Source organism: Paraglaciecola chathamensis S18K6 (assembly GCA_000314955.1).
In the GTDB taxonomy this organism is placed as follows: domain Bacteria; phylum Pseudomonadota; class Gammaproteobacteria; order Enterobacterales; family Alteromonadaceae; genus Paraglaciecola; species Paraglaciecola chathamensis.
Genome location: BAEM01000021.1, coordinates 1 through 57,671, shown reverse-complemented (window position 1 = coordinate 57,671; position 57,671 = coordinate 1). Strand labels below are relative to the sequence as shown.

Below are 57,671 nucleotides of genomic sequence, written 5' to 3'. Positions count from 1 at the left end.
GGAATTAAGCGATAGCGCAATACTAAGGCTTGATTAACAGCTTCTTCAGCTTCGGGGCCGTAGCTCCATGGTTCTCGTTGACCTATGCCATGCAAACGCATGTGAGCGCTGAAAACAGCGGCTTGTGACCAACGGATAAACAGCTCTTGATCACGGGTATCTTTAAAGAAACCACCCACATCAGTAGCAAAATAAGGAGCACCCGACATACCCCAAGATAGCGCGCCGCGAATACTTGCGCTTAATCCGCCCCAATCAGCTTGAGGGTCGCCGCCCCATTGGCTAGGGAAACGTTGCGAGCCTGTCCATGCAGAGCGGCTAAACAAGAAGGGGCCATTTTTGGAATATTTTTCAGCGGCTTCGTACACACATTTGTTGTATAAAAAACTGTATACATTGTGCAGACGATCACCTGAGTCGCCACTGTGAGCTAGCATGTTGTCATCTTCTACTTGCTCACCGAAATCGGCTTTGATCATATCCACGCCTAAATCAAACAGTGGTTTGTGTGACTCCATCCAAAACTGATAGGCATCAGGGTGGGTGAAATCGACTATGCCTGATTCTGGTAACGGGGTAAGCACTTCAGCGAACGCACTCATATCCCACTGGTATTGATACGCTTCGCCGGTGCGTTTGTCTTTAAGCAGCCAGCCTTTTTTGGCCATTTCTTTGAAAAGAGGATGCTGAATTGACACCAAAGGGTATTCCCAGATACATACTTTAAAGTTGTCGGCTTTGAGTTTGTTGATCACTGCCGCTGGGTCGTCAAAGCGTTTAGGATCCCATTCAAAAGCAAAGCGAGTGTCGGTGTCTTGCCATGCACGGCCGTCAAGCGTGATAACATCACAAGGCATTTTGTGGTCACGCACGTCTTTCGCTGTGGCCAACAACTCAGGTACGTCTTTGTAATACGCTTTAGACAAAATAACCCCTAAGCTCCAAACCGGAGGAGTAGGGGCTTTGCCGGTTAAATCTGTGTAGGTGTTGATGATGGCATTGCCATCTTCACCGTGCATCAAGAACATATCTAGGCATTCATCTTCCACCAAAACACCGTAAGCGCGCTGAGACCAAGTGGCATAGCCCACTGCATGTGTTACCGGCGCTGGGGTATGAACAAATACGCCCCAACCACTTGGACTCCAGCAGAAGGGGGTATTTTTATAGGAAATTTCAGCGTTTACACCAAGTGCATCATGATTATAAGAGCGCACAAGTTGACCACGTTTGTTTAAGCCACCCCATTTCTCACCTAAGCCGTACACAGCTTCGTCTGTATCCAGCTCTAGGCTTAGCAACCAGCCTTTGTCTACTTTTGCTAAAGGCGGTAAGCGGTAGCGACGAACAAAGTGCCCATCGGTAGCGGTTTTTTGAATCGTTTTGTTGTCTTGGGTGAGCTCAAAGGTAAATGGACTGTGGGTAATCACTAGCTTACTGTCACCAGCAATCAGGGTAGTGTGTTGTTCACTTTGCACTATATCAGCAGGAATAATATCCGGTGTTGAAACGAGTAGGCCATAATCAGCTTGACCTTGTTTACCAATTCGTAAACGCACACCAAAAGCATGAAATGCGATGTGTAAATCACCCTGAGATGTAGGCAATGACACACTTCCGTCACCTTGTACGCTAGCTGTGCCAGTCACATCTGCTTGCGGTATATCGTTCCAATTCGGGGCTGTAACATCAAACAAAGATGTATTTGTAGACATGAATTTCTCTCACTCGTGATATTGACACAATAGGGGACCGCAAATGCTAGCATTGAGTCGCTGCGAATGGCCCTTACAATCTTATATAAGATATAAGTTATAGCAGTGTTAAATTCTTGTCAATCTTTGTTGGTTATTATGATCTTTCAAGTTAACTGAGAATAATAGCCAAATATACAATCGTTAACGAGGCGCTAGTCAATAAATAGACGCAATAAAACCGGTTCGGCCGCGAGAGGGGAGGTGTTAACGAGCTAATACGGATGTTACAACTTGTAATGATATGCTGTCTTTTATTCGTAAACACCATACTAGGATGAAAAAGCAATGCGCGCTGAACTAAGAGCAAAAATGATAAAGGTATGCGATGGGAAAATCGCAACCAAGGGTGAGAATGTCGGTCTTTCATTCTATGCATTTTTTGCTAATAAGAATGACGATCCTGCGCTTTTGATGGAGGCCGCAACCTGGTGGATTGAAACACATCAGTTAGATCACTTTGTAAAGGCGCGCATAATCAAAGAAATGGTTCAACAAAACCTTTAAGTTAAACCCCTATGCCTTGAGGCGGCAACGCTCTGTCAGCTGGTATTTCTGCTTAATTGGTTAAATTAGCGCTTTTCTGGGGCACTATGTTGTGTCACGGTTGTCTAGTTATCGCGTTACACAGGTTATTATCTTGCGCACATACGAAAGGCATGGCGCCTGCTATGTCATTATTCGCAATCGACAAAAATAAGAAGTAAGGATTTATATGCGTTACTCGGTAATGTTGAGCAGTTTATTCATGTTGGGTTTGAGTGGCTGCGCAGCGTCAAAAGACGATCAAGATGTGGCTAAACAGCCATTTTCTCAGCGCTGCGAAGATGCTAAGCAAGAACTTGATAATGCAGTGGAAGAGGGCCAGTTGGCTGATCTGAGAGTGTTGAAACAGGATATCGAATTATATTGTGTTTGGCGTAGAAATTAGCACTCGATAAAAACTGTGTAGTGAGTTCAGTAAGTCTATATATGAATAGAGCGCAATTGGTAGGCGTGCAGCTTAAAGCACAGCAAGTAGATTAATCATTGAAAACAACTCTATTTCTACCTTCAGATTTCGCTTTGTAAAGTCGACTGTCAGCAAGTGATAGTGCTTTATCAAACATCAGATTTTGACTTGTGGCGGCAGTGCCAATACTCAAGGTTGCCGGGCGCTGTAATAACTGCAAAATACGTTCGTTTTGCTCGAATTCTATACGTATTTGATTGGCAATCTTTTGCGCATGTACACTCGGGCAACGTTGTAAAATAACCAGAAACTCCTCGCCGCCCCAGCGTATTGCTAAATCACTGTCGCGCATTGACGCATTTAAAATATCCCCCAGTATCACCAGTATCTCGTCGCCAGTGGAATGACCAAAGTTGTCGTTTATTTTTTTGAAGTGGTCGATATCTATTAACAACAAATAATCGCTACGTTCATTTCTGGCGAGATTGATTTGTTCAATCGTATTGTGATCAAGAATGGCGCGATTAAATAATCCGGTGAGGTCGTCTTTTACCGTTTTTAGCCGTAGTTGACGATTGGTATTCTCTTGAATATTTACCAGTACTAACGTGATACAGCACAGAGCAAATGCCGAAAGAAAGTAGCGGGTCGCTGTTACCGGTTCATAGTGAACTAATGAGTCGATCCCCAGAGGCAGAAACAATACGCTGAATGATCCGAGTAAATAGGTTGCCGCGAAGCACATTCCTTCACGTACTGAGAGTACAGCAAGTGCCATCGCCATGAGAGGGAAAGTCCAAAGGTAGCCTGTGGCATCTTGCCCACCGAATGCAAGTAAACTAAGCCCCATTAAAGCGACAATAATTGACAGTATATAGCGCGTAAAGTCACGGTATTTTGTGTTCAGTAAATACAGGTTTATAACACCAAAGAAAACGGCGGTGAATAAGGTGCTGGACGTTCTGATGTTACCGTTGTGCCAGCTTATAAACCCAAGCGCGGTAAGAAATATAAACCCAATCAGCGTGAGGTAAACTGCTAGCGTAAGCTTTTTATTCCCTTTGGACACTCCTAAAATACGTCGCATTAAAATTTATACATCCTATTTATTTGGCTTATGCTTGCTCTGCGGTTGTTAATGAAAACACAGCTCAATCAAAGTAGGTTAAATTTAACGATAGATCAATACTCAGGAAAGTACTTTAGTATAGTAATCAGTGATATAGGTTACATTTGCATGACGCTGTTAAGTTGTTTTCGGTCACACACAACCAATTACATCTATTGTGCTTTAATCAGGTGTTAATAGGCACTCAAGCCCATTCTTCTATAATCAACTGGTTGCTTAGCGCGGTTAGCTTACGAACTAAAAGACTTGGGGGACTGGCTATAAATCTTGTTCAGGCAAGGTAATTGTTTATTCACGCAAAAATAAGTTAAATATCGAATCACGGAAGGAAATTATGTTTAAAAGTAATACGCTTTTACTAACGAGTTTTTTTATTGCTTCATTCTCAAGTATTGCGGCACAAACAGCCCATGAGCGTTCGCTATCCGTTGCGCTTACGAATTCTACTGCAATTGTAAATGCGTCTGCTCCGTTACTCATTGATGAAGAAACGCGCATGGATTCTGCAGCAACGTTTAAAAATTTCATCATATATAACAATAGTATGGTGAATTATGCCGCAGCGGAGTTAGACGTCACGCTTTTTGATGCATTAATTCAAGAAACGGTGATTGACCCGTTGTGCGCAAATGAGAATTTAACCGGTTTTAAGGATTTAGGCGTTGTAATGGTCTATCGCTATCTTGGTAAAAATGGCGAGTTCATTACCGAACAATCCAAAGACATGAAAACATGTGCTGAAGATATATAAGCTTTTTCTGGCTTGCTGCTAAGAGTAACAAAGTGCTTTTTACGCTGTCATTTATGCGAAGTGATATAATTGTAATGAGGATTGGTATAATTGAGACTAAAGGATAAGCTCATAGGGAATACTTAATATGATACAAATCAATGACTAAAAGCTAAATGTGAAATAAAACATTAGCTAGTGGGTAATTTTTTTATTTGTCGATAGGTGATTGCGTGCGAATATACTCTGTATTGACGCATTGCATCGTCATTATCGCCTCTGTTTGTATCAGTTGGAACGATTTTTAAAATGTTTGAAAAACTTATATCACGCCTTTTTAAACGTAGTAGCGCAACCAAAGCGCCGAATACTCAAAGCGAGAGCGCAACAATACCTCAAAGTAATCGCAATCATGCAGCGCCGCTGAATGAGAGTGATGATGCTGCCTCATCAGACTTGTACGATATTCCTGTGCCTACACGCACCGTGAATATTAGTGTTGCGTCACTTAATCGACTCGATTTCCTTTTTTACGACTATTTATTGGGGGTGTCTAAATCTAGCACCACGCTTAATCCTATCGAGCAGTATATTCTAACTAGGGTAAACCATGCGCTTAAATCGCCTGAAAGTGTATTGACCCACTTCCCAGTGTTACCGCAATCGGTTATCGCGTTGACCAATTTACTTAACGATCCTGATTTTGATCTACAAGCCTTTATAAAGGTTGTGGAAAAAGAGCCGAGTATTGCCACTGAATTAATGAAAGCGGCCAATAGCCCTGCCTATAAACGGGGTGATAAAGAGATTACGAACCTGCAACAAGCATTTATGTTTATGGGGGCGAATGACATAAAAGAATTTGTTCTCAATCGTTTCATCAAAAACCTGTGTAAGCAAAAGCCGATTTATTTTAAGACCTTTGGTGAGAAAATCTGGTTGCATAGCCAAGAGGTGGCAACTATGGCCAAAACGCTAGCCAACATGCGTAATCAAAACGGTGACGCCGCTTACACCATAGGCCTAATGCATGACTTGGGGAAGGTGGTCATTTTCCAATTTATGGTTGAAGCGTTTAGAGCTGTCGCGCCTAATTTCTCGCAAGACTCACTGGTGTTTAAAAAGTTTCTAAGTGAGAAATCCATGCTGCTAAGTGTGGAACTGATGAAGCTGTGGAATATGCCAAAATTGATTATTGATGTGGTTCAGGCGCAAACACAGGAAATAAACTCCGTTAATGAACTAGAGCCTATGGCTCAAGTGTTGTTTGAGGCAAACCTTATCAGCGAAATTAGTTTGTCGTATCAGGGCGGCCATATCAAGCCTGTTGAGTTTGAGTTATTACTGAGCAACACCAAGCTTAGAGATGACGCCAAGCAATTATTATGTGAAATATTAGGTTTGAATTTCGATCACACTTCTTGGGTCGAGTGATACGTAAGCTCTTGGCGTTTTTATATTGCTCAAATCGCGCGACGTAGCCCTAGGTGAAATTAAATTGGTGATTCAATCAATTTGTGAATAGACCAAAATTGCCGTACTTCGCTGTCATTTTCACCTCGTTGTTAGACAAAGATGTTAAGCAAAGAGATGTTAAGCAAAAACACCTAGGGTTATGCGTAAATGGCAGACGAAATTGAGGCTTTAACCAAACAACAAACCGGTTTCTTAGAGATCGAATCTGCTAGAGATGGGTTTGGCATTATCGTATTTTACTGAGCTGACGTGGCGTCCATCAAATTTTGCAGAGCTAATGCTGAGCATATTCACTATCAAAAGGCAGCGCGACGCATATGGTATGAAACGTATCATGTGCGCATTGCAAAAGTAGAGCGTGATTACCGATTTTAATGGGTATTTTAGCTGCTAGGCGAATTCAGCCAATGCTTTCATGGCGAGGGGGGCTTTCGCACTAGGTACAAAAATATGGTCGTGGTAATAGGCTGCCACTACGTTCGCACTAATGCCATACTGAGTGAGCTTATTCGCTACCGCAGCAGTGAGCCCGACAGCCTCCAAACTTGAATGTACTGTCAGGGTAATTTGTTTATAGGTGCCATCAAAAGGGATATATTCTCGTTTAGCAACATCGGCCAACAATATTAGTGTTAACCCTTCCGACTCTTGAAAAAAGCACACAGGATTTAAATGCATATAGTCCGCCACGTTACCCTGAGTTGTGCAAAAGGCGTACTCGCCGTCTTGCAAATGTGGAGACATCTTCGAAAGTAGTTGAGTTAATTCTGTTATGCCTGACATATGAAATCCTGAAGTTCTTTAGCTAAAGTTAGGCGCACGTTTTTCAAAAAAAGCTGCGATCGATTCTTTGAATTCCGCTGACGCTAGCTGCTGTGCAAAAACAACTCCCTCACGTTTCATTTGTGCCTGAATTTGCTCGGTGCTAACGCCTCGAATGAGCCGCTTAGATTGTTTCACTGAATTTGGTGCTAAGCCTGCTATCTGTTCAGCTATTTTTAAGCTTTCAGTGACTAAGACATCATCTTCATACACTCGGGATATTAGCCCAGACGCAAGTGCTTCATCAGCATTTAGGGTGCGCCCAGCAAGCAATAAATCATTTGCCCACGCATTACCTACTGCAAGTGGTAGCAATAAGCTTGAGGCCGCTTCTGGTACTAAACCCACATGAGTAAACGGGGCGCGAAAGTGAGCACGCTTGCCCGCATATACCATATCGCAATGTAACAACATGGTTAAGCCAATCCCTACAGCTGGGCCGTTAACCGCCACTATGATAGGCGTTTCACATTCTGAAATTGCTTTTAAAAAACGGATAACAGAGGGCGTTCCACTTTCTTCTATTGGATGAAGAAAGTCGTCTAAGTCATTACCTGCAGTAAAAGTGTCACCATTGGCCGTTAACAGAACCGCGCGAATTTGCTTGTCTTGGTCGCTTCTTTCGAGCTGATCAGCTAACGAGGCATACAACTCTCGGTTGAGGGCATTTTTTAGTTCTGGGCGATTAATCGTTAAAGACAGAACACGGTTTTTCACGGAAACAATGAGGTTTTTAGACATGTTGCGACTCCTATTGATTTAATAAAGCATGGGTAAGTAGCGCTTGGTTAGCGCTGTTGTTCCTCGCATACAATTTGTTCAGAGTTTTGTGCGACGTGAATTAAGAAGCGGGCGATAGTCTCTTGCTCATTTAAGCTAAATTCACTCAATAAGGCATGATTGATACTTCGCACTTTAGCTGTTGAGCGCTGAGCTATTTCCTGTCCTTTGGGGAGTAGAATTACGTTTTGCACTCTTGCATCGCTAGTGGCTCGCTGGCGAGTAACGAGCTGAGCTTTTGTCATTCTGTCAATCACCCCAGATAAACTGGAGTAGCTCATATTGAGTTGGTCGGCAATAGCGGTTATCGGTGCGTTGTCTTGTTTTACTAACGAGAATAATACCGCCAGTTGCGTGGTACTTATGTGTAACTCATTCTTGAGCTTTTTATCGGCTGCTTTAAACAACGCGGCGTGGGCCAACTGCAGTAAGTGAAATATTTTTAATTGCTTTTTCATTATGGTCACTTCTCGTTTGATATTTATTTAATGTACGAAATAAATGTCTTATTTGCAACGCAGTATTCGCTTTAATTAATCTATGGAAGAACTTTTTTGAGCTTTTATTTCGTGTGTTAAATATAATTGTTTTGCATTCGAAATAAATAGTGGTTTTATGCGAAAGTAAGACTAAAACAACTATCTAGTAAACTAAGAGGCTCGTCATGAACAATGCAACGCAAACAGACATCTCACAATCAGCGCAACCTGAAACATTAAGTGAATCAAGCAATAGCGCGTACACTGCCGCTGAAGTGAGTAAGTCCGTTGTCGAGCACAAAATAGTCACTGATGCAGGCCATTCAATCGTGTTAAAAGTGTTTAACAGTCAGCAAGTGTCGGTAAAGGGAGTTTGTGTGGTTGCCGCAGCCACTGGTGTCGCTCAGTATCTTTATCAAGATTTCGCGCTATGGTTAACAACGCTGGGTTACGACGTTGTCACATTTGATTACGACGGTATTGGTTTATCGGTTGATAAGCACGTGAAGTATTGTAAGAGCGACGTGTTGAGTTGGGCATATAATGACTGCCCAGCCGTACTTGATTTTGTAGAACGGCATTTTTTCGACCTTGAGTGTATTTGGATTGGGCACAGTGTTGGCGGACATATGCTAGGCATGATGCCAAATACAGCACAAATTAGTCGCGCGATTACTGTTGCCGCAGGCACAGGTACTTGGTGGTACAACTCAACACCTACTAAACGAGTTTCATGGTTTTTGTGGTATTTTCTGGTGCCGGTAACAGTACCTTTACTTGGTTATTTTCCTGGCGATAAACTCAATATAATGAGCAATTTACCAAAAGGCGTGATGATGCAATGGCGCCGCTGGTGCTTAAAAGAGGGATACGCTGTAGAAAAAGAAGGGCAATGGCTCAAAGAGCGGTTTGCTAACGTGAATGTGCCAATTCATGCAATTGCCTTTAGTGATGATGAAATGATGTCTATGAAAAATATCGATATGTTGCATAGTCAATTTAGCAGCGCAAATATTACGCGTCAGACGGTTAATCCAAAGGACGTAGGTCACAAGAGAATAGGGCACATAGGGTGGCACAAGGAGCGTTACCAATCGATGTGGGAACAAGTATTCAAGCCGCTGCTCACCGGCTAACGTCTTATTGTCAGGACATTCACCGAGAAAGTTTTAATGCAAAATTGTAAGGGGGGATATAAATTTGGGCGTTAATATGAATGTATCCTAATAAAAATGGAACTTAATAAAGAGAGTTAGGGTCAACTGTTACATAATTGTTAATTTATCGTATGATTGATTGTGAGTACAAGATGGCTACCTTATTCCCGTTACCGAGCGCGACAGGCAACAAAAAACATTCGGCTGAAAAGCCAAAACATGCCCACAGCGCGCGCTGTTCGTATCGGCTAATAACTTTAATCGGACTTGACATATTAGGCGTGCTTTTGATGCTGATGGGATTACGTCAGCAATTTCATCACCAAGGTTTCTTGAGTGAGGCCTTCAATACTCCTTATGCAGGCGTCATGCTGCTAGTCGCAGGAGTTGCACTAACCCTACCGTTTTTTGTTTGGAGCTTTAAGGCGAACTTTCGGCCACTCGGTAATTTCAACAAATCGAACGCTAATAAATAAATATAAAAACACTTTGCAACGAACGTCCATCACCTCTTCTATGCTGCTAGTCGCAGGAGTTGCACTAACTCTACCGTTTTTTGTTTGGAGCTTCAAAGCAAACTTTCGACCACTCGGTAATTTCAACAAATCGAACGCTCATAAATAAGCTTAAAAACACTTTGCAAAGAATGTCCATCACCTCTTCTTAGCCCCAGAAAGCTCAATAAGCGGCTCTCGCCCGTCACCTTTACGACGCTTCTTCTAAATGAATAATCAAGACACCAATGAATAATCAAGACACCAATGAATAATCAAGACACCAATGAATAATCAAGACACCCATTATAAAAATGGTTAATTTTTATCCCTCAACTACACTTGATGCGTGTTCCATTTTATTAAGCGACTGTTATGCCTCAGTCACGAAAAAGCCAAATCAGCTTAATTGATACGCCTTATTATCATTGTGTGTCCCGTTGTGTTCGCCAGTCTTTCTTATGTGGTACAAATGCGCTGACAGGGCAGAGCTACGAGCATCGTCGTGGCTGGGTAGAAGCGCGTTTGTTGTTTTTATCTACCGTGTTCGCAATTGATATATGCGCTTATGCAGTCATGAGCAATCATACTCATGTGGTGCTTTGTGTGGATAAAGCCCTAGCTGATAAATGGGATACCGAATCGGTGCTAAAGCGTTATCACACGCTGCATAAAGGTACGTTACTGACTCAAAAGTTTATTAACGGGGATACCTTAACCCAAGGAGAGTTAATCACCTTTGATGATACCGTTGAAATCTACAGAAAACGTTTATACAACATCAGCTGGTTCATGCGTGACTTAAATGAATATATTGCCCGTCAAGCCAATAAAGAAGATGACTGCACCGGCAGGTTTTGGGAAGGGCGATTTAAATCACAAGCTTTGTTAGATGAAAGTGCAGTACTAGCGTGTATGGCCTATGTAGATTTAAACCCGATTAGAGCGAAAATCGCCAAAACACCTGAAACAGCAAAACACACCAGTATCAAAAAGCGCATACACGCCGCTAAACATCATCAACCTCAACCAAGTACGCTAATGCCCTTTGTGGGAAGCTCAAGGGAAAATATGCCCAAAGGAATAGCTTACTCCCTTAAAGACTACTGTGAGCTTATCGATACCACGGGTCGCTGTATTCGTGATGACAAGGCAGGTTATATCTATAACACTCAAAGCCCTATTCTAGAAAGACTAGGGTTAGACTCAGCACAGTGGTTAGCCTTAACCACTGAATTTGAAAAACACTTCTGCTACGCAGCAGGTGCAGAGCAAATGATGAATGCGTTCAAGCGTCACACTCATCATCAACGAATACGCGGGATGGGCAAAGCAAAAAAGCTGCTAAAGCGCGCTTAAACTAGCTTCAACGAATACTTCTTATGCACAGCCTGTGACATGAGCGCTTGCCTATATTTCATCAGTTCACACAAATTCCTTTCTCAACGCTCAACATTCTATGGAAAACCTTCAGTTGTTGAGCTCAAAAGTGCAGTTATTGAGTATGAAGGGGCATTTCGATATACAAAAAATCTCGACATCTATCAAATTCGAATTTTTGTATAGATTTAAAAATGGCTGTCTACACAAGTTGCTCTTGAATAATTGTCTGCATAAATTGCTTTAATCATGGGTGTCTTCATAAATTTCTGATTAGTAATTTGGGTGTGTTTGAGGTTCTTCGGTTTGTGGATGAAGATTTGGCGAGAATAATGCAAACACCCGAGCAATGTGTTTTTTGCGCGGCGCTTTATTTTTTTGATTTGAAATAATGGGTGAGGCGGCTTTTAACAGTGATGGGATGTTAGCTGTTCCTTAGTGGTTTTTCTTTGGAGCGTATGTTGTGGAGGCGAGAAGTTCGCCGTGTGTAATTATTACAAGGTGCTGAAGTAATTTTTTCTCTACCTTGTGAATATGCTTCAAACGCTAGGTATCCAGGCGTTTAGTAAATGGGGTAGTACAGCCAAATGGAGATAGGTCATAAAATGCATTTTTGGACCAAATTGAATCATAAAGCTATCTATTTAGTCGTGCTATTAACGCTAAAGTTGCCTTTATCGTATGCGCAAAGCCAATCAGCTATTCAACCAGCAACGGAGCAAGCTCGCGGGATCAGTTACATATGGTGGAGCATGTTTTGGGTCGCGGTGGTGGTGTTCGTGGCTGTTATGCTTCTATTGGCGTGGGGCTTATGGCGCGGGAAATCTAAAAAGCCGACAAAACTAAGTTACCTTGCCAGCCGCAATTTAGTCATAGTCGCTGGTATCGCGGTTCCGCTAGTAACCGTTATATGTTTAGTGGGCGGTAGCTTAATGTTAGGCCGTTCATTATCAGCAAGCCCACCTGATAACGCACTTGAAGTACGCATCACTGGTTGGATGTGGTGGTGGCAAATCGAATATCTAGACGAAAACTCCAATACTATCGCAACCACAGCCAACGAGTTACATGTACCGATCAATCGTCCTATCCAAGTTTATTTAGAAAGTGGTGATGTCATTCATAGTTTCTGGGTACCTCAGTTGCACGGAAAAACAGATCTGATCCCAGGGCGCACTAATTCTAGTTGGTTTGAGGTCGACGTTTCAGGCACTTTTCGCGGGCAATGTGCAGAATTTTGTGGACTGCAACATGCGCTTATGGGGTTTCTAGTGGTATCTGAGCCTCAAGCTGAATTTGATGCTTGGTTAGCGAATCAGCAAGCGCCAGCACAACCTCCAGAAAATAATGAAGTACTCGCGGGCCAGCGCGTCTTTTTTGAAGCTGGATGTCACCAATGCCATACCATTCGGGGTACTGATGCAGCTGGAACGGCCGGCCCAGACTTAACTCATCTCGCTTCAAGGCAGTCAATAGCGTCTGTTACCAGAAAAAATAGTCGAGCACATTTAGGCGGTTGGGTTGCTGATCCCAATGGCATAAAACCGGGCGCAAAAATGCCAATGTCTCAATTGGATGCCAAGGAGTTATCTGATTTGCTTGACTACTTACAAAGTCTGCATTGATTACACTCAAACGCGGTTAAAAAGCACTAGGCCGTTGTTAAGAACAGTTATAAACACATGATAAAAAGGAATCAGCTTGAAAGATCACCCACACACTGAACAAGCTATTTTTGATGACCAAGAAGGTGCTGAACCTATCTTGGATAAAACGTGGTTGTCTCCGCCTGGCTTTTTTGGCTGGTTTACTCATGTAAACCAGCGCCAGATTGGCTTTCGTTTTGTTGTCACTTCTTTGATTTTTTTCGCTTTGGGTGGGCTCTTGGCGCTCTTGATGCGCTTACAATTGGTGCAGCCAGAAAACACCCTCATGGGTGCTGAGTTTTATCATCAAATAATGACGATGCACGGCACCACAATGATGTTTTTTTTCGCTGTACCCGCCATGGAGGGGCTGGGCATCTACTTAGTCCCCTTAATGCTCGGTACCAGGGATATGTCGTTCCCCCGGCTCAATGCATTTGGTTACTACGTTTATTTAATCGCTGGCATTACATTGTATCTGGCGCTCTTTCTAGGCATGGCACCCGATACGGGCTGGTTTAGTTATGTTCCACTGGCCGGTATCGACTATTCACCGGGGCAAGGGGTCAGTTTCTGGACGACCATGATCACCTTTATTGAGATCTCCGCCCTGACGGCGGCGGTCGAATTAATCGTCACCATCCTTAAACAACGAGCGCCGGGAATGACCTTAAATCGCATGCCCATTTTTGTATGGTCGATTTTGGTTATGTCGTTCATGATTGTTTTTGCGATGCCCACCGTGATGGTAGGAAGCGTATTGCTGGCCCTCGACCGCACGTTTGCCACTCAGTTTTTCGTCGCCTCCGGCGGCGGTGACCCATTGTTATGGCAACACTTGTTTTGGTTCTTCGGCCACCCGGAAGTGTACATCATTGTTGTGCCAGCACTTGGTATTGTATCCACCGTTATTTCCACGTTTTGTCAGCGGGAAGTGTTTGGTTACACCGCGGTCGTCCTCTCAATGGTCACCATTGGCTTCGTGTCTTTTGGCTTGTGGGTACACCACATGTTTACCACAGGTTTACCTCACTTGGGATTGAGTTTTTTCACCGCGGCGAGCGCTATGATCGCTATCCCCAGTGGTGTGCAGATTTTCTGCTGGATCGCCACACTGTGGGGCTCAAAAATCAAATTCAAAACGCCCATGCTGTTCATCATGGGCTTTTTTGCCGTGTTTGTTATTGGTGGTCTAACAGGGGTAATGGCAGCATCTATTCCATTCGATATGCAAGCCCACGATAGTTACTTTGTGGTTGCGCATCTTCACTACGTGTTAATCGGGGGAGCCGTGCTGCCGTTTTTTGCCGGCTTATATTATTGGTACCCTAAAATGACAGGGTCAATGTTAAGTGAAAGGCTTGGGTGCTGGAGCTTTTGGCTTATATTCATAGGGTTAAATCTAACCTTCTTTCCTATGCATCAACTTGGGCTTGATGGCATGCCTAGGCGGGTCTACACCTATTTACACAATATGGGGTGGGGAGAGGTTAACTTTTTCGTGACCTGCGCCGCATTTTTAATGGCATTCGGTTTTTTACTCACCTTTATTAACACGCTTATCAGTCCTTATAAGTCAAGGGCTGCTGGGAATAATCCATGGAATGCAGATACCTTAGAATGGTGGGCGCAATCGCCACCACGAAACTACAACTTTAGGCATCTCCCCGTTATTAGCAGCCGCACCCCATTATGGCAAAAAGCCCCTTTATATAAGGTGACGGGGATCCGCGCTGATCGCCGTGAGATAATCATCACAACGCTGCTAGATGCGAAACCCCAAGGTGTGTGCATCATGCCATCGCCCACTTACTGGCCGTTTGTTTTAGCGTTAACGGTTGGTTTTGGTTTTCTTGGTTTCATGTTTAAGCCGATTTTGTTTGTGGTTGGCTTCTTTCTAAGTTTTTTCGCTATTGTGGGTTGGCTGTGGCCAGCCCGCCCATGGCTGGCTGAGAAGCCGCCAGAGGAAGGTCATCCCGTTAGAGGCTTACAATAATGAGCACATCAATAAATAATGACCAACAGACTGCAAACGCAGATGTGGATGTTTCCAACTTTTCTCGTCATTTAAATGGCCAAAATGCACCGATTTGGTGGGGGATCATTGGTTTAATTTTGATTGAGCTGAGTGTGGTTTCCGCATTTACAGTGACGTATCTGTATTTATATATGCAGCACCCTCAGTGGCCGCCTAATGATATTGCTCCGCCTCCGTTGCTTATTCCTACTTGGTCAACGATCTTAATGTTACTAAGCTGCGTGACCATGTACCTGGCTGGTAAATCAGTTGAAAAAAACCACTCAAAAGGCTTTGTCATTTATACCTTCGCGTCGGTCATCATGGCGCTGATGGTACTGTGGATCCGCTGGCAACAATTCGACAACTTCGACATGCGTTGGGATCAACACGTATATGGCTCGCTGCTGTGGACCATTTCAGGTTTTCATTTTATTCATATTGTCTCAGCGGCGATAGGCACCGGCGCAATTGGTCTTTTCGGAATGGTGGGTTTTTATACCAAGCAGCGACAAATTGGCGTGGTGGTCGATACCATGTATTGGAACTTTGTTGCCTTTGCTTGGCTGCCGTTTTATTTAGTGCTGTATTACTTTCCCAGGTTGTAAATCATGACGAAATCCATTTCCCTTAATAAAATTGGTGCTGGTTACCTGTGGCGTTTCTGGTTTATTGCTATTGCCGCGTGGGCGCTACAGCTTTTTGTCAGTTATGCACTCGTAGAGTGGCACTGCGCTAGGCCCGAGGCCTTTAGTGAGCAAACTCTGCAGTGGCTGGTGGGCACGCTAACAATCGTTTGCCTGGCAACCGCGGTTGTGAATTTAATTTACGCACTAAGTTATTATCGTCTCCTTAAGCAGCAGGAAAGTGACCACGCCAGAGAAACGTTCATGGTGGCGGGGGCCTGCTTCATGAGCGGCTTTCTTGCTGTGGCAATTTTAGTGCAAGGATGGCCGAGTTTACTCCTTGCGGCCTGTAGCAGCGCAGGAGGATAAGCATGCGTATACGACTACTCTTTTTATTGACGGGTCTATTGCCCTTTAGCACTTTGGCCCACGTCGTCAACGTATCTCTCTCATCGCAGTATAGCTTTTTGTCCATCGACCCCGTATCTGCGCTGTTATTACTGATTATTGCCATTTGCTATTTTCGTGGTAGTCGCAAAATTGGTAAACGAATAGCGTCAAAACAGCAAGAATACCGTCGTCAAGTACGTTGGTTTTGGTTCGGGTGGTTAACATTGGCCATTGCGCTAATTTCTCCTATCGATTCCATTGGTGAACAGTTGTTTTCAGTACACATGGTGCAACACGAAATGCTGATGATGATAGCGGCGCCTTTGTTGGTATTGTCGCGACCAGAGCAAACAATTTTGCGCGGTGGCCAAGGCTTCTTAACCCCTATTTTTCACGGTTTAACGGGGCGTTCACCTCGTATGCTGAGGTTTTATCGCCAACTTGCCACACCCCTATGGGGATGGCTTATCCACTTTTTTGGCCTTTGGCTTTGGCATTTACCCTTTTTGTTAAACGCCAGTTTGACCAGTTCCTGGGTCCATAGCTTACAACACGCCACATTTTTGCTAATTGCTTGGGTATTTTGGTATTCAGTTTTCAGGCTCGACAAGTCTAATTCAATGTCAGCGGTTATTTCACTGTTTACCACAGGCATTCATGCGAGTCTGTTAGGTGCCTTGCTGACTTTTTCACCGTCAATTTGGTATAGCCCTTACGCTCACACCACGCAGCAGTGGGGGTTGAGCCCTATTGAGGATCAACAATTGGGCGGGCTTATTATGTGGATGCCAGCGGGGATTGTTTTCATCGCTGCTGCACTTGTGACCTTGGCTCGGTTATTGCGTTCTAATACTCAGGGTAATCAAGCAAACCACAGCAATCAAAGTAATCAGTGAGGGAGCCGCGATTTGCAAAAAATGACTATTTTCAGCTCTTTTTTTACCATCGCTTCTGCGTTAAGTATGCCGTTGAGTGTCACCTTCGCTGCCGCGTTGAGTATCTGGACTTTCCCAAACCACGCAGAGTCGCCCAAAGCGCAAGGAGATAAACAAGAGCAAGGGAAAACACTTATGATTACCAAAGGCTGTAGCAGTTGCCACCAATTAACGAAACTACCTGCGGCAAAAGGCTTAGTTGGCCCGCCGTTGGATAACATGGCGGCGCAAAGCTATATCGCGGGTGTGTTGCCTAATTCCCGTGAAAATTTGACTCAATTTCTGCTTGAACCGCAAAAATTTCACGCTGATACGGCAATGCCAACGCCTGATATTACTCAACAAGAAGCTCGGCGTTTGGCTGATTATCTGTGGCAAGAGTGATTTTTACCCATGACGAAAACGATTCATATTAAGCTCAATAAAAAGTTCTACTCAATTGCTGCCTTGGCGCTATTTCTGATAGGCGCTTTGATATTCAGTTTGGTTTATTTTGGTGTGTATAACGTTTCTGCGCTGACAGGGCACACAACGCCCGTGTATAAATTCCTAGAACACGCGCGTATTCAAGCGGTAGATGCACGTATCGATGATGAGGTACCTGATTTGTCGACTTTTAATTGGCAAACTTCGGGCATCGCAAATTACAAGCGTCATTGTGTTGCATGCCATGGTGCGCCTGGGGTAGCGCCAGAACCTTTTTCACTTGGTATGATGCCACCGCCAAGTGCAATTGTGCGTGTTGCCCGTCAGCGTTCGCCGGCTGAACTTTTTTGGGTGATAGAAAACGGAATAAAAATGTCAGGCATGCCCGCATGGAAATATCGTTTGAGCGACGACGAACAATGGGAATTGGTTGCACTGCTTAAGAAACTGCCTACATTGTCAAAATCTGAGTATGCTCAACTAGCGCAAAAGAGCACGGGGACGGTTACCAACAACACCATTAAAGATATTCTTAGCCAAACCCCTGAGGAGCAAGCGTTAGCAAAACCTACCTCAACACAACAAAGCGCTGGTGAAGCACTTTCCGGCCAAGTGGCTATGCAACAATACAATTGCTCTAGTTGCCATGTTATCGATGGTATTGCTTCTGCAACCTATCATGTTGGGCCCCCTTTAAATAATATGGTGAACAGACGCTTTATCGCCGGAACATTGCCTACCACGCGTGAAAACCTTATTCAGTGGATCATGAACCCGCCTCATTTTAAGCCACAAAGCCTAATGCCGAACTTACATGTCAAGCGACATCACGCCGAGATCATGGTTGACTATCTGTATCAAATTGCTGATGACAATCAGTCTTACTGAGCGCTTGAGGTCTACTGGCGGTTAGATTATTCGGTAGCGAATCATTGAAACCGCCGCTTGCTGATGAGAGCTGTACTATTTTGATTGAAAGAACGGCTGGCGAAAAAACTACTGGCGAAAAAGAAAAAACTGCTGGCGGAAAAACAGCTGGCCCACGCAGAGCAAACGCCGCTGGGCACTCCTTTTAAGCGCGTTTAAAGGGCTTACACTGCATTGCATAACTTTGAAAGAAAACAACTATTCATTCAGTCATGCGCCTTGTTTAAGCCCTTTTACACACTCGATGAGAGATCTTTTATCAACGTGCAATGGCGTTAACATCGCTTTATTCTATTAAGATAAACTCTTCTATAGCGTCTTCAAATGTTTTGCCATTGCTGTTGGTAAAGCTCACCTCCAATGAATAAAACTGGCCTTCAGGCAGCTCATCAGAGGGGACAAGCCCTTGCGTTGATAAAGTGGCTGTTGAATTACCCGACACGGTATAAAGCACACTTTTGTCGGTTTCAATTCTATCTTCGATGGGGAACCAACGGTATTTGAAGTGTCTTAACCAAACACGTAGCCCGCCTTCATCAGCGGCGATCACTGTGTGCCCAGGGCCCGCATGGTAGCTAACATGTACCTCGAAGGTATCACCGGCATGCACGGGCTGATTAATAAACTGAGCCAAATTATCAATTTTGATAAAGGGTTTTACATCCGCTTGCACGTCAAAATCTATGCTGCCTTGAATGCTTGGGTTCGCTTCGGCTTTTGCGGTAACGGTGACACTACCGGCCGTTAAAGCGTGTAAGTTACCCTTGGTATCAACGGTGGCTATTTGCGGAGCTGAACTTATCCACTTAAGTTGGTCGTTGTCGGGGTTTTCAGGGGTAAACGTCGCGCTTAATGTCAGCTCATCCCCCGCGATTAGATTCGGTTTTGCTGCGCTCAACTGGATTGCCTCAAGCGGCTTTTCGTACCACTGAGAAACAGTGATTTGCGCTGTATCTGAGATTTTCCCCTTGTTGGTGGTGGCCGTTATGGTTGTGGACTCACCTGCTTTACCCACTACTTGTAGTAAACCTGTTTTACTGATGTTGGCAACAGATGGGTGACTTGACTGCCAGCTTACGTCTTGCTGCGCATTGAGAGGGGCGAGGGTAGCAGTGAGTTGAACTTCATCTCCTGATCGCGGGGCTAAGCCTTGGGTATTAATAGCAAGCGCTGTTGCATCGAGTTTGTCAGTATCGAACATATTATCCGCTTGTTTATCAACAAACGTGGCCGTTTCGCCATTGCGCCAGCGAACATGAATGCGCTTTATCTTTTGCTCACTGCCTAGCCCGAAATGTACAATGTTGAGCAGACTTTGCGAGAAAACTTCCCCTGCAGAGCCAACTCTTTTGACGTACGTTGCCAAAGGCGTTTCAATTGTGACTTGTGCGCCAATTGCGTCAACATTGTCCTGTGGCGAATAACCAACGTTGACCAAAGCGTAGTGATTATCACCGATAGGTTGATTGTTATATAGATACCACTGGCCGTATTCACTGCCACTTAATATATCTAGGTTGCCATCTAAGTCGAAGTCAAATGCTTGGCCCATGTCGCCAAACCCTGAGCCCCCTAAGTCACTGGCACCGTGCATGGTGACGGTTTCGAAAGCCCCATTGCCAGTATTCAGCAACATAAGATCTGAAATACGTTTTTCTACTAATCCCCAGCGATAAACGAAGAGGTCTTGCTGTCCGTCATTGTTAAAGTCGCCTGTGGTCACACCAAGTGCGTTACCACCTAACGGGATATTCCATTGAGAAGTGACATCAACAAATTGTCCTTCTTTATTTTCAAGTAATATGTCTTGAATATTGCGATTTTCAGGTTCGAAATGTGTTTCGGCTTCCTCGACACCCGATAACGTAAAGAAATAAGACCAAAAGATATCGCCGTTACGCACCAGTGCGCCACGCCATTTATTGTTACCTATGTGGCCTAAATAAACACCATTGGCAGAGATATCATCAGGCCAACCTTGAGCCATCGTTTTATCGAATTCTAGCGTGCCTTCAGCTGGTACATCATTGACGGTTTTATCTTTACCTAAAAATATGGGGTGTGCTTTGCCTCGAAAGCCATTTTGACCCAAGAATTGATAGTTGTGCCATTTAAGCGGCCCACTTGCAGTAAAACTAAATTCATCAACCCCTTTATAGCCACGGGTTTTTAGCGAAAAATTGCGTGCTATCGGATCGAAATCAACGGACGGGGTTTCGCCTTTTCCGTGCTCAAATTCTTTGCCGCGAGCTAGGTACAGGTCTAAGTCACCATCGTTATCGATATCGATATCTGTGATGGCCATAACACTGCTGAGTTCACGAATAGCATCAGGAATGCTGTCGCTGATATTAGTGTAAGTGAAATCTCCATTCCCTTGCCAAATAGAGAGGGGACCATACATAACGATATCCTCGATATTATCGCCGTCGAGGTCGGTGACCAAGGTACGTGAGGATCTGACGTCTTGGATACCTGCCACAGATTTGTAAGTGAAGCCGCCCTGGCCATTATTCTCGTAAAAGAGGTGCTGAGGTGTTTGATTAGCTAGGCCGGTTTCGTTCACCAGTAACAAATCTAAATCACCGTCTAAGTCCATGTCTATGTAGCGTGCACCGCGACCTCGACCGCCGCGTTCAATACCTACATCGCCGGTGTAGCGCACAAAGTTACTGTCGTTGTTGCGATAAAAATATGAAACTGAAGGATTGGTGCCATTGCCGCCACCTCGACTGAGTAACATGTCTAGATCGCCATCGTTATCGTAATCACCTAATGCTGTGCCGTGTAGGTCCTGCATGAACCAGCGAGACAAGTCGTCTTTGTGCTTGGTAACGGTCCCGTCACCGTTGTTCCAATAAATTTTACTGGTTTCGGCATTATGGTTGTTAAGGATAAAATCGTAGTCGCCGTCTTGGTCAATATCTGCAACTGACGGCCCGCCGTATTTGAGCGAGTTCACTTTATCTAAGCCAGCTCGCACTGAAATATCCTTAAACTGGGGAACAGCAACATGTGGAACGTCTTCTATTTCTAGGCTTTTTATCGTGACTGGGGAATTGATTGTTCTGAGCTGTAAACGCGTTTCACCTAGTGCCTGAAAGTGCACCAAGGCGTTAAGCGTTTGTGTGCCGTTACGTGGAATATTCAGGTTATCAATTAGGACCTGCTCACCTTGTAGCAAAGTGAGATTGGCTGATGCGCCTGGATTATCAATTTCGAAGGTTAACTTCTTGTTTTTACTACCATTTACAGCATAGTTAAAAATAGCAGGTGCTGAAGGGGCGACACTAATATCGGTTAAGCTATCACCGGTGGGGCCGCAGGCGGTTAAAGCAAATGGCAGTAGCACTATAAAAGTACTGACGCAGAGGTAGTGTATGAATGGTTTGTTGGGCATGTTTGAACCTGTCAATGTACTCGTTTTTATCTACAGAATAAGCGTGATAGACGCCAGAGCCCAAAGTGATCTGGGCGTCTGTCATCATCAAAAATGCAATATCAGTTAAAGTGACTTACCTAAGGTAAGTAGCTGGTTAGCCTGCTTGTTTTTTAAGGTTTGAGTTGTTCCGTCGCGCCAGCGCACTGTGATGTCGCTTATCATGTCGTCTTCACCTAAACCGAAATGCGCTATGTTCAAGAGACTTTGAGAATGGTTAGCATTGCTCGAGCCTATCAACTTGTACTGGGTTTGGCCCTGAGAGGTTATCCATACTTTAGCGCCATATGGGTCAACGCCGTTTTGCGAGTAGCCAATTTTCAGCAGTAGGTGATTGTTATCTGTATTGTTAGTGACGTTTTTGTATAGATGCCATTTCCCGTTGTCGTCATCACCACTTAAAATATCTATGCTTCCATCTAAGTCGTAATCAAATGCAACACCTGAGTCGCCGTGAGATTTTAAACCTACTTCTGTGGTGGCGTTGTGTGCCACGCTACTGGTGAAATGCCCGTCGCCGCTATTAAGCAACATAACATCAGCGACTCTGCGTTTTAATTCACCGAAGCGGTATACGAAGAAGTCGGCATTGCCGTCATTATTGAAATCGCCCGTTGTGACTCCCCAATTATTGCTGTTTAACTCATCAGGGATACGCTGTGAAATATCAGTCAGCACGCCATTATCGTTACGCAGCAATACATCAGGTACGGCTAAATTCTGTGGTTGCCAGCTTGCTTCGTATCCCGTAACGCCAGTGAAAGAAGCTCTTACGTCCCATGCTAAATCGTCAGTTAGCATCCACTCAAGACGCCATTTGTTGTCACCTAGATAGCCTAAGTACCAGCCTGTTTCGGTTATCTCAGTGGGAAAGCCCTTTGCTTGTTCTTGGGTGACGGTATGATCTGCATGGGGTGTGGTGATTTGCTGTTTATTGGCACCAATAAACACCGGCATAAATTCCAGTAGTTTAGCTCTGGGGAAGTGATAGAAGTCGTTCAGCACCAGATCCGAGTCGGCGTATAAGGTTAAACCATCGTGGCTTTTACTGCCGACGTCTCTGAGATCCAAGGTTTGGTGATCTTTGTCGAAGCTGATGCTGTTGTTGGCAATGGTGTAATACAACTTACCACGTGCAAAGTAGTAATCTAGATCGCCGTCATTGTCGATGTCAGCTTGCGCTATGGTAATCGCACCAGGATAGCCGTCATGCCCTTGGGGGAAAACCGCATCAGTGGTGTTGGTAAAGGTAAAGTCGCCATTGCCTTGCCAGATAGAGGTTTTGTCATAACTGGTAAATGTGATCACGTCCATCACATCATCATTGTCATAGTCGGTTATTAGAACCCGCTCTGCTTCGACTTCTTCAAAGCCGGGGCTTTTAATATAACGGAATTTACCGTTACCGATATTTTCAAAAATAATATTGCGTGGTGCGGTTTCATTGACCATTTTAGCGGCGTTAACTTGCATGAAATCTAGATCGCCGTCATTGTCTAAATCGACCCAGCGTACACTTCTGCCTCTGGCGCCTAATTTTGATATGCCCGCATCTTCGGTTACATCTGTATATTGGCCATTGTCATTGCGTAATAAGCGTTGAGGTTGAGGTTTTAAGCCATTTCCGCCACCCAGTGACAGTAGAATATCGTTGTCACCGTCTGCATCGTAATCACCTGCTGAGATCCCGTGTAAATCTACTTTACCAAAAATATTTTTAACTTCGTTAAAGCGGTTATCAGCTTGGCCCATGAAAAGTTGTACTGGAGTGGTGTCGTGATTGGAGAGTAAAAAATCGTAATGACCGTCATTATTTAAATCTGCCACCGCAGGCCCGCCGTACTTCCAATTTGCTTGTGTCACTAAGCCCACGGCGTCGGATACGTCTTTAAATACCACAGGACTAGTATCGGTTAGTCTTTCAACCTTTTGATGAGTACGGGCGCTTTGCACAACAATCGCAACGCCAAGGGCGACTAAGGAGAATGGTTTATGTATGTTCATAGCAATAAGAGTCCCTAATGATCAAAACCGCAAGTTCGGTAAATGACGTAACCTATCGACACGTGCCCTAACGATTCATTTTCGGCTAAGTAAATTGTGTCTACTGAGTAATGTTTATTGTGAATTGTTTACAATATTGCATCATACTTACTACAAAATATGATCTCAACCAAATATTTGAAATTCGTTTTTAAGCCGAACCAATACATCAGGCTAAATATTTTTTATTTTATCTATCTCTATGTTCTTGATAACAATTTGGAGTATCAAACATACTTTTTATTGTGATGGGCATGAGTGAGAAAGGCTATTTTGGGGTTTTAAATGTGGGTCACTGAGGTTTGCTACACACAAAATTACGTGAGTTTTTAACGGAATTTATCTTGTTACTTCGTCGTGATAAGGCTAAGCACCTCAAAAATAAATTACATGAGCAGGGCCTTAGAGGCGCTATTCAATGAATTTATCAATTAAAAGGTAGACACTTATTACGCCTACCATAGAGATAGCTTCTTGAAGCGATACCATGTTGATTAAAGTATCTGATTACACCTGCTTGCCTGACTTATTCAATGGATAATACTTGGGTAAAAGTGAGCCCATCTCAGAGACAGTTACGTTATCAAATTGGGCGATGTATTTTTGAAACTCCTCAGGATACATGTAACGCGCAAACGCTATTAGATTTAAATAGCGGTCAGTCATATGCGGATGAGTTGATAAAATTTTAGATATCCGACCAAAAAACGAAAAATGTAATTGGTTGGCTTGTTCCAACAACCCTTTAATTTGAACATCCTTTGCAATATCGTTACCTACTAACAGTTTATCAAATGCAACAATTGCACTTTGCAGATCACTGCACAAGGCCATTCCTATCTGGTCACCTGAGTATTGTGTTGCTCGTTCGTACGGGAGAATTAGTAGATTAAATATTTTAATTTTTTCAATGCTTTTTATAATTATCGAAAGTAACTGAAATCGTGCGTGTTTCGCCTTTAGGGAGCCAATAAATCTCCCTAGTATCCAAACCAACTGCTCTCTACATTCGCTAGTGGGCATAGAATGTACAACTTCTGAGTTAAGAAGTATGAATTTCGTTTGAAAGAACTTATACAAAAACGCATTAACATTGCCGTTTTCCGTTATGTAGATATCTACATTTTTCTTATATTCAAGTCTTGCTTTTACTTCGACAAGAATTTCATGAATCTCAGGGAAATTGTGTGGTGAAACTAATACTGAACTACCGATCAGAGATGCTTTAGATATTTGCAAAACAAACCATACTGTAAAAATAATTACAGACAGGCCAATCAGTACGAGACCGAATGTTGCAAATATAAGGGAAACTGCAGAAATTGTTATTGGAAAGGCTATTAATAATGCAATTAGAAATCGTGACTTTTCTGTGGGGTGTAGAAGCTTTTTTAACTCATGTTTTGATATAACATTATTTATACTAGGAGAGTCATTTTTGGACCTAGTATCTGCTTCAAATGAAGCTGAGCAGGTTTTGCATTTAACAGTTCCTAACTTACCAAAGGGCAATTTGTGCGCTTGACCACAGCAACTACATTCGATGATCTTTCCATGTTTCATAATATGCTCCCTAAAATAGTCATTTGTATCCGTTCAACATTTTAGAATTTATATATTTCGTACTATAGTTTTAGTCTATTATTTTTCTATAAGTAAGGGTTAACTAATCAAATATTTAGTGTGTTTCAGATTTACGAGTCCCGTTAAGTAAATAAGAAACCCGTCGGTTTAGGAAACATGCGTACAATTGCTGATTCAGAGCGTCGTAACGGTGCGAAAGCTATATTTGTTATGCAACACGAAGCAAACATATGCGGTAGTAACTAGTCTTTCAACTCAATCACTGCGCTGACTTCCACTGACATATTACCAGGCAAGCCACTCATACCCACCGCTGCACGAGCCGCTTTACCGTCATCACCAAAAGCAGTAACGAATAAATCAGAAAAACCGTTGATGACCTTCGAGTGATCTGTAAAGGCCGGCACCGCTGCCACCATACCGTTGATTTGCAATACTTGTTTCACCTTAGATAAGTCGCCGACTGCTGATTTTATAGTGGATAATGCGCATAAAGCCACACGCTGGGCAGCCTCGTAACCCTGTTCAACATTGAGGGTATCACCGAGTTTACCTAATACACTTTTGCCTTCGCAGGCTCCATGCGCTGACAAATATAAGGTGGTTCCTGAGCGTCGCCAAGTCACATAATTAGCAATCGGTTTTACAGGTTCAGGAAGTGTAAAACCGGCGGCCTTGATCCGCTCTTCAGGTGTGTCATTTGCAAGTGCGCCACCAGAGATCGCAAGATTGATGGATAACATACCGGCTAATAAAAATTTGTTCATGGAATTCCTTATTTTTTTATAGTGAAAGTCAGTTTACGCGAGATTTTTCAGCGCAAGCACTAATTGACTCATATCATTGGCGCAAGTAAACACCTGCGGTGTTATCCGAATACAGCAGCCGCTATCTAAGCCCACCCGAACAACAGTGAATACACCAAATTCGTATTCTAAACGTTTCTGTAATGCTTGGGCATCTTGCAGGCTTGTTTTACCTTTTAAACGAAATGCACCCATACCTGATGCGGATTCATCGTCTAAAGCGCCTAAGACTTCGATATGCGGCATCTTTCTAGCTTCATTTACCCATAAGGAACGCAAGTGGCGTAGGCGAGCTTCTTTATTTTTGCCCCCTAAGCGCTGGTGGAAGTCAATTGCAGCCGGGATGGTTAGTATTGAGGCGAAATTAACGGTGGCCGTATGCACCCTAGCACTGGCTTTTGTATTGTCAGGATCGCTTTCTCCAGGGTAGGGGGATATTTTGCTAAGGCTGCCGTTTTTCATGTACAGCGCCCCCACACCCACTGGGCTGCCTATCCACTTGTGCAGATTAAACCCAGCCCAATCTACGTTTAAGTCATTGATGTTAAAGTCCAATAACCCCCATGATTGAGCGCAATCACAAATAACATCGATGCCGCGCAATTTCGCGATGGCCGATATTTTTGCCACAGGCAGAACCAAACCGTGTTGATTACTCACATGAGTCAACAGCATCAATTTTAAATTGGGGTGCTTATCAAAGGCTTCTATGTAGGTATCGAGTATTTGTTTTTGATCTGCTTGGGCTGGCAATACCACTTCCACCGCCTCAATATTGCGTGATGTTGCTAACCACTGCATTGTGTCTTTAAAGCTTGGGTAGTCAATGTCGGTATACAAAACCGCGTCATTTGGGCCCAAAGCATTATATTGGCGAATTAGGTTATGAATGGACTCTGTTGCATTGCGGGTCAGTACCAGCTCTTCATTCTTTGCACCAAGTGCCTCTGCGACTTTATTTGAGCTGATGATCTGATCATCTGCGTAATGTTTACGGGCGTAATAGGATAATTCGGTATTGACCTTACGGGTATTGGCAACAAAGTCTTCTTGCACGGGGCGTGACATTTTACCCCAGTATCCGTGCTCAAGATTAACGATACCTTGGGCTGTGTCATAAAATGGTGCAACCCGTGCCCAAAATGACTCGTTTATCGCAAGTGATTGTGGGGAAACATCTTCGGAAATTGAAGGAAAGTCTACTGGACTCATAGATGATTTTGCCTGAACGATACTGGGTGCTGCTATTGAGTAAATCGCGCCTGCTGTCAGCGATTTAAGCATCGTTCTGCGATCGATATTATTTGAGTCTTCGCTCATTACTACGCCTATTTTAACCAGATATAAATGATGTGCTTCTATCGATTTGTATTCGAAAGGCACAGTCTTTTGGCGCTGATGTAGCACAACTTGAGCCAATGCGCGTTGGCTGGGCATAATCTCGAAGATTTAACTGGTAGCTGGGAATAACACTAAAAAAGCTTAGGGAGTTTTTAGAGAAGAGCCATCACACTATGAGTTGATAAGATGGGGCAGTGGCCAAACGCAGGTACAGAGTCAGATATAAGTGCAAAATAAAAATGCCCAGCGAGCAAGTGCGAAGACTGGGCATATTTATTCGATTTCCGCTATGGCGCTAGGCTGGGCTGCTCTCTTGATCTTGCTCCTGCTCTTTCGTTGTTGCGTCAGCCAAATTTATGACAGCTTGAATACGCGTGCGATGCTCGCTTCTATTGATACCACTGAGTAGGGCTTTAACTGCCGCAGTCATAATGTTGCTATCTTTTGCTACGCCAAAGCGTGTGCTCGTGTCATCAGTTCTTAGTTCTAAATAACACACTGCCGTCACCCCAGAGCCCTCACCGATAGCGTGTTCGTGATAGTCGACAATCTCAAGTGGGGTTTGAATAAATTGACTAACGGCATGTGATGCAGCGTCAATTGGGCCATTACCCACACCGCTAATATTGACCTCAGTGTTGTTAATGCTCAGTTGAATATCAATTTGTTGCTGGTTGTCTTCTACCGATTTTATTTGGTATTGCTTAAATTCAATCCAATCGGGTTGAATCAAATAAGTCGACTCAAATAACGACACAATACCTGAAGCGCTCATTTCCTTGCCGCTGGTATCATTGTGTTGTTGAACGATTTTACTGAATTCAATTTGAAGTTTTCGCGGTAACTGTAAACCGCCTTCGCGCTCAAGTAAGAAGCTCACGCCACCTTTACCAGATTGACTGTTTACCCTGACAACTGCGTCATAGCTACGGCCTAAATCGGCCGGATCAATCGGTAAGTAAGGAACTTGCCATAGCCCATCTGATTTTTGTACCGCCAAGCCTTTTTTAATCGCATCTTGGTGGGAGCCCGAAAACGCGGTAAATACCAATTCCCCTGCGTAGGGGTGACGAGGGTGCACAGGCAACTGATTACATTCTTCGACTAAGTTACGAATTCTGTCGATATTCGAAAAGTCGAGCTCAGGGGCTACCCCTTGGGTGTATAAGTTGATTGCAAGTGTGACTAAATCAACATTACCGGTACGTTCACCATTACCAAATAAACATCCTTCCACTCGGTCGGCTCCGGCCATCACGGCAAGCTCTGCTGCGGCCACCGCTGTGCCACGGTCATTGTGGGGATGCACACTCAATACAATGTGTTCTCGGCGGTTAAGGTGACGGTGCATCCATTCAATTTGATCAGCGTAGGTATTTGGCGTATTCATTTCGACGGTGGCAGGTAAATTAATGATGATTTTGTTATCAGAGCTCGGTTTCCATACCTCTACCACTGCATCACACACCTCTTTGGCGAAGTCTATTTCTGTGCTTGAGAATACTTCAGGCGAGTACTGATAGGTCCAGTTTACTTCTGGTGCTTGGGCCGTTAACTCTTTTACCCAGGCAGTGCCTTGGGTGGCAATGTGTTTTACACCTGCTTTATCGGTTTTATACACAATATCGCGAAAGGCAGGGGCGACTGGGTTGTACATGTGCAATATGGCTTGCTTCGCGCCGCGTAAACTGTCCACTGTTCTCTCGATTAAATCGAAGCGGGCTTGCACCAACACTTCAATGGTCACATCGTCCGGAATATGATTTTCTTCAATCAACAAGCGCACAAAGTTGAAATCAATATCTGACGCTGAGGGAAACCCCACTTCAATTTGCTTAAAGCCAATAGCTACCAATTCTTTGAAAAAGCGTAGCTTTGTTTCAATCGACATTGGGTCGATCAATGCTTGGTTGCCATCACGAAGATCAGTGCTCATCCAAATAGGCGCTTGGGTTATATGATTATTCGGCCATTGGCGATCCGGCAAGCTAACCCCTTCAAAGCGTTGATATTTAGTATGTGGTTGACTGATCATTTTGGAACTCCGGCTAACAAGATAAACAAGGTATATAAGCCTAACCCAGAGTGAGGCGCAGATAATTGCTAAAATAGGTGTATTATATTTTCTTTGCGCAATAATATTGCTCAATAACTGATTTTATTAAACTTTAGCGCGTTAAAGGAATGTAACTGTGGAACTTGATAAATACGATCGACATATTCTTGAAATAATTCAGCAGCGGGGAAGGGTATCGAACCAGGAGTTGGCCGATGCGATTAATTTATCACCTTCCCCCTGTTTACGTCGGGTACGGCAATTAGAAGAAAGTGGCTTGATTGATGGGTACGTGGCGTTGGTAAACGCGCGTAAATTGGGTTTAAACTTGCTGTCTTTTATTCAGATTATCATGGATAAACACACCCCAGAACGCTTCGCTACGTTTGAACAAAGTGTTATGGAATTTAGCGAGGTACTGGAATGTCATTTGATCACCGGCCAAGCCGCAGATTATGTGCTTAAGGTCATTGTTAAAGACATGGATGATTTTCAGCAATTCTTGCTGGATAAACTCACTCGTATTGACGGGGTCAGCGGTGTGCACTCTTCGTTTGTGCTTAAATCGCCGGTGAAGAAAACCTCATTGCCGGTGTAAATTCTCTCACAATGGTAGGTTAACAATATGCGCTAATACACCCAGCCATTGACGCAATTGGTTGGCATGCCTAGCTCGTGAATTTCTGCGTAAATATCGTCAATGTAATCGGGATCAGCACCGTGTTCTTTGGCTTTATCGAGCCAATACGCAGCATGTTTCATATCCTGATGACACGCATAATAGGTACCAAGCCATGTGCCAGCCCGGTGGTATCCCATTTGGGCTGATTGCTCAAATGCATTTAATGCTCTTGCCTTTTCATCTATTTTTAAGGATTTACCCAAGGCGTAATAGGCCTCAGGTTGATTAAATTCATCGATAGCGAATTGCCACATTGTTTGCGCTGTAGCACTGTCTTTACGAATAGACTGAGACAAGCTAAGTAATGAATACCGGTAGCTACCGTGATCTAATGCCGACGCTAAGTCGCGGATCTCTTGGTAGGGCAAAGTTTGGTAGTCATTGATTTTTCTTTTGAACGCTTGGCGTATGTCGTGTTCGCTGCGAGTCACTTTAGGTAAGCCAAATAGCAGTTGATTTTGCTGTAAAAAGGCCAAGTTTTGCGTGTTCGACTCAGTTAAGTAATTAAACCAGTGGCTTAATGCCGTAGCATCACAGCCACCATGATCCGCGAGTACTTGATTAACCATTTGCGTGGCGAGTGTCTGGGTTTCTGCAACTCCTTCCATCCAGTCAACAAATTCGCTGAAGCCGTAATCCATGTTTTTACGCAACAGGTAATCAACTTCTGGCAAAAATTTCGGGTCCTGTGTTATTTGAGTTTCACAACGCGTATGCATTTCATCGAAGGCTACGTTAACTAACTCAATTTGCCCTACAACTTGCGCGTATTCCATCGCCAGCGTTTCCATCTTTGATGGCGATTTCGCATGCACATTCAGGGCGAAAATGAATAAAAATAAACTGGCAAAACTAAAGCGGAACATCAAAAAAACCTCTGCATTAAACTGGCTGAGACTGAGTGGATTTATATCGCCACCGGCGGTGGTTAATTGGCTTTTGCCGGGTCATCATCAAAAAGAAGTTTTGACCCCAAAAAGACCAACACACTGCCCGAAACGCCTTCCATCCAGCGCATGGCTGTGCTGCTAGCGAAAAAGCGTTTCGCCGAGCTCACCGCGCCAGCAAGACCGCATTGCCAGATCATGGCAATCACAAAATGAATGGCTGCCATGCTCATCGCTTGTGCGAAAGGGGAATATTGTGGGTCAATAAATTGCGGTAAAAACGCGAGGTAAAACACCGCCGTTTTCGGGTTTAACACGTTAGATAAAAAGCCCTCTTTTAACGAGCGAGTCAGGTTTGACATTTTTAGACCGGTTGCATTAATAGCAACGCTGGCATCACCTTTAGAAGCGGCTTTTAAAGCGCTAACCCCCAACCAGATTAAATAACCTGCGCCAACCCATTTTACCGCCATAAAGAGCTCTGCCGATTGCAGTAAAATAGCGGATATTCCCACAGCTGAAAACGTCGCGTGCACAAATAAACCAAGACAAATCCCTAAACTGGTGACGACACCATCACGCCCACCAGAGCGGCTAGCATTTTTGATCACCAGCACGGTATCAATACCCGGTGTAAGGGTTAACAAGGTAATTGCCAATAAAAAGGCTTCAAAATTTAAAATGTGCATCTACTTAACTCGAATATTGCTAATGATAGCGGGATCAAAACCTAGAAATAGTCTTATACCACAGCACGCGGGGTAATCGAATCTCTCACGAATACACCGGCCTTTAAGTTAGAATGGATTTAATCTGTTCCCAAGGGATAAAAGCGTTTCTATTCGCCAATCAACGGACTCTGGAACGAGCACTTAAACGATCGCTTAATAAAGGCATTGTTAGGCAAGGGCGGCCAGCTAGATAGACGCTAAATTTGGCGACAATGTCTAGGTAAGTTTATGTAAGAAACTTAGCTTTATGACAAACGCCTTAATTTACTGTGGCAAATATTTTTCACATAGCATTTAATAGGAAGCATTAAAGTCGCGTTAGGCTTGTCTTTTGCTTTTTGCGGCGCAGTGCCTTTTTGAGTGAGTGATTTTATGAAATATTCAATGAAATCATAAGGTAATCGCTGTGACTGACGAAACTGAAAATCAATTCGAGACGTTGTATATACGGAATTGTCGATAATAAGTGATATATGCAAAAGGTAATTTATGAATGTATTTAAACTGATCTCATTTTCACTAGTGTCTGCTTTAATGGGGTGCTCAACTCTCCCAAGGGTTTCTACAAAGGGTGTGAAAACGCTCGGTTGAGATTGTTTGTTTTTTCGCGGGCCGAATACATTTTTTTAAAGCTAGTGTGCTTTGATTTTTCCGTTGTTTTCCCATTTTTTGTGCGATTATGGCTCAAATCCGCATAGACCATACTCGCCAGCAGGGTGAGCCTCACTGAAGGTGACGACATAACTAACCTACCTGATGAAAGTGAGATATTAATAAAGTGTCGTTTAGCCTTGAAAATTGACCATTATAATCAGGGGTATCTCTATAAATCTCTTAAAAAATGCCTAACGTTACAATTTGTAAGCTCGTTATCTATTCAGTCCGATATTTGCTCTGCTCTTGGGCAAACTAGGCATATGATAAACTCCAGTGAAGTGTAAAGCCCTTCATCCAAGACGCTGTTGGATAGCACAGCCTAAAATGAAAAATTCACTATCTCTTGTGCATTTATTTGCAAAAAATCGATAAATGTTCTGACCTCTACTAGCACTCCTTTGCGCGAAGGTATAATGATGGAAAGGGCGGCAGAACGGCTGTGCCACTGAGGTAACACCCTTACTAATTGACCATCGTCGACTTCTTTTTTGCAAACATATCCAGGTAACGAAACAACTCCCAGTCCATCAATACAAGCTGTTTTTAAAGCACTCATGTCGTCTGAACTGAATATAGGCGAATGGGGGACTTCGGCCTTTTCGCCATCGTACCTTGTTAAGCTCCAAGCCCATGAGTCGTTCTTCCAGCCAAAACCAAGGGCTTTAATACCTTGAAGGTCGTTAGGAGCTAAAATTGGCATAGTCTGTGTCAGAAAAGCGGGACTAGCAAACAAGCACCATTCGACTTGAGCAAGATGCTTTTGTATTAATGATGAATCAGGGAGATTCTTTTCATGACCTCTAATGACCATGTCCAATCCTTTAGAAATGATATCAACATAGTCATTGGATACTTGTTGTCTTATTTCTACATCTGGGTATTGTTTTAGAAAGGCGCTTATTAGGCTAGGCATTAAATAATTAGAAACCCCAAAAGAGCAGCTGATATTGACTTTACCAGATAAGGTGCCCCGGCGTTTTTTCACAATATTTTCAGCTAGCTCTACTTCGTTAACGACTTTTTTTGCATGCCGATAAAATTCCCAGCCAGCTTCAGTGACCACAAAGTGCCTTGTGGTTCTTTGGATTAACCTCATATCCAGTCGTTCTTCCAGCTTTTTTATGTGCCTGCTTATTTTGGACTTTGGTGAGTTAATCATTTCCGCAGCATGGGTAAAACCTTTGTTTTCCACCACTTTCACAAAGTAGTAATAGTCATTCATATCCATTAGATTATTTACCTTGCTGTCTTTATTGTTTCAATAATAGAACAATTAATTCTATTTTTGACTATTTTCTTAAGCTAATTAGCGTCCTATGGTTGTGGCATGGCTTAGATAGAGGAGCGATTAAATGAGCTTAGTACGCGCAGAAAGCAATGCACAAAAACCTAAAATTAGTATGAGTCCGGTAACCGCTGGGGCTCCCTTTAGTGTTGCAGACGGGTTTGACGCCCTGTCTTTTCGACACAAGAGTTTTGCTAGTGGTTTTGATCCTTTAATAATGGTGGATCATTACGTAATGACAGCACCCACTTTTGGAGCCCACCCGCATGCAGGATTGTCCGCCGTGTCTATTTTGTTTGAAGATAGCGTAGGGAAATTTCACAACACAGATTCAATAGGGAATGATTTTGATTTAGAGCCCGGTGACCTTTATTGGCTAAAAGCAGCTTCTGGGGCTGTTCATGATGAACGCCCGCGCTCAGGGGCGAAAATTCATGGGTTGCAAATGTTCGTCAATATTCCTAATTATGACAAAAACGCTATGCCCAATACCCTTCATGTTAAAGCCAGTGATATGCCAATCATTGAACGGGATGGAAGCAGAGTAAGACTTGTCCTTGGTGATTATCTAGATGAGACCAGCGCGCAGTCGCCCTCTATACCGATGAATATCTTAGATGGCAGGCTAAACACCGCTAGTGAGTTTAGGTTTCAGTTGCAAGCCGGATTCAATGCTTGGGTCTACGCTGTTTCAGGTGAGATTAACTTGCATGCGGGGGAGTCCCAAATGACGCTACAAAAGGGGGAGTCGTTAGCAATAGAAAATACAGATAGCGACAGTGATTTGAATTTAACGAATCAATCTTCACACGCTGCGCATTTTGTTATTGTCTCAGCCGAGCCATTGAATGAAAGCTTTGTGCAGCAGGGGCCACTTGTTGCCTCCGATAATGAAACAATGAATGCGGTTATCGCTAAAGAACAAGCGGGGTTGTTCGGCAGCATAAACTAGCGAAAACGGTGTGTTTCTTATGTTAAGAGGGAGAAGAGCCATGTCAAAGGACAATATTGCAAACAGCCGTCAATCCTTGCTTAGGACAACAATAATGGCGTTCACAATGTCTGGGGTTTTATCGTTATATTGGACATGTACGAATATTGGAGTTCCAGATGTGAATGCATTGCTTGAATTATTTTGGGCATGGTTGCGAGCTTGGGGGGAAAGTATCGTGATAGCGTTGCCGACCAGTCTTCTTCTCGGGCCTTGGATCAATCATTATGTTGCTAACCCAAAAGCAATATTCAATAAAACAAACTTATAAGCATTTTTAGGATACGGGGAAGAAACTCCCCGTATCTATTGATTATAAGTCTGCCGTAAAGACAGATTGAACGATGTGCATTAAAAACCATACGCAGAGTAAATTTCAACTTCACATACTTGGCTATAGTGCTTTTATCTTAATTACTAAGGGAGAAGGCATAATGCAACAAAACACAAGTAAGTATTTAATCATTGGTGCTACGGGTAAAACGGGTGCTCGTGTATACAACAAGTTAGCGGGACAAGGTTTAAATGTTAAAGGAGCGAGTCGCCACGGCGAAGTTTACTTTGACTGGAGGTCTCCTGAGACATGGGGGGCATCACTTGTAGATATTGATGCAGTTTACTTAACCTATTATCCAGACCTTGCAATACCTGAGGCTCCTGGGGATATAGCAAAATTTTGTGCTTTGGCAAAAATCAAAGGCGTAAAGCACATCACACTGCTATCTGGACGTGGAGAACCTGCTGCTAAAGTTTGTGAGGAGTTAGTGCAAACATCTGGGTTAAGTTGGACAGTAGTAAGAGCGAGTTGGTTTAATCAAAATTTTAGTGAGGGCATGTTCCGTGACTTTATTGATGCGGGCACTATCGCATTGCCCGTAGGTGCAGTTACTGAACCATTTATTGATGTTGCTGATATCTGCGATGTGGTTGTTGCTTCTTTACTAAATAGCAAACATAACGGAAAGTTATATGAGGTTACGGGACCTGAGCTACTTAGTTTTAAGCAATTAGCAGATATATTCACACAAGTGCTCCATCGTTCGGTCAATTTTAGGCAAATTTCGCAAAATGAGTTTGTAAGCCAAATGCAAAGTGACGGTGTTGACTCACAAACGATAGAGATGCTGACTTATTTATTTACCGAAGTTCTTGACGGAAGAAATGAGTACATTGTCGATGGAGTAGAGCAGGCATTAGGCAGGCCAGCAAAGCGATTCACAGAATTTGTTGTAGATAATTTGCAGGCCTTTAGCGGTGGCTCACAATGAGTGAGATAACCGTATTAGCGATAGTTGAAGCAATGCTCCAACTATCGATGATTATCATGGTGGGGCTTTATTTTACTTTCAGCAATACCGTTATGCACGTTTTATCGCAGAGCTGCCACGGGGCAACTACTATGATAAAACTTAATAGTCAGATCCTTAACCCACTTTTTCTAACGTGCTTTAGTCTATCGGGCCTTGCTGGACTTTATTTCTGTATCTTCCACTCAGGCTTTCAATCTTTAGCCGGTTTTGTTTTTTTTATTGGAACAACGTTAGTAACAGTATTTTTCAATATTCCCCTGAACGAAGCGTTGAAAGATGCGCGGCCTGAAGAACTTTCTAGGTTCTGGCAAACCTATCTCGATAAGTGGGTATTTTGGAATCATTTTAGAACGGGGTGTGCAGTTTTGTCAGGCTTGTTGTTATCAATTTAATAGTTGTGTGTTGTGAGGATACTTTTAGTCCAATGAGTGGGGAAGATTATCATGATTGATATTGCGCATGGTGAAATCAATGTGGAATGGTTCGACAATGTTTTGATAAGTGCGCCGTTGGGTCCCATTAATGGCGCTGGCGCACAAATGTTTTCAGAAAAAATTTGCACTTCGATCATTAACAATGCGCCAAGAAAGCCCTGGGTTAGAGTTGAGTTTTTTAGAGATTTTTATACATTGGCCACCCCTGATGCTTATCGTTTTCTTTTAAAATCGTTAACATGCAGCCTTAGATATCAGTGTGAGATGATATGTGTAATCGGTGTGAACAGTTGTAATGTGAGTTTATTTGAAAAATATAGTCACTTAGTTGGCTTACCCTTTTTTACCTTTAGTTGCCTCTCATCTCTAAGCAATTTTCTTGAGGATAGAAAATTTGTGAATGAAGCAGACGCTTTAAGGGCGAGGCTCGGAGCAATTTAAAGAGCCTCGAATGCGCAGCAAGCTTTTTTGAGGCTAGTAATTAATGCTATTCTTTTTAAGGTCTATTTTGACAAGTAAAATTGGGTAACTACACCTATGAACTTTGATTATAAGAACCGAATAAATGTACCAATTAAGGATGAGCCCATTGGTAAGTTGCTCGATAGTCTGCGCATGGAAAGTGCCTTTTTCACTCAATCCCGACTAAGTATGCCATGGGCATTGGATATGCCGCCCATGAACAACTGCATGATGTTTCACATTGTTGTAGATGGCAGCGCAGTGTTTAGTATTGGTAAAACCGAATTACAACTCAACACTGGCGACTTTATTCTTTTCCCCAAGGGGGAAGGGCATACGTTAAGTGACGGCAGCTGTAAGTTTTTTACACCATTAGATGAGTTACCGATAAAAGCGGTAACGGAACGTTACGAAACTCTGCAGTTTGGTGGTAGCGGCAAGCAAACCGCAATGGTTTGCGGCGTGTTACTTTTTCAACATCCACTTGCAATTAAGCTGCTGGGGATCCTTCCCTCTTATATTCTTATTAATCAAGATAGCAATGCGCCAATCAATATGGTTGACAACATTAGTAGTTTGCTTGATGCCGAAACGAGCACGATTGGCATAGGTGCGGAAGCGGTTATTGCGCGTCTGGCTGATATTTTAGTTATTACCGCCATGCGCCAGTATTTGTTGGAGCTCAGTGACGAGAAAATAGGCTGGCTGGGCGCACTAGAGGATAACCGCATAGGAAATGCGTTAGAGCTTATTCATGAAAGCCCTGACCACCATTGGTCGCTGGAGGAGCTAGCGCAAAACGTGGGGATGTCGAGAACAAGCTTTGCGCAGCAGTTCAAAAGATTAGTCGGTAATACACCGATGGAGTATCTGACTGAATGGAGAATGTCATTAGCATATTCAAAACTACAACTGTCGAAAGATTCTATGCTCGCTATAGCGCTGGATATTGGCTACCAATCTGAAGCCGCATTTTCACGTGTATTTAAAAAGGTTATTGGTCAAAGCCCAAATGAAATTAGAAAGGCTTATCAGACCTCTTCAGTTGAGCAGAAAACGTAATAAATTTGCACTGGGACCATATACTGACGGTCCGGAAATTCGCAGGCGAATAATGTATATCATTTATGGGCAAAAACTTTGCGGCAGTTGAATATTCATGTCTCTAATTCTGTCAAATTGTACGATCTGCAATGTAATCCAAACACCTAATCAATATTGATTTTACGCACTAAATATACTTGGTTTAAGTATTCTAACGTGCGTTTAATTATGAAAAAAATTGTCCTTTCTGTACTGGTAGTAATCATACTCTCTGGAATGTGGGGAGGTTTAAGATTCTTCGCTTTAATGGAAGGATGGCTTTTGGAACCATGGGCGGAAACAGAAAACACAGTTGCTTTTGCAAAATACTTGAAGTCGGAAGTAAACGATAATTTCAAGGGCAATGCTGCTTATGCCCTGATAGAGCGTGGTGAAATAGTTGATACACATTTCGTATCTACTGGTAAACCCGTCGATGAACAGTCGGTATTTGGTGTCGCCTCGGTAAGTAAATGGGTGACTGCTATGGCAGTGATGCGTTTGGTTGAACAAGGGATACTCGACCTGGACGCACCTGTTTCCCAATACCTCAAACGCTGGCAACTTCCACAAAGCAAGTTCGATAATGAACAGGTGACATTGCGTTTGTTGCTAAGCCATACCGCAGGAATAGAAGATGGTCTTGGGCATGACGGTTTTGCACCAGGCGAACCTATACAGCCGCTTGCCGAGCACTTAACTAAAGCTGCTGACGCCGATCCCGGAGTGAGTGGACGGGTTGTTGTCACACAACCGCCTGGTGAATCATGGGATTATTCAGGTGGTAGCTACAACCTCATACAATTGATTATTGAAGATGTCACACAAACAGGTTTTCAAGAAGCTATGCACGGCTTACTGTTTGAGCCTTTAGGATTAAAAAACACCTACTTTCAAGTTGACCGCAATGACCCACTACTCGCTGAATATTTTGGTGAGGACCAACAAGTTCGTGAATACCCCAATTACACTTCATTAGCGGCAACGGGTTTGTATACGAATTTAACGGATATGCACAAACTCATGACTGCAAACGTTGTACTTCAGTTTAGTGATATTAGAACCACGCCTCTACTTAGCAAAAATAGTCTTACGCAAATGCAACAACCTGAAGCATTCGTAAGTGGGCAGGCAATTTGGGGGCTTGGAGTCATGTTATTCGCACCCTCTGATACGGGTTTTATCATCGGTCATGGTGGCAAGTCTCCATACCTCAATTCAACCGTACGTTTCGATCCCAAAACGGGTGATGGGTTTATCATGTTTCAGACCGGCAATGAAGAAGCATTCGCGTCGGATATGGCAACACAATGGACTTTGTGGCAAACCGGAAAGCCTGATATTTATTTAGTAAATAACCGAATTGATGAGGTGTTTCAGGACATTATTCTTGGAACACTCTTTATTGTTATTGCAGTAATTGCCTACTGGGTTTGGCGACGCAGTAGACAAAAACCATAGTTGAATTCCCTGATAAGAAAAGCGCAAGAGGATGGTTTATGAGTGAATCTTATCAAGCGATAATTGCACTTCGTGAGGAAAGCATGGAAAGCTAATTTCATTTGGTTTAGAGCCCTGTAGAATTCGAATGTAAAAACTGTATATGAACTGAGAGGTGAATTTCATGAACGTTGTAGGAATTACTAAAGAGAACTATCTAGAGCTAATTGAAATCTGGGAAGCTGCCGTGCGGGCGACACATGATTTTTTACCGGAAGAGAACATTCTGCAACTTAAGCCTCAAATTTTAAAACACTACTTCGATGCAGTTGAACTTCGTTGTATTAAGAAAGAGGAAGAAATTCTTGGGTTTATCGGTGTCGCAGAATCAAATATTGAGATGTTATTCATTAAGCCAGAGCATTTCGACTCTGGTATCGGGTACAACCTTGTAACCTATGCTTTTGATGAGTTAAATGCTTCAAAAGTAGATGTGAACGAGCAGAATCCAAATGCAATTAAATTCTATGAAAAAGTTGGTTTTGAAAAGGTTGGCCGCTCTGAACTGGATGGGCAAGGGAATCCGTTTCCTTTAATACACATGCAACGAAATTGAAAAAGCCCAATTATTTCTTGGTGTCACAACAAAGACGCATAAAAGTCGTCACCGACAGTAGCCTTTTTTATTAAAAATAATTCGACAGAGGTGAAGATATGATGATTGTTAAAAAATTAAGAGAAAAGAAACACTGGTCCCAAGAGCAATTAGCCAATATGGCAGGACTTAGTTTAAGAACTATTCAAAGAGTTGAAGCAGGTAACCCTGCAAGTAAAGAAACGCTTAAATCTCTAGCTTCTGTATTTGAAATAGATATTTCCGAATTAACAAAGAGGGTAAAAATGATAGACAAAAAATCTGAAGATTGGCAAAGCGTTCCGCTGTGGGTTTCAGTCGGCTTATTGGGGTTTAAAGAACGAACGGAGACAATTCTAAGTATTGCATTGCTTTTGTTATGTGGCCTTGCATTTTTTCTTTATGGTGGTTGGGGAAAGCCAATTAGCATGCAAGCTGTGCTTTGGTTTGGTGCGTATTTACTAGCTGTAGGTTGGTTTGCTGCTGCGGTGCGCTGGGCAGATACGAAGGGCTTGTGGTAGCGTTTTACCTAATGTTTAAATTGTCATCGTGTGGTTACATAAAATGGCACTTGCTAACTATGCTGTCAGTTTTTCTTGGTAATCACACTTCTACTATGTATTTTTTGTCAGTTCCACAATAGGTACTAGACGCTTTTCAATCTTTGCATAAAGCGTTCTAACCTTTGTAGGCCCTCGGTTAATTCACTTTCTGCTGAAGCGAACGACAAACGTACGAAATCATCCCCTTGAAATTCGCCAAAATCATTACCCGGTGTTAAGGCTACGTGGGCTTCTTGTAATGCCCGCTCGCAAAAGTCCATGGCACTGAGTCCTGTTGGGCGCACATCAATGTACACGTAAAATGCACCGTCTGGTTGGACAGGTACGTGTAAGCCGCATTGCGCTAGCCCAGCGATTATCAGTTCTTTACGTGATTTGAGCATCGCTCTGCGTGACTCACACACGGCAATAGAAGCGGGTGTAAAGCATTCAAGCGCAGCCTTTTGCGCTAAGGTTGACGGGCAAATGTAATAGTTTTGCGCCATGCGCTCCATTACTGGTACAGCTTGTTTTGGTACTACGCACCAACCTAACCGCCATCCGGTCATACCGAAATACTTCGAGAAGCTATTGATAACAAGCGCCTCATCATCAAATGAAAGGGCGGTAACCGGCTTATAATCAGGCTCACCGTGATGCAAATTAAGGTAAATTTCATCAATGATGCGCCACGCCCCGCGGTTTTTGGCAAACTCACACATAGCTTGTAATTCATCGGGGGAAACCGCAGTACCCGTTGGGTTAGACGGAGTGGCTAACATCAAACCGCGCGTACCGCTGTGCCAGTGTTTTTCAAGCAAGTGCATATTCAACTGAAAGCGTGAATCGGCTGTGGTAGGCACTAATTGAACATTGCCGCCAAAACTTTTTATAAATTGTCGATTACAGGGGTAAGAAGGGTCCCCCATGATCACGTTATCACCGCCATCCACGAAGGCGGCAGATAACAGCAATAGCGCAGCTGACGCCCCAGCAGTGACAACCACGCGAGCAGGGTCTATATCGACATTGTGCGCCGTTTTATAAAATCCAGCGATGGCTGCGCGTAGCTCTGGCAAGCCTAAAGCAGATGTGTAGGGTAGCGAGGTAGTGGTGGCTAAGCTTTGCATCGCGAGCAATACATCAGGCGGCGCACCAAAATCAGGCTCACCAATATTGAACTTTATGACGTGGTGCCCTTGGGCTTCTAACGCCGCCGCCTTTGCCCCAAACGCCATTGCAAAAAAAGGTGAGATAGCCTGCGCACGCTGTGAATATTTCAAATGATACAACCTGATTTATTAAACAAAATAGTAAAAATGTAAGCCGCCTATTCTGCCATTTTTACGGCTATAACGCAGCATTAAATACCTATTCAGAACGGCTAAATGCTTATCATAAATACAGCGCTGATGGCACTTGCCAGGCCCATTGTCAGGTTAATTGTCAAGAGCAATAGCTGCCTTGCACCTATTGCTGTGAACAGGGGAGTAGATTTACTTTTATCGCACTTTTATCGCAGTTTTGTGGCAATTGAAATGGGAGTATATCTACTCGTTAGTTTATTTCTTAAGACATCATAGTGACTTGCACCATGATCAAAAATTTCACATTTTTCTTGACCAAGAGGATATTATTGTGACAAATTAAAATGCAAATGATAACTATTACTATTTGTAGTAGATATTCAAGTGAAACTAAAACCCATTATACCTTGCCTGATATTGTTCAATACCAGCGCTTACGCTCAGTCGCTAGTTGACCACAAAAATGGCAATAATCCCGTAGACAACGCCCCATTAGAACGAATGGTCGTGACAGGAACGCGCACCGAACTCGCTCAGTCTCAAAGCCCAGTGTCTATTGATGTGATCAGCGGCGCTCAATTACAGCAAGTCAGTCACGGTACGTTAGCAAGTGCACTGAACTTCATTCCTGGTGTGGTCACTAAGCGCAATGAGAAAGACGGTTACACAGTGCAAATGCAAGGCTTTGATGGGGATCATGTACTGGTATTACTAGACAGCCAACCGCTTATATCGCCCACTGGCTCATCAGTAGATTTAGATCAAATCAGTGTATTAAACATTGAGCGAATCGAAGTGTTGCGCGGCGCGGCGTCTGTTCTTTATGGCAGCTCGGCCATGGGCGGTGTAATCAATGTCATCACGCGTAAGCAAAGTCAAAACAGCGGGAAATTTAGATATCAAGCCAGCAGTTATACCCAAAACGCGATTGATTCTAGTGATGTGGCAGGCTTGTACCAGTTAGACATTAAGCAAAATATTATGGGTTGGCAGGGAAGTGTTAGCGCGCAAAAAATTGACGATCCGGGCTTTGACTATGATGAAAACACGTTCGCACAAAGCGCCCCGAGTACAGATAAGTCTTTTGTTAATCTGGGCCTAGCTAAAGACTTCAGTGATATTCACTTGGCGTTGAAGACTCGCTATTTCAGCGATGAAAAAATTAAACTTCGCTACGCTATTCCTGGTCAAGCCGGAGACATCAGTTATCTGTCTGATGTTGAACAGTGGCAATACGATGTTAACGTCAGTAAAAGCCAAATATGGAAAGTGAATGGGCGCTATTTACAGCATGATGAAACCAGTGGCGATTCAAATGGTTTACGGGATGCTGAAATTACGTTGGCAGAAATAGACAGCCAATACCAATGGCAATTGGGTAGCACTGCGCTTGTTTCGGGCCTGATTCTTCATCGGGATGAGTTGTACCAAATAAAGCAGGGCAGTAGCCCAGATGTGACCGGAACAATTGAGGTGGACGACCAAAGTCGCGACAGCGTTGAAGCGTATACTCAGGCCAGTTGGTTGTATGGTGATCACGAATTGGTGGCGGGTGTTCGTGTTCAGAATGACAGTGACTTTGGGGTGCATTCTGCAGCACGGTTGAACGGTTTGTTCACACTCAACAATGATAAAAATGACCTGTGGCAATTACGGGTGGGTGCGGGGCAAAGTTATCGTGTGCCGACGTTAAAAGAGCGCTTTTACGTATTCGATCACAGTAACTTAGGTTATATGGTGCTGGGCAATGATGAACTTGACCCAGAGACCGCGCTAAGTGGCAACGTTGAGCTTAGTTACCATGGCAGTGTTACGCGATTGTTCGGTGCAAACAATACGCCAAACGCCTATCCCCGTTTATCGTTGCGGGCGAATCTTCACTACGCTAAAGCGCAAGACTTCATTAACACGGTGACCGATGTTGAGGCATCTGCGCAAACCGGGCTGCTGATTTCTCGCTATGAAAATGTCGACCAAACCTATATGAAAGGTGCGGATCTGTCGCTCAAACTTAGCTGGCAAAAAGTGGATTATCAGCTGAGCTACAGTTACTTGCACGCCACAGATGGCGACGATAATTACTTAGCGGATCGTCCTACTCATCAAATCAAGTCCAATCTAAATTGGCAGCTTCCCTTTGATATTAACGCCTTAGCCTACGTGGTGTATGAAACGGGCGAGCATCCAAGCAGCACCCAACTGGGTATCGAAAAAGACGATTGGCTCAGCGTAAATGTAAGCGTAAATCAACACATAAACGATCAATGGCAGTGGAACGCTGGCATCGACAACCTCTTCGATGAGCATCAAGACAGTGACGCTATCGCCCAAGGCTTACTCGACGTTAGGCCCCTTTCAAGCCAGCGTGTATTCGTCGGCGTTAGCTATCAATTCTATTAAAACACACTAAAGAAAAGGAAAAATCCATGAAAATCAGTTATCTCGCTAGTTTGAGTGCCGTAATGTTACTGACCGCCTGTGGTGGTTCAAGCTCAAGCAGCGACAGTGTAGAGCCGTCTCCTACTGAGCCCACCACGCCGGTAGTGGAAGAGGGCGCTATAGTCGGGCCGTTCAGCACAGGTACTACGTCAGAGCCAGCACGTGTGTATTTTGATTTAGACACAGGAGCGGCGCTTGAGTTAACTGTTGAAGAAGCGGCTGAAAATAGCCTCTGGGATATCGCATTTCAGCGCACAAAGGTGTACTTGAATACCCATAGTGATAACAGTGTGGGCGCATTTTTCACTGATGTTAACAGTGATTTTTATGATGAAACGGGTGCAGCGGTCGTCGATAGCTTTTTGAATGCCGATGCAGACTCAGAGCTAGATGATTATCTTGCCATCAGTGCGACGGACATTCCCGAGGAAGCAAGTTTTGTCGGTGACAGCGAAGAAAGTGTGATTGGTGACAAGTTCTATGATTACGACATGACAACTCACGTGGTAACTGCCAACGACGACCGTTATTTTATCGTTGATTCAGATGACGCTTACACTAAATTTCGGGTCACGGATTTAACCACACAGGGGCGTACGCTATCGAGCATTACGTTTGGGGGAGCGATGCAAGACACCCTAGCAGGAGACACAGAGTTTGGAGCAGAATCAGCCCTGACCATCAACACCGCTGATTGCACAGATGATATATACGTTGATTTTGGCTTAGGCGCAGTGATGTCGGCCACGGATGCTTGGGACATCACGTTGGCGTGCACAACCGTTGATGATATTACCGGGGCCGAATTTGATATCCATATCGCTGAAGATGCTACAGCCTTGGTTGATGACGCCAATGCGTATGATGCAATAGACAGCGAAGCCGCACAGTTTTATGGCTTTACCTCAGACGTTACCCAAGAATTGGCGTTTGATGCCAACCCTTGGTACCAGTACAACCTAAACGGTGGCCATTTGCTTTGGTCGCAATACGGCGTGTATTTAGTCAAAACCAGCGACGCCACGTTCAAAATGCAGATCACCAGCTATTACGATGAAGCAGGAACCTCAGGTAATTACAGCTTCCGCTATGATGAACTAGCAAGCGAGTAACGCGTTTATATCGACTTATTTTAGCGCAATAAAATCATGCCGGTTTGGGTGAGTGACTCAAAATCGGCATGGCTTAACGGCTAAAAGAACGTCATTGATTGACTGTTTATTGGAACAACCATGTACAAGTATCTTAGTTTTATTTTGTGTCTCACTACAACGTTTATACACGCACCGGTTCAAGCTGATGTTTCAGCAAGTACAAGTGACAAGGGGGCGGCGCAAAGTATGCGAATTATTGCCTCCGGTGGCAGCATAACTGAAGTCATTTACGCCTTAGGCAAAGAGCAATATATCGTGGCCACTGACAGCACAAGTTTGTATCCAGCTGAGGCCGCGGCTCTGCCTAAACTGGGGTATTTTCGCCAGCTTAGCACGGAAGGTATTCTGGGCTTTGCACCGACCCATTTATTTGGTGCACAGGCCACGGGCCCAGAAACGCTAGCAACGCAACTTGAGTCTGCTGGTATAAAGGTGCACATTTTTACAGAGCAGCGTGATTTAAGCGGGTTGCAGCAGATGATCAGCGAAATGGGACAGCTGTTAGATACCCCAAACAAAGCGCAAGCATTAAATACTCAGATTGAACAGCAGGTTGCAAAACTGAAGTATGAAGCACGCATACGCGCGCAAGACTCAAGGGAAAAGCAAGGTGCCATTACTGCACTATTTGTGATGTCTGATAGCGACAGAGGTTTAACCGTGGCTGGGGGAAATACAGTACCTCAATCTTTGTTTGATGATGCTGGCATTATCAACGCAGCAAAAGATTTGCCTGATTATAAAGTCATGGATAATGAGTCTATATTGGCCGCCAACCCAGATATTATTTTTGTTGCTAGCCATCGCGCTAAAGAGCCTGATGCCTTAGCTCGCTTGTGTCAGCATCCAGCACTTAAAGCGACTAACGCAGGGCGCAACTGCGTAATCAGTACGATGGAAAGTAGCAGTGCACTGGGATTATCGCCTCGCTACCCTGACGCTCTTAAACGAATTATTCAGAAAACGGCGGCATTTTACGCCCCCGAACTAGCACATGCACAGTAAAGCATCGGCCGTCAATTTACTGCTTAGTTTGAACGCGAGGCGTCAAAGGCACCTGCGCGGGTTTGTGTTCGGGTCAATACTCGCTGGCGTAATTCTTTTAGTGGGTATGCAATCTGGTAGTTTTGAGCAATCCGCAGGGATGTTAGCCGATGTCATATTGCAAAAAGTTCACCAACAGACGTTATCACAAGAACAGTATTTACAGTGGTACGTGTTTTCTGAATTGCGTGCACCGCGCATGCTCATGGCTATGTTTATCGGTGCACTATTGGCAATGTCTGGCTGCGCAATGCAAGGCTTGGTGCGAAACCCGCTAGCGGACCCAGGACTGATAGGTATTTCAGGCGGGGCCGCCGCTGCAGCGGCTACTGCACTGGCATTAATTAATCACTTTCCCGAACTTGAAGCGGGCGGGCAGTATTTGATTGCGTTTAGCGCCTTCATTGGCGCTTTGTTGGCCGTGTGGATTGTGTTGATCGTAGCGCGTACGCCAGCGGGTATGGCGATTTCTTCGTTGATCTTGGCAGGCGTTGCGGTGAATGCGCTAGCGGGCACGCATATTGGCGCTATTAGCTACATGGCAAACGATGATGCACTGCGACAAATTACTTACTGGACTATGGGGAGTTTAGGCGGGGTAACCTGGTCAAAAGTGCTGTTTGTAGGTGCTTTAAGCGTGCCAATCATTGCTCTGTATATGCACTTATGCCAGCCCCTTAATCTGTTTGCATTGGGGGAGAACGAAGCCCAATGTATGGGGCTTGAGGTGAATAAATACAAACGTTTTATTCTGTGGCTGGTGGCTTTTTCTGTGGCACTCGCTACGGCATTATGCGGAATAATCGGTTTTGTTGGTTTGGTCGTGCCGCATATTGCCCGCACATTATTCGGGGCGGATCACAAATACCTAATGCCTGCATGCGGTTTATTAGGAGCAATATTAATGTTGGCTGCCGATACTGCTTCACGCGCGCTATTTCCGCCGCTGGAAATACCCATAGGTATTGTTACCTCCGCCGTTGGCGCACCGTTCTTTTTATACCTGTTAGCCAAACAGAAAAGGGGAGGGGCAATTGCTTAACCGCTATGCTTGAACTTGAAAAAATAGCCTTGTATCACGGCGCAACCCCGTTGCTCAACGGATTGGATATAACCTTAAAAGTTGGTGAGTTTTCCACCGTCATAGGTGAAAACGGTTGCGGAAAATCCACCTTATTGCGTTGCATTGCGGGTTTACATAGCCACTACAGTGGTCGTGTGGCCCTTAATGAGCGAGAGCTAAGCGGCTGGAACACCAAAACGTTAGCAACACAACGTGCTTTTGTTAATCAACATAACCAAGTGCAATTCGCGTTTTTGACTGAAGAAGTGCTGCAACTTGGGCGCATGAATCAAAAAGAAACCTTAGCGCAAAGCACTGAGCTAATTTGCCAAGTGGCAGAACAACTTAGTATTGGCCATTTATTTGGCCGTGATGTACGAACTTTGTCTGGGGGAGAGCGTCAGCGAGTGTTTATCGCCAAAGCACTCGTGCAACTGTTACCCAATGCGAAAACAGCAAAGTACGAATGTGCATTTGAAGGTAAATTGCTGCTGCTTGACGAGCCCACGTCAGCACTCGATTTTCGCTTTCAAAAAGCCATGATGGACGTTATCAAAAGCTACTGTCAGCAAGGGCTTAGTGTGATGTGTGTCAGTCATGACATGAATTTGGTACTACCGTACGCAAATCAAGTCATTTTGCTTGCCAATGGGCGTTGCCTTGCACAAGGCCAGGTGTGTGAGGTGATCAATGAGCAAAATCTGCAACAGTGTTTCGGGGTAACGCCGACATTAATTCCACAAGCCAACAGTGTGCCTTTTATTACCCACTGATGGTGTCAACCTATTGAATAAAGGAAGAAAAATGAAAATAGACCAATATATATTCGATGCTAAAACTCTTGTACGCCAACAGCATAGTGGGGTGCTGAGTACCCATTCACAATCTGTTGCCGGCTACCCGTTTGGTTCAGTGGTACCGTTTTACATGACCCCTGAAGGTAATCTAGTTACCTACATTAGCCAAATTGCCCAGCATACGCGCAATATTAAAGGCAACCCAAAAGTGTCAGTGACGATATTTGATACCTTACAAGATGATTCACAAGCGAACGGCCGAGTCACTTTTTTGGGCAACGCAGAGCTAGTAGAAGATGCGCATATAACTGAGCAGTACTTGGCTTTATTCCCTAGGGCCAAAGCTTATAAGAAAACCCATGACTTCTCGTTTTATCAAATTAAAGCTGAGCGTATTCGTTACATAGGCGGTTTCGGTAAGATCTTTTGGATCAACAAAGAAAACTGGCTTTCGGGTTCAGCCGAGAGTGATTGGCAACAAGTCAGTAGCGGTATCATTGAGCACATGAATGAGGACCATCAAGAAGCGATGGCATTGATCGTTGAGGACCAATTCGGTATTCAGGCCGAGCAGTTGGTGATGCTTTCTGCTTTTTATGAGGGGGCGCACATCCAGGCAGACGAAAAGATAGTTTATTTGCCCTTTGAAAAACCATGTTTGAATGCACAAGCTGTTCGTGAACAATTAGTTTCGGCTACCCATGCCGCAAGAGCAAACCTGTCGCCAGCAGTAGTGAACGAATAAAACGCTCTCGCCGTATATTTTATTTTAAATGCGCTTGGGTGTGTACTTATACGTGAGCACTTATACATGCGCAGTTATACGAGCTCACTTATATGAAATGACTTGAAAGCGCACACTGTGTTTTTTTGACGTTACTTGCTCTAAGACTGTGCTCACACAATACGGCCAAATGTAATGAGTGCATTTGGCCGTATATCTTATTTATTAAACAAGCTTTTTTCTTTTGCACGGCGCTTAACAAGGTGAGCATTTACTTTTCCCGCGGCCTTGCGCCATACACTGAATTGGTCGCTAGCACCGGTGTAATCGCCTTCATTAAGCAAACGCAATAAGGTGGATTTGTACAAGTTACCCATGCCGATGTTGTAACCTAAGCACACCAACGCACTAAATTGATTGTTGTTAACAGGCACTTTTACTAACTTGCTCATTTGCTCTTCTATTTTGAGTAAATCGTTTTTAAGGAATACTTCTGCTTGAGGGCGTTAATTTCCATGCCTTGCTTAACCCCAGCTTTGTGACCATACCCGATTAACCAATGGCCTGCTGGGCCTCGATACGCTTTTAGGCGCACGCCTTCTGATTCTTTAATAATATCAATGCACGCTTGGTTAGTGGTTCTTTGCGCTGATGAAGTGAGCGGCGGGGTATCATGAGGTAAATCTGAGCTGGTTTTCTGGGTTGCACAACCACTAAGTAAGACCGAGGCTGAAAATATTAGCTGATAGAGTGAATGGATTTTCATAAATGTCCTTTTTAATAATGCTAGCGCTGAATATATGTTCCCTGCATTCGCTGCTCGCTAGCGATTGGTAGTATTCGCCTACTAAGTAAAACCTCTCCTTATTATTTTGCAAGTTTACTGTTTTTGAGCACAAAGTGATTGCGATTTTTAGTGTTAAACTGACCTCGTGCAGATGAATAGCAATGATATCAATGCGCCTAAAATAACAATTCAAAAATCACTGTTGGACGCCGAAAATGATTTATATTTTACTTATTAATACCTTGCTGGTGGCGGCGGTGGTCATGCTGCATTACGCGTTTTTACATCGTATTGTGCGCTTACTGCCTAAAATGAAAATTCGACATAGTTTTCGCATTGTTTTTGGTGTTTTCGGTGCACTTATCGCCCATATCTGCGAAATATGGATATTTGCATTGGCCTACTATGTTATGCATAAGCTTGAAGGGTGGGGCACTCTCGTTGGAAATTTCGAAGGCAGTTTGCTCGACTGTGCTTACTTTTCATTTACCGTGTATACCACGGTTGGCTTTGGGGACATTGAGCCGTTAGGGGCGTTACGCTATTTAACCGGAATTGAATCTTTGACAGGGTTAGTACTCATCACGTGGACAGCGTCTTTCTTATATTTTGAAATGCAACGTCATTGGGATAACGTGTAATGTAATGATGAATAGGCGAAAACACCTATCTCGAATGCCTAGCAAGGACTAAAGTCTAATGGCGTATAGTTGAAGTAAAACTAAATTAACTAGAATAGATACATTTTGACGCAGATGCGCAAATTACATTGAACATCGTGAAGCGTACCAAAATAGTTGCCTCACCGGCTCCCGCTGGTAGCAATATTGTCTAACTCGGTTTAATCGCTTACATAGTTTAAGTGTTGCATTTCTTGTAGAAATTACTTTAGGTATTACATATGACCAAGTTAACAGAAGCTATTTCAGTCAAGACCATAGACGTCCCGTTAAATAACAACAATTTTGTTAAATCTCTGCTAAATCACTTATCCGGTTCTCTGCAAGATATTATTGGGCTTGAAGAAGCTGAAGGGTTTATCTCCATTGTTGGCAGTAAACTTGGTGAGCAAATAGATTTTCAATATCGAGAAGCGCTTAATGTTGAAAAGTTATCACGAACTCAGCTTACTGAGGTATTAATTGATCTCAAGGCTAGAATTGACGGTGACTTTTACGTACTTGAAGAGTTTCCCGATAAGATAGTGTTTGGCAACAAGCATTGCCCCTTTGGCTCAGATGTTTACGATCGGCCGGCGCTATGTATGATGACGTCCAATGTATTTGGGGTGATTGCTGCGGAAAATACTGGTTATGCAAAAGTGTCGATAGATGAATCAATTGCCAGAAATCATGACCATTGTAAGGTTACTGTTTATCTTAGCCCAGATGATACAGCAGATGGGCGAGAGTATTATTGTAGTGATTAGTTTTTGAATAAAGACGTCGCTTTCAAAAGCATTTTAAATGCTTATTCCCTGCCTACCGCTATATGCAACAAACACGGTGAGTTGTTAGAGTGCAGTGGCTCATTTCAAAAGTTGTGGCCTAGTCATCTTAGCCGCAACGTTCGTGATATGTTTCTTGAGAGCACACGTTGGCAAAATGACTGGCGCATGGTTCGGCGTAACAAAATCATTGAATTAATTGAAACTCGGTTATGCGAACCTCTTCATCATCACATGTTGAGAACATCCAGATTAGGCGTACACGGTGAAGAGTTGCTGTTTTTAATCGAACTTCATCCGCGCAAAGAATTTACCGAGGGTTTTAAAAGCCTCGCCGGCTATTATCTACTCAGTCAGCGGCAAAAGCATCGCTCTCATATGATCAACTTACAAATGCAAAATGCGATCAAGGAGTCATACACTGACCCATTAACCAGGATTGCTAACAGGCGTGCATTTGACGAGCGAATTCAAGAAATCTGGCAGGACGCAATTTTGAGCCGTCATCCTGTGGTGCTGTTAAGTGTAGATATAGATCATTTTAAATTGATTAATGACAAGCTTGGGCATAGTCGCGGTGACGAAATACTCGTTCAAGTTGCACAGTGCCTAGATAAGTTGGTATCTCGTGGCCAAGATGTGGTCGCTAGAGTAGGGGGGGAGGAGTTTTCTATGATTTTGCCTGACACGCAGCCTGATGGTGGTCGATTAAAGGCGCTCTCTGCCGTTACGGCAATAGAAATGTTGCGCATTCCTCACCCTGCATCGCCAGTTGCAGAATTTGTCACTATCTCTTTGGGCTGTTCCTCATATGAACCTAGACCAGGTGACAATGTAAAGGAGCTGATTACTGCGGCTGATAAAGCCTTGTACTTTGCTAAAAAAGCAGGCCGCAACTGTGCAAGTTATACGGACGTTAAGAAACAAACTGTGTCTTTAATAACAGCATAAATCAACGTGCGGTGCGCAGTGTCGTAGCCTTTCGTTTTACTTCCGTCTTTTAGTCTATCGCTGAAAAATACCTTCCACTGTAAAGAGCACCTCCACTAAGATAGCTAGCGCTGGCGAATAACACACGCTGACGTGATAGATAGGGGAATATCATATGCCTACTATGGTATGTTGACGGCGCTAAGCCATATCCACTAACCTTTGGTTGGTAACAACAATGAGTCGCTAGCTTCACTAAATAGCCAACTTCACTTAGTAGGTAACTCAATGAGCAAAATAAAGCACAGTATGTGGTATCTAGGGCTAGTGTTGATGGCAAACTCTGCATTAAGCCAAGAGCAAAAAGGCATGGGTGAAAATCATGGGCCCTTATCTGATCCGAAATGGCAGTTAATCGAAGATTTTGAAGCCAAAGATAGTGTTGCTTCATGGATAAAAGCAGATACCAAAAATGAAACCAAGCCCTTTGTTGCCAAACCTCAAGTTACAAAACGACGTACTGAAAAACTCAAAGGTAACAGTAATAGCTACATGCTGAAAAAGGCTGCACAAGAGGGAGTAATAGGGAATCGCAAAGCACTGACCTTTAAAGCGCTACCGCAAATTGTTGAAGTGGGTGAAACCTACACCTTTTATACGCGCATTAATGTGGCGGCTTTTCCCAACAACCATGCTTTTGGTCTTAGCAATATGGGCCCAGAGGATATTAAAAAACACGATTATAATGCCTTTGAAGCTACTCTTAGAGTCACAGATAAACGTGAATCGAGTGGCCTTAAAAATACCGGTGCACTCATGGTCAAAGTGCCTGGTGGTTATGCCAATGTTAGACATAATCTTGCGAACAATGAACGAGACGCAAAACCACTTGAGCCAGGGCAGTGGTATCAAATTTGGTATGTGGTGAACAACGCACCTAAAGAGCAGGGTGGGCAAACCTATGACGTGTATTTACAAGGCGGCGGGGAGTTCCCCGAGCAGACGTTGGTGTATAAAAACGCATCATTTCGAATGCAACGTGAGTGGCCACTGACGTATTTTTTAATGAATTGTAATACCGGCCCACACGATAAGCCTTATGGCAATGGCGGCCTTAAATATGATGATATTTACATGACAAAAGGAATTGAGTTAACAAGCCCGAGTTAGGAAAATAGCGTGTGTAGGTAAACTGCAGCACTCACATAGTATCAGATTTTCCAGCTCGATAGATTGAACAGGCAAGACAGCTTTTTATAATCATAAATCGGAAGTTCGTTCGCTATAAATTGAGTAGGCGCTTTCGGTGCCGAAGCGGTCATAGTGTTAATACCCCATCAATATAAACGACTCAAAGGACTTACTACGCCATTAGCGCCTTGCTAACAGAGACAGCCATCTTTAAAATCGTATAAAAAGCTCGTTTGCTTAGACGGGGGAATTACCCATCAATAAGCGTCAAAGTACTTTTGATTTGAATGATTAGGGATTTTTACTGGAATATTAAGCGTTGAGGGAGAAAACGGCGCAAAAGGTCAATTTTCAGGCAAACGCCTACGTTACAAGAGGTGCATTAGATGTGTTAGTTGCAATGTTTTATGCGCGTTTTAACAACGCTTTCGCTTTGGTCATTCCTCGCAGCCGTTGATGATGGGTGTGGCGCTTGAACGCATTCATCATTTGCTCAGCACCTGCTGCGTAGCAGAAGTGTTTTTCAAATTCAGTGGTTAAGGCTAACCACTGTGCTGAGTCTAACCCTAGTCTTTCTAGAATAGGGCTTTGAGTGTTATCGATATGGCCCGCCTTATCATCACGAATACAGCGGCCCGTAGTGTCAACGAGCTCACAATAATCTTTCAGTGAGTAGGGGATACCTTTGGGCATATTTTCACGAGGGTTTCCCACAAAGGGTGTTAAAACGCTCGGTTGAGGTTGTTTGTTTTTAATGGCGTGAATGCGTTTTTTGATACTGGTGTGCTTTGATGTTTCGGGTGTTTTTTCCATTTTTGCACGAATGGGATTCAAGTCCACATAAGCCATACACGCTAAGACCGCACTTTCATCCAACAAAGCTTGAGATTTAAACCTTCCTTCCCAGAAACGACCAGTGCAGCCGTCTTCTTTATTGGCTTCGCGAGCAATATACTCATTCAAGTCACGCATAAACCAGCTGATGTCGTACAAGCGTTTTCTGTAGATTTCAACGGTTTCATCAAAGGTGATTAGCTCTCCTAGGCTCAGCGTGTCGCCATTCATGAATTTCTGAGTCAGCAATGTGCCTCTATGCAGCTTGTGATAGCGCCTCAACACTTCATTGTTATCCCAATTATCAGCCAAAGCTTTATCCACACAAAGCACCACATGCGTGTGATTATTCATGACCGCATAGGCACAAATGTCGATGGCAAATACGGTCGCTAGAAATAATAAACGCTCTTCTACCCAACCTCGGCGATGCTCGTAACTTTGCCCAGAATACTTATCTACTCCACACAAGAAAGAACGCCGCACACACCGGGAAACACAATGGTAATAGGGCGTATCAATTAAACTAATTTGGCTTTTTCGAGGTTGAGGCATAGTCCATCTACCTGACAGAATGAAACACAAATTAAGTGTAGTTCAGCCCTGAAAATTGACCATTTTTATCTTGGGTGTCTTTCTTTTTTTTCTTTTTTGATCGGTCTCTCAACTGAGGAGCCATCGCTCAATCGAACTACCACAAAAGAAGGCTTTAGTTGCTGCTAAAGCTTGGGTCTCACTTTACCTCACCCCGATTAAAATCAGGATGATTTACACGAGTTATGATCCATACAAAACGCTCAAGCCACTCCCTTCGGTCGCTGGGACGCCTATACGTGGGGCGGCTTCGCCATTAGCGCCCCTTAGCTTAAAGTTAGGCACTAGGGCCCGTCAGATAATTTTACACACGATAAGCTGAAGCTTGATAATATTATATTTAACGATCTGATATATATATGTATATTGCTCCTGGCTCAATAATTGCTTTGAACGAGGTTGTTATAACTTAAATTTATAAAAGGATTATTTAATGAAACCTAATCGAATATTTTCAGGAATTATTTTATTTGTAGTAGCTTCTTCTGCTTACGCTGGGTTAATTCCCGTATCAGAAGTAACTGCATCAAGTACATTTTACAGCTATAGCACTGATAACCTAGTTAGCGGCTCGGGCCTTTCTGGTAATACACATGACGGTAATTGGGAGAACAAGTGGCTAGCAAACGAGACCGTAACAGGCACTCTTGTCTTCAATTTTGGCTCAATATTTGATATTTCTTCATCCTCTATCTGGAATTATGGTGGTGGTTGCTGCGGCACTACACGCTCAGTTAAAGATCTAGGTATTGAGGCCTCCCTTGATGGAATTACATACTCCTCTATTGGAAGCTTTATATTAAATCAATCCACCGACCCGCTTATTTTAGCAGATACAATTTTTCTAGATACGACAGCTCAATATATCAAGTTTAACTTGAATTCCAATTATGGCGCTAACTATACAGGCCTAAGCGAGGTTCAGTTTAATGGCGTGGCTGCATCCGTTTCTGAGCCAACAAGTATTGCTTTATTGACTCTTGGTTTAGCTGGGATTGGATTTTCAAGAAAAAAGAATGCAAATTAAAATATTAATAAAAGCATAAAAAATCCTCGAATCTATCGGGGATTTTTTATGCCTAACGCCTTGCACCAGCGGATTCCATAATCTGTCGCGCCTTTTGCAAAGAAACGCAAAAGTCCCGCCAATTTATTCCACCGCTGTGCAAGGCGTTATACCTAAAAGGAAATTAAACTAAAATGGAAATTTATAGGGCTGATAAAACTAAAGTTGAAGCTGCCTCAATTGTTTTTGATTTATATCGTCAATTTTATGGGCAACCGACAAATTTGAACGCTTCTACTGAATTCTTATCTGAGCGTTTCGAGAAAATGGATTCAAGATTCTTTATTGCACTCAGTTCAGATGGAGAACCTTTAGGATTTATTCAGCTTTATCCTTCATTTTCATCTGTTGCTATGAAAAAGGTGTGGTATTTAAACGACTTGTTCGTTGTGCAGAGTGCTAGAGGTAAAGGTGTGGCTAGTGCAATGGTAGATCATGTAAAAACATACGCCAAAGAAAATGACAGCTTCTCTTTAAAATTAGCAACTGCAGTTGACAATGTTCCAGCAAAAGCTCTCTATTGGCGACATGAAACTTCGAATTCCCTTTCTGTTCACCTCAACTTTTCTTCAACTTCTCGTGTTTTTATAAAATGTTCGATCACTACCGGCCTGTGGCCTGATACCTACAGCGACATATAATACCAATCCGCATTAATAAGTACCCCCTCAGAATGCGTCCAGCGGTTTTTGATTAAGGCGTCGCTATGAAGTAATGGTTGTGTCCCTTTCGAATAGTGAGAACGCAGAGCAAAAGCTGCTGGGGCATTCCTTTCAGGCGAGTTTTAAAAGGGCTTACACTGCGTTGCATGACTTCGAAAGAGAACTAGTTTTCTTTTAATAAAGAGCTGTCAGTCATGCGCCTTGTTTAAGCCCTTTTAAACTCTCGCTGAGTGATCACTTATTAACGTGGAATGGTATAACGCCGACGTGATTCAGTTAAATCCAGTGTATTCAGTTCAATTCATTTAATTTCCAGAGTGATTCACTTTGCTTCACTTAAGTTTTAGGTGTGTTTATTAGGCAATTTATTCTGTGTCATTGTGTTAATTCGTCGTTAGTCAATTTCAGAGGCAGCAAAAAACCATATTCCACCTTGAGAATAAATACACGCGGTCACGCACGTTGTATAGCGGAACCACTCTATCGAACATGTAAAGGAAAGATCATGGATACTAGAATCGTTACGTACAATCAGCGAGAGCCTGATGTTCAGACCGGGCATCTATCTGCCCCCCGTTTTTTTCGAAAATTGCAGCGTGACTGCTGGAAGCGCTATTGGTTGATGCTGTGCAGCATATTCGTATTGGGCGCGAGTCAAGTTCAGGCCGCAGATTTGGTTAACGGCGGTTCAGTCTCAGGCGCTATCTCGGTAGCGGGTGAGGAAGATACCTGGACCTTTAGCGCCACCGCGGGAGAGCGGATCAATCTTCAAGTGGTGGATTTAGAGCGAAACGATTTAATTCCTTATGTCACGCTATATGCTCCGGATGGCACAGCAGTAACGTCGGCTAGTAATTATACAGTAGCGAATATTTATAATGCTGACGCTTCACAAAGCGGTATCTATTCCGTTGTAGTTCGAGACGGCACAAGTCGAGGCGAACAACTAGGCGATTATGAGATTCACTTTGTTAAATCACTGGGTGCTAATGAAAATGGCTCGTTGATTAATGGTAGCTCTGTCAATGGAGATATCACCTTAGGTGACTTAGATACCTGGACGTTTGAAGCCACCGCAGGCGAGTTGTTAAATATTCAGCTAGCC

General features: G+C 43.5%; 54 protein-coding genes and 1 pseudogene (1 of these 55 running past the window's edge). 37 read left to right on the top strand and 18 right to left on the bottom strand.

The features are described from left to right. Nucleotides 1-1,715, bottom strand: partial view of a glycoside hydrolase family 31 protein gene (locus GCHA_RS06160; RefSeq protein ID WP_007986227.1) — the 5' portion only. The gene continues 373 nt to the left of window position 1, outside the view; the window shows 1,715 of its 2,088 coding nt (coding positions 1-1,715); the start codon lies at nt 1,713-1,715; its stop codon lies off the left edge, out of view. Between the two features lie 327 nt (nt 1,716-2,042). Here GCHA_RS06160 and GCHA_RS06155 point away from each other — a divergent pair, with 327 nt between their 5' ends. Both GCHA_RS06155 and GCHA_RS06150 read left to right on the top strand, forming a co-directional pair. Then, nucleotides 2,043-2,261: a DUF6500 family protein gene (locus tag GCHA_RS06155; RefSeq protein WP_007986226.1), complete on the top strand. Its 219-nt coding sequence runs from the start codon at nt 2,043-2,045 to the stop codon at nt 2,259-2,261. Nucleotides 2,262-2,469: 208 nt separating this feature from the next. Then, nucleotides 2,470-2,685, top strand: coding sequence for a hypothetical protein (locus GCHA_RS06150; protein WP_007986224.1), 216 nt, complete (start codon nt 2,470-2,472; stop codon nt 2,683-2,685). 91 nt (nt 2,686-2,776) lie between these two features. Here the strand turns inward: GCHA_RS06150 and GCHA_RS06145 are convergent, their stop codons facing one another. Then, nucleotides 2,777-3,793 (bottom strand): GGDEF domain-containing protein, encoded by a 1,017-nt coding sequence (locus tag GCHA_RS06145; RefSeq protein ID WP_007986221.1) that lies wholly within the window; start codon nt 3,791-3,793, stop codon nt 2,777-2,779. Nucleotides 3,794-4,169: 376 nt separating this feature from the next. Here GCHA_RS06145 and GCHA_RS06140 point away from each other — a divergent pair, with 376 nt between their 5' ends. Both GCHA_RS06140 and GCHA_RS06135 read left to right on the top strand, forming a co-directional pair. Beyond that, nucleotides 4,170-4,586: a hypothetical protein gene (locus GCHA_RS06140; protein WP_007986219.1), complete on the top strand. Its 417-nt coding sequence runs from the start codon at nt 4,170-4,172 to the stop codon at nt 4,584-4,586. A gap of 288 nt (nt 4,587-4,874) precedes the next feature. Beyond that, complete coding sequence (locus tag GCHA_RS06135; protein WP_007986217.1) at nt 4,875-5,999, top strand: HDOD domain-containing protein; 1,125 nt, start codon at nt 4,875-4,877, stop codon at nt 5,997-5,999. Between the two features lie 432 nt (nt 6,000-6,431). Here GCHA_RS06135 and GCHA_RS06130 read toward each other — a convergent pair whose 3' ends face one another. From GCHA_RS06130 to GCHA_RS06120, 3 genes are read right to left on the bottom strand one after another with little or no spacing between them, the layout of a single operon-like run. Beyond that, complete coding sequence (locus tag GCHA_RS06130; protein WP_039992164.1) at nt 6,432-6,824, bottom strand: ACT domain-containing protein; 393 nt, start codon at nt 6,822-6,824, stop codon at nt 6,432-6,434. A gap of 18 nt (nt 6,825-6,842) precedes the next feature. Continuing rightward, the gene (locus tag GCHA_RS06125; protein WP_007986210.1) at nt 6,843-7,604 is read right to left on the bottom strand and encodes an enoyl-CoA hydratase; all 762 of its coding nucleotides are present in this window, start codon (nt 7,602-7,604) and stop codon (nt 6,843-6,845) included. Between the two features lie 47 nt (nt 7,605-7,651). Beyond that, entirely contained in the window at nt 7,652-8,101 is a 450-nt protein-coding gene (locus tag GCHA_RS06120; RefSeq protein WP_007986208.1) for a MarR family winged helix-turn-helix transcriptional regulator, read from the bottom strand. A gap of 206 nt (nt 8,102-8,307) precedes the next feature. Between GCHA_RS06120 and GCHA_RS06115 the strand changes: the two genes are divergently transcribed. The 9 genes from GCHA_RS06115 (at nt 8,308) to GCHA_RS06070 (ending at nt 18,081) form a co-directional block, all read left to right on the top strand. Next, the gene (locus GCHA_RS06115) at nt 8,308-9,258 is read left to right on the top strand and encodes an alpha/beta hydrolase family protein (RefSeq protein ID WP_007986206.1); all 951 of its coding nucleotides are present in this window, start codon (nt 8,308-8,310) and stop codon (nt 9,256-9,258) included. Nucleotides 9,259-10,148: 890 nt separating this feature from the next. After that, a complete protein-coding gene (locus tag GCHA_RS06105; RefSeq protein ID WP_007986202.1) occupies nt 10,149-11,132 on the top strand; it encodes a hypothetical protein in 984 nt (327 codons plus the stop codon). A gap of 626 nt (nt 11,133-11,758) precedes the next feature. Continuing rightward, nucleotides 11,759-12,778 carry a cytochrome c oxidase subunit II gene (gene coxB, locus GCHA_RS06100; RefSeq protein ID WP_007986200.1) on the top strand — a complete coding sequence of 340 codons (1,020 nt, stop codon included), beginning with the start codon at nt 11,759-11,761 and terminating at the stop codon, nt 12,776-12,778. A gap of 76 nt (nt 12,779-12,854) precedes the next feature. Next, entirely contained in the window at nt 12,855-14,795 is a 1,941-nt protein-coding gene (gene ctaD / locus GCHA_RS06095; protein ID WP_007986198.1) for a cytochrome c oxidase subunit I, read from the top strand. After that, nucleotides 14,795-15,424, top strand: a complete 630-nt coding sequence (locus tag GCHA_RS06090; protein WP_007986196.1) for a cytochrome c oxidase subunit 3 — start codon at nt 14,795-14,797, stop codon at nt 15,422-15,424. Before ctaD ends, GCHA_RS06090 begins: the two co-directional genes overlap by 1 nt. Before the next feature lie 3 nt (nt 15,425-15,427). Beyond that, nucleotides 15,428-15,811: a hypothetical protein gene (locus tag GCHA_RS06085; protein ID WP_007986194.1), complete on the top strand. Its 384-nt coding sequence runs from the start codon at nt 15,428-15,430 to the stop codon at nt 15,809-15,811. A gap of 2 nt (nt 15,812-15,813) precedes the next feature. Next, a complete protein-coding gene (locus tag GCHA_RS06080) occupies nt 15,814-16,728 on the top strand; it encodes a cytochrome c oxidase assembly protein (RefSeq protein ID WP_007986192.1) in 915 nt (304 codons plus the stop codon). Nucleotides 16,729-16,749: 21 nt separating this feature from the next. Further along, nucleotides 16,750-17,151 (top strand): c-type cytochrome, encoded by a 402-nt coding sequence (locus GCHA_RS06075; RefSeq protein ID WP_318248945.1) that lies wholly within the window; start codon nt 16,750-16,752, stop codon nt 17,149-17,151. A 9-nt stretch (nt 17,152-17,160) separates the two neighbouring features. Then, nucleotides 17,161-18,081, top strand: a complete 921-nt coding sequence (locus GCHA_RS06070; protein WP_007986190.1) for a c-type cytochrome — start codon at nt 17,161-17,163, stop codon at nt 18,079-18,081. A gap of 325 nt (nt 18,082-18,406) precedes the next feature. Here GCHA_RS06070 and GCHA_RS06065 read toward each other — a convergent pair whose 3' ends face one another. The 6 genes from GCHA_RS06065 to leuA form a co-directional block, all read right to left on the bottom strand. Further along, nucleotides 18,407-21,520, bottom strand: coding sequence for an FG-GAP-like repeat-containing protein (locus GCHA_RS06065; protein ID WP_193362817.1), 3,114 nt, complete (start codon nt 21,518-21,520; stop codon nt 18,407-18,409). A 105-nt stretch (nt 21,521-21,625) separates the two neighbouring features. Continuing rightward, on the bottom strand, nt 21,626-23,563 hold the full coding sequence (locus tag GCHA_RS06060; protein WP_007986187.1) for a CRTAC1 family protein: 1,938 nt from the start codon (nt 23,561-23,563) through the stop codon (nt 21,626-21,628). A gap of 546 nt (nt 23,564-24,109) precedes the next feature. Further along, entirely contained in the window at nt 24,110-25,165 is a 1,056-nt protein-coding gene (locus GCHA_RS06055) for a M48 family metallopeptidase (protein ID WP_007986185.1), read from the bottom strand. 263 nt (nt 25,166-25,428) lie between these two features. Further along, nucleotides 25,429-25,953, bottom strand: coding sequence for a RidA family protein (locus GCHA_RS06050; protein ID WP_007986184.1), 525 nt, complete (start codon nt 25,951-25,953; stop codon nt 25,429-25,431). 33 nt (nt 25,954-25,986) lie between these two features. Beyond that, the gene (locus GCHA_RS06045) at nt 25,987-27,429 is read right to left on the bottom strand and encodes an aminotransferase class V-fold PLP-dependent enzyme (protein ID WP_007986183.1); all 1,443 of its coding nucleotides are present in this window, start codon (nt 27,427-27,429) and stop codon (nt 25,987-25,989) included. Nucleotides 27,430-27,628: 199 nt separating this feature from the next. After that, entirely contained in the window at nt 27,629-29,368 is a 1,740-nt protein-coding gene (gene leuA, locus GCHA_RS06040) for a 2-isopropylmalate synthase (protein WP_007986181.1), read from the bottom strand. Nucleotides 29,369-29,525: 157 nt separating this feature from the next. Here leuA and GCHA_RS06035 point away from each other — a divergent pair, with 157 nt between their 5' ends. After that, nucleotides 29,526-29,987: an Lrp/AsnC family transcriptional regulator gene (locus GCHA_RS06035; RefSeq protein WP_007986179.1), complete on the top strand. Its 462-nt coding sequence runs from the start codon at nt 29,526-29,528 to the stop codon at nt 29,985-29,987. A 32-nt stretch (nt 29,988-30,019) separates the two neighbouring features. Here GCHA_RS06035 and GCHA_RS06030 read toward each other — a convergent pair whose 3' ends face one another. From GCHA_RS06030 to GCHA_RS06020, 3 genes are all read right to left on the bottom strand, one after another. Continuing rightward, nucleotides 30,020-30,937, bottom strand: a complete 918-nt coding sequence (locus GCHA_RS06030) for an SEL1-like repeat protein (RefSeq protein WP_007986178.1) — start codon at nt 30,935-30,937, stop codon at nt 30,020-30,022. A 62-nt stretch (nt 30,938-30,999) separates the two neighbouring features. Next, nucleotides 31,000-31,647 (bottom strand): LysE family translocator, encoded by a 648-nt coding sequence (locus tag GCHA_RS06025; protein WP_007986175.1) that lies wholly within the window; start codon nt 31,645-31,647, stop codon nt 31,000-31,002. A 1,018-nt stretch (nt 31,648-32,665) separates the two neighbouring features. After that, nucleotides 32,666-33,574 (bottom strand): LysR substrate-binding domain-containing protein, encoded by a 909-nt coding sequence (locus GCHA_RS06020; RefSeq protein WP_007986169.1) that lies wholly within the window; start codon nt 33,572-33,574, stop codon nt 32,666-32,668. A gap of 124 nt (nt 33,575-33,698) precedes the next feature. Between GCHA_RS06020 and GCHA_RS06015 the strand changes: the two genes are divergently transcribed. From GCHA_RS06015 to GCHA_RS05975, 10 genes are all read left to right on the top strand, one after another. Continuing rightward, entirely contained in the window at nt 33,699-34,583 is an 885-nt protein-coding gene (locus tag GCHA_RS06015) for a pirin family protein (protein WP_007986167.1), read from the top strand. 40 nt (nt 34,584-34,623) lie between these two features. Then, on the top strand, nt 34,624-34,893 hold the full coding sequence (locus tag GCHA_RS06010; RefSeq protein WP_013753336.1) for a DUF2798 domain-containing protein: 270 nt from the start codon (nt 34,624-34,626) through the stop codon (nt 34,891-34,893). Between the two features lie 73 nt (nt 34,894-34,966). Next, on the top strand, nt 34,967-35,890 hold the full coding sequence (locus tag GCHA_RS06005; RefSeq protein ID WP_318248944.1) for an NmrA family NAD(P)-binding protein: 924 nt from the start codon (nt 34,967-34,969) through the stop codon (nt 35,888-35,890). Continuing rightward, the gene (locus tag GCHA_RS06000; protein WP_007986161.1) at nt 35,887-36,324 is read left to right on the top strand and encodes an anthrone oxygenase family protein; all 438 of its coding nucleotides are present in this window, start codon (nt 35,887-35,889) and stop codon (nt 36,322-36,324) included. Before GCHA_RS06005 ends, GCHA_RS06000 begins: the two co-directional genes overlap by 4 nt. Before the next feature lie 51 nt (nt 36,325-36,375). Next, nucleotides 36,376-36,807: a hypothetical protein gene (locus GCHA_RS05995; protein WP_007986160.1), complete on the top strand. Its 432-nt coding sequence runs from the start codon at nt 36,376-36,378 to the stop codon at nt 36,805-36,807. Nucleotides 36,808-36,903: 96 nt separating this feature from the next. Then, on the top strand, nt 36,904-37,890 hold the full coding sequence (locus tag GCHA_RS05990) for an AraC family transcriptional regulator (RefSeq protein WP_007986159.1): 987 nt from the start codon (nt 36,904-36,906) through the stop codon (nt 37,888-37,890). Nucleotides 37,891-38,193: 303 nt separating this feature from the next. Beyond that, a complete protein-coding gene (locus GCHA_RS05985) occupies nt 38,194-39,372 on the top strand; it encodes a serine hydrolase domain-containing protein (protein ID WP_007986158.1) in 1,179 nt (392 codons plus the stop codon). A gap of 38 nt (nt 39,373-39,410) precedes the next feature. After that, nucleotides 39,411-39,467, top strand: a complete 57-nt coding sequence (locus tag GCHA_RS23295) for a hypothetical protein (RefSeq protein ID WP_083881836.1) — start codon at nt 39,411-39,413, stop codon at nt 39,465-39,467. A gap of 68 nt (nt 39,468-39,535) precedes the next feature. Beyond that, nucleotides 39,536-39,967: a GNAT family N-acetyltransferase gene (locus tag GCHA_RS05980; protein ID WP_007986157.1), complete on the top strand. Its 432-nt coding sequence runs from the start codon at nt 39,536-39,538 to the stop codon at nt 39,965-39,967. A gap of 98 nt (nt 39,968-40,065) precedes the next feature. After that, nucleotides 40,066-40,506 carry a helix-turn-helix domain-containing protein gene (locus tag GCHA_RS05975; protein WP_437123576.1) on the top strand — a complete coding sequence of 147 codons (441 nt, stop codon included), beginning with the start codon at nt 40,066-40,068 and terminating at the stop codon, nt 40,504-40,506. A gap of 125 nt (nt 40,507-40,631) precedes the next feature. Here GCHA_RS05975 and GCHA_RS05970 read toward each other — a convergent pair whose 3' ends face one another. Then, complete coding sequence (locus GCHA_RS05970; protein WP_007986155.1) at nt 40,632-41,810, bottom strand: aminotransferase class I/II-fold pyridoxal phosphate-dependent enzyme; 1,179 nt, start codon at nt 41,808-41,810, stop codon at nt 40,632-40,634. A gap of 408 nt (nt 41,811-42,218) precedes the next feature. Between GCHA_RS05970 and GCHA_RS05965 the strand changes: the two genes are divergently transcribed. From GCHA_RS05965 to GCHA_RS05940, 6 genes are all read left to right on the top strand, one after another. Next, a complete protein-coding gene (locus GCHA_RS05965; protein WP_007986153.1) occupies nt 42,219-44,234 on the top strand; it encodes a TonB-dependent receptor plug domain-containing protein in 2,016 nt (671 codons plus the stop codon). Between the two features lie 26 nt (nt 44,235-44,260). Then, complete coding sequence (locus GCHA_RS05960) at nt 44,261-45,385, top strand: HmuY family protein (RefSeq protein WP_007986151.1); 1,125 nt, start codon at nt 44,261-44,263, stop codon at nt 45,383-45,385. A 120-nt stretch (nt 45,386-45,505) separates the two neighbouring features. Further along, a complete protein-coding gene (locus GCHA_RS05955) occupies nt 45,506-46,432 on the top strand; it encodes a heme/hemin ABC transporter substrate-binding protein (protein ID WP_007986149.1) in 927 nt (308 codons plus the stop codon). A gap of 100 nt (nt 46,433-46,532) precedes the next feature. Next, on the top strand, nt 46,533-47,513 hold the full coding sequence (locus GCHA_RS05950; RefSeq protein WP_007986147.1) for a FecCD family ABC transporter permease: 981 nt from the start codon (nt 46,533-46,535) through the stop codon (nt 47,511-47,513). Between the two features lie 5 nt (nt 47,514-47,518). Next, a complete protein-coding gene (locus GCHA_RS05945) occupies nt 47,519-48,307 on the top strand; it encodes an ABC transporter ATP-binding protein (protein ID WP_007986145.1) in 789 nt (262 codons plus the stop codon). A gap of 31 nt (nt 48,308-48,338) precedes the next feature. Continuing rightward, nucleotides 48,339-49,076 (top strand): HugZ family pyridoxamine 5'-phosphate oxidase, encoded by a 738-nt coding sequence (locus GCHA_RS05940; RefSeq protein WP_007986143.1) that lies wholly within the window; start codon nt 48,339-48,341, stop codon nt 49,074-49,076. A gap of 197 nt (nt 49,077-49,273) precedes the next feature. Here GCHA_RS05940 and GCHA_RS23340 read toward each other — a convergent pair whose 3' ends face one another. Next, the gene (locus GCHA_RS23340; RefSeq protein ID WP_318248942.1) at nt 49,274-49,507 is read right to left on the bottom strand and encodes a lysozyme; all 234 of its coding nucleotides are present in this window, start codon (nt 49,505-49,507) and stop codon (nt 49,274-49,276) included. Between the two features lie 8 nt (nt 49,508-49,515). Beyond that, nucleotides 49,516-49,821 (bottom strand): lysozyme, encoded by a 306-nt coding sequence (locus GCHA_RS23335; RefSeq protein WP_318248941.1) that lies wholly within the window; start codon nt 49,819-49,821, stop codon nt 49,516-49,518. Nucleotides 49,822-50,057: 236 nt separating this feature from the next. On the opposite strand from GCHA_RS23335, the gene GCHA_RS05930 reads away from it, so the two are divergent. The 4 genes from GCHA_RS05930 to GCHA_RS05915 all read left to right on the top strand — a co-directional run bounded on the left by GCHA_RS05930 (nt 50,058) and on the right by GCHA_RS05915 (nt 53,389). Continuing rightward, the gene (locus GCHA_RS05930) at nt 50,058-50,483 is read left to right on the top strand and encodes a potassium channel family protein (RefSeq protein ID WP_007986142.1); all 426 of its coding nucleotides are present in this window, start codon (nt 50,058-50,060) and stop codon (nt 50,481-50,483) included. Nucleotides 50,484-50,743: 260 nt separating this feature from the next. Then, entirely contained in the window at nt 50,744-51,271 is a 528-nt protein-coding gene (locus GCHA_RS05925) for a methanogen output domain 1-containing protein (RefSeq protein ID WP_007986140.1), read from the top strand. 3 nt (nt 51,272-51,274) lie between these two features. Continuing rightward, nucleotides 51,275-52,240, top strand: coding sequence for a diguanylate cyclase (locus GCHA_RS05920; protein WP_007986138.1), 966 nt, complete (start codon nt 51,275-51,277; stop codon nt 52,238-52,240). A 267-nt stretch (nt 52,241-52,507) separates the two neighbouring features. Then, the gene (locus tag GCHA_RS05915) at nt 52,508-53,389 is read left to right on the top strand and encodes a hypothetical protein (RefSeq protein WP_007986134.1); all 882 of its coding nucleotides are present in this window, start codon (nt 52,508-52,510) and stop codon (nt 53,387-53,389) included. A 426-nt stretch (nt 53,390-53,815) separates the two neighbouring features. Here GCHA_RS05915 and GCHA_RS05910 read toward each other — a convergent pair whose 3' ends face one another. After that, the gene (locus GCHA_RS05910; RefSeq protein WP_007986132.1) at nt 53,816-54,799 is read right to left on the bottom strand and encodes a hypothetical protein; all 984 of its coding nucleotides are present in this window, start codon (nt 54,797-54,799) and stop codon (nt 53,816-53,818) included. 472 nt (nt 54,800-55,271) lie between these two features. On the opposite strand from GCHA_RS05910, the gene GCHA_RS05905 reads away from it, so the two are divergent. From GCHA_RS05905 to GCHA_RS05895, 3 genes and pseudogenes are all read left to right on the top strand, one after another. Continuing rightward, nucleotides 55,272-55,865, top strand: a complete 594-nt coding sequence (locus GCHA_RS05905; RefSeq protein WP_007986131.1) for a PEP-CTERM sorting domain-containing protein — start codon at nt 55,272-55,274, stop codon at nt 55,863-55,865. Nucleotides 55,866-56,038: 173 nt separating this feature from the next. Beyond that, nucleotides 56,039-56,545 carry a GNAT family N-acetyltransferase gene (locus tag GCHA_RS05900; RefSeq protein ID WP_007986126.1) on the top strand — a complete coding sequence of 169 codons (507 nt, stop codon included), beginning with the start codon at nt 56,039-56,041 and terminating at the stop codon, nt 56,543-56,545. Nucleotides 56,546-57,071: 526 nt separating this feature from the next. Next, nucleotides 57,072-57,671, top strand: a pseudogene (locus GCHA_RS05895) (PKD domain-containing protein); the annotation flags it as partial.

Coding starts and splice junctions, on each gene's coding strand:
- GCHA_RS06025 (WP_007986175.1), bottom strand. CDS start 31,647: ATGCACATTTTAAATTTTGAAGCCTTTTTATTGGCAATTACCTTGTTA.
- GCHA_RS05910 (WP_007986132.1), bottom strand. CDS start 54,799: ATGCCTCAACCTCGAAAAAGCCAAATTAGTTTAATTGATACGCCCTAT.
- GCHA_RS05945 (WP_007986145.1), top strand. CDS start 47,519: ATGCTTGAACTTGAAAAAATAGCCTTGTATCACGGCGCAACCCCGTTG.
- GCHA_RS06000 (WP_007986161.1), top strand. CDS start 35,887: ATGAGTGAGATAACCGTATTAGCGATAGTTGAAGCAATGCTCCAACTA.
- GCHA_RS06090 (WP_007986196.1), top strand. CDS start 14,795: ATGAGCACATCAATAAATAATGACCAACAGACTGCAAACGCAGATGTG.
- GCHA_RS06085 (WP_007986194.1), top strand. CDS start 15,428: ATGACGAAATCCATTTCCCTTAATAAAATTGGTGCTGGTTACCTGTGG.
- GCHA_RS05905 (WP_007986131.1), top strand. CDS start 55,272: ATGAAACCTAATCGAATATTTTCAGGAATTATTTTATTTGTAGTAGCT.
- leuA (WP_007986181.1), bottom strand. CDS start 29,368: ATGATCAGTCAACCACATACTAAATATCAACGCTTTGAAGGGGTTAGC.
- GCHA_RS05900 (WP_007986126.1), top strand. CDS start 56,039: ATGGAAATTTATAGGGCTGATAAAACTAAAGTTGAAGCTGCCTCAATT.
- GCHA_RS06120 (WP_007986208.1), bottom strand. CDS start 8,101: ATGAAAAAGCAATTAAAAATATTTCACTTACTGCAGTTGGCCCACGCC.
- GCHA_RS06075 (WP_318248945.1), top strand. CDS start 16,750: ATGACTATTTTCAGCTCTTTTTTTACCATCGCTTCTGCGTTAAGTATG.
- GCHA_RS06060 (WP_007986187.1), bottom strand. CDS start 23,563: ATGAACATACATAAACCATTCTCCTTAGTCGCCCTTGGCGTTGCGATT.
- coxB (WP_007986200.1), top strand. CDS start 11,759: ATGCATTTTTGGACCAAATTGAATCATAAAGCTATCTATTTAGTCGTG.
- GCHA_RS05955 (WP_007986149.1), top strand. CDS start 45,506: ATGTACAAGTATCTTAGTTTTATTTTGTGTCTCACTACAACGTTTATA.
- GCHA_RS06115 (WP_007986206.1), top strand. CDS start 8,308: ATGAACAATGCAACGCAAACAGACATCTCACAATCAGCGCAACCTGAA.
- GCHA_RS06055 (WP_007986185.1), bottom strand. CDS start 25,165: ATGAAACATGGAAAGATCATCGAATGTAGTTGCTGTGGTCAAGCGCAC.
- GCHA_RS06045 (WP_007986183.1), bottom strand. CDS start 27,429: ATGCCCAGCCAACGCGCATTGGCTCAAGTTGTGCTACATCAGCGCCAA.
- GCHA_RS06010 (WP_013753336.1), top strand. CDS start 34,624: ATGTCAAAGGACAATATTGCAAACAGCCGTCAATCCTTGCTTAGGACA.
- GCHA_RS05925 (WP_007986140.1), top strand. CDS start 50,744: ATGACCAAGTTAACAGAAGCTATTTCAGTCAAGACCATAGACGTCCCG.
- GCHA_RS05940 (WP_007986143.1), top strand. CDS start 48,339: ATGAAAATAGACCAATATATATTCGATGCTAAAACTCTTGTACGCCAA.
- GCHA_RS06005 (WP_318248944.1), top strand. CDS start 34,967: ATGTGCATTAAAAACCATACGCAGAGTAAATTTCAACTTCACATACTT.
- GCHA_RS06050 (WP_007986184.1), bottom strand. CDS start 25,953: ATGAACAAATTTTTATTAGCCGGTATGTTATCCATCAATCTTGCGATC.
- GCHA_RS06020 (WP_007986169.1), bottom strand. CDS start 33,574: ATGGATATGAATGACTATTACTACTTTGTGAAAGTGGTGGAAAACAAA.
- GCHA_RS06080 (WP_007986192.1), top strand. CDS start 15,814: ATGCGTATACGACTACTCTTTTTATTGACGGGTCTATTGCCCTTTAGC.
- GCHA_RS23335 (WP_318248941.1), bottom strand. CDS start 49,821: ATGAAAATCCATTCACTCTATCAGCTAATATTTTCAGCCTCGGTCTTA.
- GCHA_RS06125 (WP_007986210.1), bottom strand. CDS start 7,604: ATGTCTAAAAACCTCATTGTTTCCGTGAAAAACCGTGTTCTGTCTTTA.
- GCHA_RS05995 (WP_007986160.1), top strand. CDS start 36,376: ATGATTGATATTGCGCATGGTGAAATCAATGTGGAATGGTTCGACAAT.
- GCHA_RS06130 (WP_039992164.1), bottom strand. CDS start 6,824: ATGTCAGGCATAACAGAATTAACTCAACTACTTTCGAAGATGTCTCCA.
- GCHA_RS06105 (WP_007986202.1), top strand. CDS start 10,149: ATGCCTCAGTCACGAAAAAGCCAAATCAGCTTAATTGATACGCCTTAT.
- GCHA_RS06065 (WP_193362817.1), bottom strand. CDS start 21,520: ATGCCCAACAAACCATTCATACACTACCTCTGCGTCAGTACTTTTATA.
- GCHA_RS06030 (WP_007986178.1), bottom strand. CDS start 30,937: ATGTTCCGCTTTAGTTTTGCCAGTTTATTTTTATTCATTTTCGCCCTG.
- GCHA_RS23340 (WP_318248942.1), bottom strand. CDS start 49,507: ATGAGCAAGTTAGTAAAAGTGCCTGTTAACAACAATCAATTTAGTGCG.
- GCHA_RS05930 (WP_007986142.1), top strand. CDS start 50,058: ATGATTTATATTTTACTTATTAATACCTTGCTGGTGGCGGCGGTGGTC.
- GCHA_RS05975 (WP_437123576.1), top strand. CDS start 40,066: ATGATGATTGTTAAAAAATTAAGAGAAAAGAAACACTGGTCCCAAGAG.
- GCHA_RS06155 (WP_007986226.1), top strand. CDS start 2,043: ATGCGCGCTGAACTAAGAGCAAAAATGATAAAGGTATGCGATGGGAAA.
- GCHA_RS06070 (WP_007986190.1), top strand. CDS start 17,161: ATGACGAAAACGATTCATATTAAGCTCAATAAAAAGTTCTACTCAATT.
- GCHA_RS06150 (WP_007986224.1), top strand. CDS start 2,470: ATGCGTTACTCGGTAATGTTGAGCAGTTTATTCATGTTGGGTTTGAGT.
- GCHA_RS06140 (WP_007986219.1), top strand. CDS start 4,170: ATGTTTAAAAGTAATACGCTTTTACTAACGAGTTTTTTTATTGCTTCA.
- GCHA_RS05915 (WP_007986134.1), top strand. CDS start 52,508: ATGAGCAAAATAAAGCACAGTATGTGGTATCTAGGGCTAGTGTTGATG.
- GCHA_RS05990 (WP_007986159.1), top strand. CDS start 36,904: ATGAACTTTGATTATAAGAACCGAATAAATGTACCAATTAAGGATGAG.
- GCHA_RS06135 (WP_007986217.1), top strand. CDS start 4,875: ATGTTTGAAAAACTTATATCACGCCTTTTTAAACGTAGTAGCGCAACC.
- GCHA_RS06015 (WP_007986167.1), top strand. CDS start 33,699: ATGAGCTTAGTACGCGCAGAAAGCAATGCACAAAAACCTAAAATTAGT.
- GCHA_RS06145 (WP_007986221.1), bottom strand. CDS start 3,793: ATGCGACGTATTTTAGGAGTGTCCAAAGGGAATAAAAAGCTTACGCTA.
- GCHA_RS05960 (WP_007986151.1), top strand. CDS start 44,261: ATGAAAATCAGTTATCTCGCTAGTTTGAGTGCCGTAATGTTACTGACC.
- GCHA_RS05980 (WP_007986157.1), top strand. CDS start 39,536: ATGAACGTTGTAGGAATTACTAAAGAGAACTATCTAGAGCTAATTGAA.